The 57,671-nt window shown below is 39.2% G+C and carries 42 protein-coding genes and 3 pseudogenes; 28 read left to right on the forward strand and 17 right to left on the reverse strand.

The window, feature by feature from the left end:
- The 5 genes and pseudogenes from N480_RS03950 to N480_RS03970 form a co-directional block, all read left to right on the forward strand.
- Positions 1–571: pseudogene (locus N480_RS03950) on the forward strand (transposase); the annotation flags it as partial.
- A gap of 345 nt (positions 572–916) precedes the next feature.
- On the forward strand, positions 917–1,174 hold the full coding sequence (locus N480_RS03955; protein WP_155732757.1) for a hypothetical protein: 258 nt from the start codon (positions 917–919) through the stop codon (positions 1,172–1,174).
- A 546-nt stretch (positions 1,175–1,720) separates the two neighbouring features.
- Positions 1,721–1,807 (forward strand): annotated as a pseudogene (locus tag N480_RS24925) (Mobile element protein); the annotation flags it as partial.
- Between the two features lie 423 nt (positions 1,808–2,230).
- A complete protein-coding gene (locus N480_RS03965; RefSeq protein WP_063371248.1) occupies positions 2,231–9,196 on the forward strand; it encodes an RHS repeat-associated core domain-containing protein in 6,966 nt (2,321 codons plus the stop codon).
- 25 nt (positions 9,197–9,221) lie between these two features.
- Positions 9,222–9,737 carry a hypothetical protein gene (locus tag N480_RS03970; protein ID WP_063371249.1) on the forward strand — a complete coding sequence of 172 codons (516 nt, stop codon included), beginning with the start codon at positions 9,222–9,224 and terminating at the stop codon, positions 9,735–9,737.
- Positions 9,738–10,283: 546 nt separating this feature from the next.
- Here the strand turns inward: N480_RS03970 and N480_RS03980 are convergent.
- Both N480_RS03980 and N480_RS04005 read right to left on the reverse strand, forming a co-directional pair.
- Entirely contained in the window at positions 10,284–10,550 is a 267-nt protein-coding gene (locus tag N480_RS03980) for a hypothetical protein (protein WP_063371251.1), read from the reverse strand.
- Positions 10,551–12,874: 2,324 nt separating this feature from the next.
- Positions 12,875–13,504 carry a hypothetical protein gene (locus N480_RS04005; RefSeq protein ID WP_063371256.1) on the reverse strand — a complete coding sequence of 210 codons (630 nt, stop codon included), beginning with the start codon at positions 13,502–13,504 and terminating at the stop codon, positions 12,875–12,877.
- Positions 13,505–13,668: 164 nt separating this feature from the next.
- Between N480_RS04005 and N480_RS04010 the strand changes: the two genes are divergently transcribed.
- Together N480_RS04010 and N480_RS24930 are read left to right on the forward strand one after the other, a co-directional pair.
- Positions 13,669–14,037 (forward strand): hypothetical protein, encoded by a 369-nt coding sequence (locus N480_RS04010; RefSeq protein WP_063371257.1) that lies wholly within the window; start codon positions 13,669–13,671, stop codon positions 14,035–14,037.
- Between the two features lie 709 nt (positions 14,038–14,746).
- A pseudogene (locus tag N480_RS24930) lies at positions 14,747–14,821 on the forward strand (Mobile element protein); the annotation flags it as partial.
- Positions 14,822–15,094: 273 nt separating this feature from the next.
- Here the strand turns inward: N480_RS24930 and N480_RS04015 are convergent.
- On the reverse strand, positions 15,095–15,445 hold the full coding sequence (locus N480_RS04015; RefSeq protein ID WP_063371258.1) for a cupin domain-containing protein: 351 nt from the start codon (positions 15,443–15,445) through the stop codon (positions 15,095–15,097).
- Between the two features lie 204 nt (positions 15,446–15,649).
- Between N480_RS04015 and N480_RS04020 the strand changes: the two genes are divergently transcribed.
- A complete protein-coding gene (locus N480_RS04020; RefSeq protein ID WP_063371259.1) occupies positions 15,650–16,960 on the forward strand; it encodes a cysteine hydrolase family protein in 1,311 nt (436 codons plus the stop codon).
- Positions 16,961–17,248: 288 nt separating this feature from the next.
- Here the strand turns inward: N480_RS04020 and N480_RS25220 are convergent, their stop codons facing one another.
- Positions 17,249–17,428 carry a hypothetical protein gene (locus N480_RS25220; protein WP_141685337.1) on the reverse strand — a complete coding sequence of 60 codons (180 nt, stop codon included), beginning with the start codon at positions 17,426–17,428 and terminating at the stop codon, positions 17,249–17,251.
- A 378-nt stretch (positions 17,429–17,806) separates the two neighbouring features.
- Between N480_RS25220 and N480_RS04025 the strand changes: the two genes are divergently transcribed.
- From N480_RS04025 to N480_RS04035, 3 genes are all read left to right on the forward strand, one after another.
- A complete protein-coding gene (locus N480_RS04025; RefSeq protein ID WP_063371260.1) occupies positions 17,807–18,217 on the forward strand; it encodes a hypothetical protein in 411 nt (136 codons plus the stop codon).
- A gap of 184 nt (positions 18,218–18,401) precedes the next feature.
- A complete protein-coding gene (locus tag N480_RS04030) occupies positions 18,402–19,028 on the forward strand; it encodes a hypothetical protein (protein WP_155732758.1) in 627 nt (208 codons plus the stop codon).
- Positions 19,028–19,582: a S41 family peptidase gene (locus N480_RS04035; RefSeq protein ID WP_331245793.1), complete on the forward strand. Its 555-nt coding sequence runs from the start codon at positions 19,028–19,030 to the stop codon at positions 19,580–19,582. The genes N480_RS04030 and N480_RS04035 overlap by 1 nt, the downstream gene beginning before the upstream one ends.
- 533 nt (positions 19,583–20,115) lie before the next feature.
- Here the strand turns inward: N480_RS04035 and N480_RS04040 are convergent.
- The 3 genes from N480_RS04040 to N480_RS04050 all read right to left on the reverse strand — a co-directional run bounded on the left by N480_RS04040 (position 20,116) and on the right by N480_RS04050 (position 23,020).
- On the reverse strand, positions 20,116–20,448 hold the full coding sequence (locus tag N480_RS04040; protein ID WP_063371263.1) for a hypothetical protein: 333 nt from the start codon (positions 20,446–20,448) through the stop codon (positions 20,116–20,118).
- A 536-nt stretch (positions 20,449–20,984) separates the two neighbouring features.
- The gene (locus tag N480_RS04045) at positions 20,985–21,428 is read right to left on the reverse strand and encodes a hypothetical protein (protein WP_063371264.1); all 444 of its coding nucleotides are present in this window, start codon (positions 21,426–21,428) and stop codon (positions 20,985–20,987) included.
- Positions 21,429–22,006: 578 nt separating this feature from the next.
- Entirely contained in the window at positions 22,007–23,020 is a 1,014-nt protein-coding gene (locus N480_RS04050; protein WP_081231734.1) for a sensor domain-containing diguanylate cyclase, read from the reverse strand.
- 617 nt (positions 23,021–23,637) lie between these two features.
- On the opposite strand from N480_RS04050, the gene N480_RS04055 reads away from it, so the two are divergent.
- The 12 genes from N480_RS04055 (at position 23,638) to N480_RS04105 (ending at position 33,470) form a co-directional block, all read left to right on the forward strand.
- A complete protein-coding gene (locus tag N480_RS04055; protein ID WP_063371266.1) occupies positions 23,638–24,498 on the forward strand; it encodes a hypothetical protein in 861 nt (286 codons plus the stop codon).
- Positions 24,499–24,994: 496 nt separating this feature from the next.
- Complete coding sequence (locus N480_RS25885) at positions 24,995–25,129, forward strand: hypothetical protein (RefSeq protein WP_269200927.1); 135 nt, start codon at positions 24,995–24,997, stop codon at positions 25,127–25,129.
- 192 nt (positions 25,130–25,321) lie between these two features.
- Positions 25,322–26,341 (forward strand): hypothetical protein, encoded by a 1,020-nt coding sequence (locus N480_RS04060; RefSeq protein ID WP_063371267.1) that lies wholly within the window; start codon positions 25,322–25,324, stop codon positions 26,339–26,341.
- Between the two features lie 4 nt (positions 26,342–26,345).
- Positions 26,346–27,062, forward strand: coding sequence for a glycosyltransferase family 2 protein (locus tag N480_RS04065; protein ID WP_063371268.1), 717 nt, complete (start codon positions 26,346–26,348; stop codon positions 27,060–27,062).
- Positions 27,056–27,952: a radical SAM/SPASM domain-containing protein gene (locus N480_RS04070; RefSeq protein ID WP_063371269.1), complete on the forward strand. Its 897-nt coding sequence runs from the start codon at positions 27,056–27,058 to the stop codon at positions 27,950–27,952. The genes N480_RS04065 and N480_RS04070 overlap by 7 nt, the downstream gene beginning before the upstream one ends.
- A gap of 10 nt (positions 27,953–27,962) precedes the next feature.
- Positions 27,963–28,769 carry a glycosyltransferase family 2 protein gene (locus tag N480_RS04075; RefSeq protein ID WP_063371270.1) on the forward strand — a complete coding sequence of 269 codons (807 nt, stop codon included), beginning with the start codon at positions 27,963–27,965 and terminating at the stop codon, positions 28,767–28,769.
- 4 nt (positions 28,770–28,773) lie between these two features.
- Positions 28,774–29,691, forward strand: a complete 918-nt coding sequence (locus N480_RS04080; protein WP_063371271.1) for a polysaccharide deacetylase family protein — start codon at positions 28,774–28,776, stop codon at positions 29,689–29,691.
- Positions 29,692–29,693: 2 nt separating this feature from the next.
- A complete protein-coding gene (locus tag N480_RS04085) occupies positions 29,694–30,464 on the forward strand; it encodes a hypothetical protein (protein WP_063371272.1) in 771 nt (256 codons plus the stop codon).
- Positions 30,428–30,979 carry a DUF6817 domain-containing protein gene (locus N480_RS04090; protein WP_063371273.1) on the forward strand — a complete coding sequence of 184 codons (552 nt, stop codon included), beginning with the start codon at positions 30,428–30,430 and terminating at the stop codon, positions 30,977–30,979. Before N480_RS04085 ends, N480_RS04090 begins: the two co-directional genes overlap by 37 nt.
- 16 nt (positions 30,980–30,995) lie before the next feature.
- Complete coding sequence (locus tag N480_RS04095) at positions 30,996–31,457, forward strand: beta-lactamase hydrolase domain-containing protein (RefSeq protein WP_063371274.1); 462 nt, start codon at positions 30,996–30,998, stop codon at positions 31,455–31,457.
- Entirely contained in the window at positions 31,454–33,028 is a 1,575-nt protein-coding gene (locus N480_RS04100) for a hypothetical protein (RefSeq protein ID WP_063371275.1), read from the forward strand. The genes N480_RS04095 and N480_RS04100 overlap by 4 nt, the downstream gene beginning before the upstream one ends.
- Complete coding sequence (locus tag N480_RS04105; protein WP_063371276.1) at positions 33,021–33,470, forward strand: hypothetical protein; 450 nt, start codon at positions 33,021–33,023, stop codon at positions 33,468–33,470. The genes N480_RS04100 and N480_RS04105 overlap by 8 nt, the downstream gene beginning before the upstream one ends.
- A gap of 138 nt (positions 33,471–33,608) precedes the next feature.
- Here N480_RS04105 and N480_RS04110 read toward each other — a convergent pair whose 3' ends face one another.
- A complete protein-coding gene (locus tag N480_RS04110) occupies positions 33,609–34,049 on the reverse strand; it encodes a hypothetical protein (protein WP_063371277.1) in 441 nt (146 codons plus the stop codon).
- Between the two features lie 233 nt (positions 34,050–34,282).
- A complete protein-coding gene (locus N480_RS04115; RefSeq protein ID WP_063371278.1) occupies positions 34,283–36,121 on the reverse strand; it encodes a hypothetical protein in 1,839 nt (612 codons plus the stop codon).
- Positions 36,122–36,873: 752 nt separating this feature from the next.
- On the opposite strand from N480_RS04115, the gene N480_RS04120 reads away from it, so the two are divergent.
- The 3 genes from N480_RS04120 to N480_RS04130 all read left to right on the forward strand — a co-directional run bounded on the left by N480_RS04120 (position 36,874) and on the right by N480_RS04130 (position 45,631).
- The gene (locus tag N480_RS04120; RefSeq protein ID WP_063371279.1) at positions 36,874–38,643 is read left to right on the forward strand and encodes a S41 family peptidase; all 1,770 of its coding nucleotides are present in this window, start codon (positions 36,874–36,876) and stop codon (positions 38,641–38,643) included.
- A gap of 285 nt (positions 38,644–38,928) precedes the next feature.
- Entirely contained in the window at positions 38,929–40,971 is a 2,043-nt protein-coding gene (locus tag N480_RS04125) for a S9 family peptidase (RefSeq protein WP_081231736.1), read from the forward strand.
- Between the two features lie 517 nt (positions 40,972–41,488).
- Positions 41,489–45,631 carry a two-component regulator propeller domain-containing protein gene (locus tag N480_RS04130; protein ID WP_419554935.1) on the forward strand — a complete coding sequence of 1,381 codons (4,143 nt, stop codon included), beginning with the start codon at positions 41,489–41,491 and terminating at the stop codon, positions 45,629–45,631.
- Between the two features lie 139 nt (positions 45,632–45,770).
- Here the strand turns inward: N480_RS04130 and N480_RS04135 are convergent, their stop codons facing one another.
- Together N480_RS04135 and N480_RS04140 are read right to left on the reverse strand one after the other, a co-directional pair.
- Positions 45,771–47,519, reverse strand: coding sequence for a DUF4105 domain-containing protein (locus N480_RS04135; protein WP_063371280.1), 1,749 nt, complete (start codon positions 47,517–47,519; stop codon positions 45,771–45,773).
- Positions 47,520–47,530: 11 nt separating this feature from the next.
- The gene (locus N480_RS04140; protein ID WP_063371281.1) at positions 47,531–47,893 is read right to left on the reverse strand and encodes a hypothetical protein; all 363 of its coding nucleotides are present in this window, start codon (positions 47,891–47,893) and stop codon (positions 47,531–47,533) included.
- 597 nt (positions 47,894–48,490) lie between these two features.
- On the opposite strand from N480_RS04140, the gene N480_RS04145 reads away from it, so the two are divergent.
- Positions 48,491–50,998, forward strand: a complete 2,508-nt coding sequence (locus tag N480_RS04145; RefSeq protein WP_063371282.1) for a GH92 family glycosyl hydrolase — start codon at positions 48,491–48,493, stop codon at positions 50,996–50,998.
- Between the two features lie 129 nt (positions 50,999–51,127).
- Here the strand turns inward: N480_RS04145 and N480_RS04150 are convergent, their stop codons facing one another.
- A complete protein-coding gene (locus N480_RS04150) occupies positions 51,128–51,913 on the reverse strand; it encodes a class I SAM-dependent methyltransferase (protein ID WP_063371283.1) in 786 nt (261 codons plus the stop codon).
- 354 nt (positions 51,914–52,267) lie between these two features.
- Between N480_RS04150 and N480_RS04155 the strand changes: the two genes are divergently transcribed.
- Positions 52,268–54,079 (forward strand): RICIN domain-containing protein, encoded by a 1,812-nt coding sequence (locus N480_RS04155; protein WP_063371284.1) that lies wholly within the window; start codon positions 52,268–52,270, stop codon positions 54,077–54,079.
- Between the two features lie 244 nt (positions 54,080–54,323).
- Here the strand turns inward: N480_RS04155 and N480_RS04160 are convergent, their stop codons facing one another.
- From N480_RS04160 to N480_RS04180, 5 genes are all read right to left on the reverse strand, one after another.
- Positions 54,324–54,545, reverse strand: a complete 222-nt coding sequence (locus N480_RS04160; protein ID WP_063371285.1) for a hypothetical protein — start codon at positions 54,543–54,545, stop codon at positions 54,324–54,326.
- A 10-nt stretch (positions 54,546–54,555) separates the two neighbouring features.
- On the reverse strand, positions 54,556–55,245 hold the full coding sequence (locus N480_RS04165) for a DUF2589 domain-containing protein (protein WP_063371286.1): 690 nt from the start codon (positions 55,243–55,245) through the stop codon (positions 54,556–54,558).
- A 20-nt stretch (positions 55,246–55,265) separates the two neighbouring features.
- Positions 55,266–55,760 carry a DUF2589 domain-containing protein gene (locus N480_RS04170; protein ID WP_063371287.1) on the reverse strand — a complete coding sequence of 165 codons (495 nt, stop codon included), beginning with the start codon at positions 55,758–55,760 and terminating at the stop codon, positions 55,266–55,268.
- 76 nt (positions 55,761–55,836) lie between these two features.
- Complete coding sequence (locus tag N480_RS04175; protein ID WP_063371288.1) at positions 55,837–56,472, reverse strand: DUF2589 domain-containing protein; 636 nt, start codon at positions 56,470–56,472, stop codon at positions 55,837–55,839.
- A 473-nt stretch (positions 56,473–56,945) separates the two neighbouring features.
- Positions 56,946–57,212, reverse strand: a complete 267-nt coding sequence (locus tag N480_RS04180) for a RebB family R body protein (protein ID WP_063371388.1) — start codon at positions 57,210–57,212, stop codon at positions 56,946–56,948.
- Positions 57,213–57,671: the final 459 nt, after the last annotated feature.

Below are 57,671 nucleotides of genomic sequence, written 5' to 3' on the forward strand. Positions count from 1 at the left end.
TGATATAAGCTGGTTTATGCGGACGCTAAATGAAGATATCGCGCGCAAAGCCAATAGAGAAGATGGTTGTACAGGGCGATTCTGGGAAGGGCGTTTTAAATCACAGGCTTTGTTAGATGAAGCCGCGTTGGCAGCGTGTTTAGCGTATGTGGATTTGAATCCAGTAAGAGCCAAAATGGCAGAGACACCAGAAGAGTCAGACTATACGAGCATTAAAAAACGTATTGAAACAGCAAAAGCGGGTAAACAACCTAAGCCACTTATGCGCTTTGCAGGTAACCCAAGAAAACATATGCCAAAAGGGCTGCCATTTGAATTCAAATATTATGTAGAGCTTGTTGATTTGACTGGCCGGTGCATACGTGAAGATAAACGGGGATTTATCACAGACGCTCAGCCCATCTTAGCGAGACTCAATATCCAGCCTGATAATTGGCTAAAGCTCACCACTCAGTTTACCAAAGTGTTTAAAGGCTCTGTGGGTAGGCCCGATGCTAAACAAAAGTATTGCGAGCACTTAAAGCTAAAACGACGAGGCAGCCTCACTCAGTGTAGTGAGTTACTCGCTTAGTCTCTAATATACATTAACACCCCAATTTCAACGTAGCTTTCAAAAGTGACGTGGTTAGTCATGTCTGAAATCCCGACAAAGTTATAAAGTTAAGTAATTTATCAAAGGCTCAAAGCGAATTGAGCAATTTTTAGTTGTTTGTTTCTGCTTTGAAACATGTTGAGGTGTAGTTGTGGTATAAATTGATATGGGTGTCACATTTAATTTATTCATTTAATTTAAGATACAAAAAACCTTCATAAGTTATCTCAAGCAGCTGCTGGTGTAGCAGAAATGTCCGCCGCGACTACGATCTGCGGATCCACTGCAGGAGTTGGTTGTGCGGCTGGAGGTGGGCTTTTATTTATGCATGGAGCATCAAATTTATACGAAGCTATGAGTGGAAAAAATCCAATGGCTCATGCGTATGGAGGCTTTAGTACCAATCCTGAGTTTGGGAGAAAGACATTTATAGTTATTGATGCTGGTATGGCAGGGGCGAGTGGTGTCAATACTTTGAAAGTTGGAACTCCTCTTTCACCGGCAGGCTCATTGAACAATGCCGAGAAAATGTGGATCGGAAATGATGCATATCAGGTTTATAAAGGTGTTTCTAATGATTAAGGGCGATTAAATGGTTTTTGATATAATTGTGTTCTTTTATTTACTTTTTTGTTTGGCTATTTGGAAAGTAGATATAGAGAGCGTGAATTTTATTAATAGATATTTTGAAGGCATTCAGATCGCAGGGGTTTTATTGGCAGTTGGCTGCTCTGGATTATATTTGTTGTCTGGTCAATTGATAAAGTTTTTATTGATTTTACCAGTGTCTATTTACTTGCAGAAAAAATTTAAAAAATTTAAACAAGAACGGTAAAAGATGTTAAATTAGCTAAAAATATAGGCGACACCCATTTTAATTTGAAAAAATAAAAGCAGCCAATCTAAAGCCCCAGCACTTGCTGGGGCTTTTCTGTTTCTGGTCGCGTTTCACCGATTTTTTGGTCAATCAAATTTAACCAAAACGGGTAGGTCAGTAAACTTAAGAAAAACTTAAGAATATCAAATTTAAGCAGATAAGAGAGATAAGCAGACACCCATCTTAAATTTGGCAAAAAAACTGAGTGTCGCCTATCTTTAAATAACGGTGAAAAGTTAGGCGCACAATTCATGGCAACAGCACGAAGTCGGCAAGTTAGCTTGGTGGATACTAAGTACTATCACTGTATATCACGATGTGTAAGGCGTGCGTTTTTGTTTGCGATGACACCCACTTATACCAACTTTTGACACTACCATGCCTAATTGTTTGTGGCACAAATGAAGTGCCCATGTATGTCATATTTATTCTTTTGTTTATTTCACTCTAATTCTTGAGTTAGAAACTCAACTTTTTCGTAAGCCTCTGTTAGCAAATAGATTTATTCGCTTCCTCAGGTTAACTTTTTGAGCGCCATGTAATTATCGACTCACAATCAAGCACAAAATTGTTAATGACAAGTTCTAGATCTTGTCGATTAATGTAATTTTATGTATATTGCGAAATTTTAATTAAAGTGTTGGCTATTTCCTCAATAACCATTTTTATAGTAGTAACTATCGCATATTTTTGATTATGACTAAGTAAGTACTAGTTATACCTGCAATGTTTCTGCGCATATTTAAAAGGAGTCTTACGCATTGATTAGCGTACTACAAAAACCCAAGTTACTCTGCACAATAGCTATTCTTTGCTTTATGCAAATGACAGCGATTGTTTCAAAAGCATATGCTAAATCTGGCAGCTTATTTATTCCTATTAGCGTAGGTGAACAATTCATTGTTATCCCAAGACCAATTGATGCCAATGAATACAGCGCAAAAATTATCCAAGATGATCAAGGCCGTTTACTCACTTGGTCTACGATTCTGGGCGCTGAAAAATACGCGATTCAAGTATTAAATGAAAATGGCCAATGGGAAAATCTGCAATACACAAATGACAATTCGATAAGGCTTGACGACAGGTTTAACGACTTTGCGCAAGTTAGAGTAGCGGCGTGTTATAGCGGTAGTTGTTCTCTCGTGGCGTCTGGCAGTGTAATTCAAAACATATTTGACACTCATTATGCAGATCTAACCACATCTGTACCAAACAATGCTTCATACATTAGCCCTAGCGCACCACATGTAGATAATACTGGCACAATTAAAGGCAGTGCAGCTGTGAGCGGTGGCGGCGCAACTTACTCCATACCAATTGAGTTAACGGCTGGACGAGCTGGTATGCAGCCAAAAGTATCCCTGAATTACTCTTCACGCTCTGGTGGCGGATTAGCAGGTAAAGGTTGGTCGCTGTCAGCTGGTTCTTCTATTACGCGCTGCGCCGCTACCTATGCACAAGAAGGCTATAGCCGAAACCCACAGTATAGTAACAGTGACAGGTTGTGTTTAAACGGCCAAAAACTGGTACTCGTCAGTGGTCAATATGGTCAAAGTGGCGCTCAGTATAGAACTGAAATGGACAGCTTTGCGCTAATTACACAAAGTGGTGCTCTAAACTCTAGCTACAGTTTTTTCAGTGTAAAATATAAAAATGGCCATGTGAGTGCTTTTGGCGCTTCTAGCAATAGCCGAGATATCCGTAGTCAAAATAAAGGGCCCTACGCTTGGTTAATTGACTATACACGTGATGCTACCAATAACAACTATATTCATTATGATTATGTTGAATATGGTAACAATGAGAAACTCTTAGACAAAATTAACTACACGGGTAACAGTAGCTCTAGTGAGGGGATCCACAACATTCATTTTGAATATGAGCAAGCCTCTGACCCAACTACGAAGTATCACCATGGTATGTCCTATGAAAACACGCAACGACTTAAGCGTATTACGACAAAACATGGCACCCTCCAAACTCGTGAATATACACTAGCGTACAATACTAGTAAGGCCTCAGGTTTAGACCTTCTTGCTTCTGTAGAGCTGTGTTACGGCACAACGGGTGGCTATTGTTTACCAAAAACAACATTTGATTGGGCAGACCAAGCAACTAAGGTAAGAGGTACGTTTGTCAATATTAATGCTGGAAAGAGCATTGCGTCGGTATTACCAAATGGCGATCGAAACGGCGACGGGGCAAGAGATTGGCCAGGTTTTTATATTGACGCTGAAGGTAATACTACAAGTAATACCCACCCTTTGACGGATTGTGAATTTTCAGGTACCAGCGGTGAAAAGGTAAACTGTAATTCTCAAACGACTGATTACAACTTAGACGGACTTACAGACGACATTGGTTTTGATCCTGGCTCATCAGGCTCTATGAAAAAACTGGTTATCCATCGCAGTAATACAAATGGTACTTCTACTAAGATCAATACCTATGTTGAAATACCTCAACTGTCTTCGTTTTTGCATGTAGGCGATATGAATGGTGATAGTTTACCTGATCTTGTGATCTACGAAAAAACAACCTCATATAGTGCTGACTCGATAAATTTCTATTACCACACTGGTAATTTCTCTTCGCCGTATTCATCGTCATATAAAAAGAAGCTGTTTTCAGTGAATAAACGTGCTAATACGACTACACCTTCAGAATCATATGCACTGGGTGGGGACTTTGATGGTAATGGCATTCCTGACTTCTATCGTGTGTCCCACGGTGTCAATGATCAAGGACAGGGCAGATTGGCATCAATCCAACTAATGAATACAGACGGAAAAGTACTGACCTCATATTCTAAAACCATTAATTGGGACGATGAAAGTGATTACATATATAGGTACGAAAATGCTTGGGGTCGATTCTATCGTTTCGCAGATTTAAATGGTGACGGGCTAAAAGACTGGTTTGGTTGGTACAAACCAAGAACCAATGGCAGCAAACTCTTTGTAAGATACAGTACAGGAAGTGGATCTTTTACTGCACCAGTTTATACAGGCACAAGTGTATATAGCCGAACCTTTATATTCGAAGAGCGGTTTGGTTTCGGTGGTGATAGAGAAAGCATCAAAAGCGCCAAAATACCTAAATACGGCGATGCCATCAAAGTGGCGGATATCGATGCCGATGGTAAAGAAGAACTGTTGATACCGGGCGGCATCAAGGTGAGAGGTTGTCATAACGTCAGTCATTATGAATACCGAGGTAAAAATGTTACTGAGCTATGTGGCGAAGAAATTTACACGGAGACTGTTCCAAGTGGTGAAGGGCGAATAAAGTCAGTTGCTGGTAGTTATGACCGCAGTATCTATTCATTCTCAAAATTAGAATTACAAAATGGTCGCTTTGTTAAGTCAAGTACAGACTTTATCGGTTCTGTATATCAGTCTGCAATGGTTGATGCGCAAGGTGATGGCCTACCTGATCTGGTGTTCAATTATGGCTGTGAACGCGGCCCCAGTGGCTCTAATTGTCGCTTCTTAGATTCAACACCGATCGGTTATGCGCAAGGCAAAGTCAACGTTAGCCGTAACTATGGCACGGGCTCTGGCACTAATGGTAGCCGCTATCGTCCACTAGACTTGCTGAACTCAGTAACAAACGGGGAAGGATTAAAAAGTGAATGGCAATATCGCCCACTTTCATCGTCTACAAGCACTGGTATCAACGGTCTCTCAAAGCTATATCAGAGCGACAGGAATATTACCAAAGGCTACCAGAACTTTACCTCTAGCATGTATGTTGTTAATGAGTTTAAACAAGACAATGGTATTCGTGGTGATTTCGTTCGCAGATATGCTTATCGCGGTGCATTATTTAATAATCAAGGTAGGGGGTTTACGGGCTTCAGGTCGATAATTGAAGCGGATATTACCAAGGGCTTAATCACGCAGTCTGATTTCCGTCAACACTTTCCATACTCTGGTAAGTTAAAGAGAAAAGCAACCTTTGCATTATCTGAGTACCCTAAAAATGGTAGTCCTCTAAACCCAATTGAAGACCGCGCAATTAGCCAGACAGAAACGTCCTGGATGGACAATGCAAACCATAGCATCTCAAATGTTTATAGTATTTACGCTAATTCAAATTATCAAGTAACACGGGATTTAGATACCAAGAACATACTTGTTGAAAAGCGTACAAAGGTGCTTTCTATCGACAGGAATGGAAATATAGTCAAATCAGAGCAGAGTCTAGAAGATAGCACCGGGTTGGTCAAAACTACCACTGAAAACAGGTTTGAGGCCAATACCTCTGATTGGTGGCTAAATATATTAAAAAGCAGTACTGTTACTAAAGAAGCTGTGTCAGGGCGAAGCGCCAATGATCCATACAGGCAATATGGTGGTAGCGAAAAGCCTTTAGATAGTAGAACCACAATTACTACCAGCTACAGTAACTATAATAGCGCTCGAAAAGCAGGGCGAGTCGTCGTCAGTGGCTCTGTAGGTGCTGGACACCAGACTGACTTTCAGTTTAACAACTATGGCCTACCGACTAAAATCACTAAGACGGCACGTGTGTATAATGATGCGAAATGGTCCGATCAAAGCCGAACGGAAAACATATCTTATACGCTCAATGGCACCTCAGCCCATGAAACCGGTTACTATGTTTTTGATGTAACCAATGCGAAAGGGCACTTGACACGCACTATCACGGACCCTAAAACGGGCCTTCCAAAAGCAGTTCATAAACAAGTAAATTCAGCTGATTACCTAACCACTGAGTTCACGTATGATAATTATCTGCGCCCTTATAGTCAAAAAGTTGAGGGCTCGCCGACAGTCTACACTGCGGTGCAAAGGGCGGGAAATTTTGCGCCTAGAGATGCCGTGAAACAAGTCAAAACTGTTGCCGCCGGCGCGCCTGAGCAGCTGGCTTTTATTGATAAGCTGGGCCGTACCATTCGTACTATGGTAATGGGCCAAGATGGTGATTGGATTTTTACGGACGCTACCTTTAATACAAAAGGATATCCGCTTTTTGAATCTCAGCCGTATAAATGGGGGCAAACTAAGTACGGTGTGCGCTACGGGAATTATGACGTATTGGGCCGTGTTGACCGTAAAGTGACCGATCAGCAATGTGGTCCGTTTTCAAGCGGTACTATGACCGCTGAATACACTTATAGTGGTTTTAAGACCGATATTAATGTGTCTGAATCGTGTTATAACATTATCCTAGGCGAAATGAGCCGCAGCTATAACGGTCAAAACCAATTGGTTGAAACTGTGGACGCACTGGGTGGGCGCACACGCTATGCCTATAATGGTCAAGGGCTACCAATTGTGATTCGAGATGCTAACGGTTTCAATATTTTAGCCAAATACGATGCTTTTGGTAATAAGCTTCGAGTGTTAGATCCAAACCAAGGTAGTACAAACTTTGTATATAATGGATTTAGTGAGGTGCAGCGAGAAACCCGTGGTAACTCTAAGTCTGTTCACTACAACGTAGACATTTTAGGCCGTGTCGTTAAAAGAAGCGCTACCGGTGAGAGCTCCTATAACTATACGTTTGATACGCACTCATACGGCCAGTTGTCTAATTCTGCTGGCAATGGTGTTGCACATTCCTACGTCTATGACAACTTCGGTCGTCCGATATCGCATACTGTGAGTGGTGATAACCATAGTTTCACAACAAAAACATTCTATGATGCTAATTATGGTCGAATTAAGGGCATGCGTTATCCAAATAACCTGACTTTGGAATATATTTACGACGATAAAGGGTATCAGACTGAAATTAAAAATCAGGCCAGTGGCTATCGTTTCCAACAAGTGACAGCACGCGATGTATTTGGTGCGATCCAATCTCAAACATTGGGTAATGGTTTGAAAACTAATACGTACTATAGTCGTCAAACCGGTCAAATGGTGGAGCACTACACCCATAAAAATAATACTAACCTGCTGACTATTCAGTACACCGCATACGACGGGTTTGGTAACCTAAAAAGTATGTCAGTAGCATCCGGTAGCATTGCTGATCGACATGAATATGATGAAACATACCAGTACGATCATTTACATCGTCTAACTTCAAATCAAATTCAAGGATACACTACCATCAGCTATGGTTACGATGCTGTAGGTAATATTACGAACAAGTCGGATTACGCATCTACCTACAACTACACCACGCACCTATCAGGGCACAGTGGCGGTGGTGCAAATGCGGTCAAGAAAGTTCACAAAAACGGACGTTGGGTCGGCTTTAGCTATGATGGCCGTGGTAATATGGTTAAAGGGGATGGCTTAAGTGCAGCTTCTTACAATGCCATGGATAAACCAACGCGTATTACTAAAAACGGGATCACGGCAGACTTTGTTTATGGTCCCGACCATATGCGTTTTAAACAAACTCAATCGGGTAAAGCCACCTATTATGCGGGCAAACATTATGAAATTGACGTTGAAGGTGGTAAAACCACAACTCGCGCCTATATAGGTGATGTTGCCGTTATTTCAACTAAGTCCGGTTCGAGCCCTTATATCCGTTACTTACATAAAGACCGTTTAGGCAGTGCAAGGCTTATTACAAATGCCAATGGTTATGTAATCACTGAACGTAACTTCGACCCGTTTGGTAAACCGCGTGCAGCATCGGGGGCTTTAAAATTTACTGCAAAGTTAGATGATATTAAATCAGCGAAAACCAATCGTGGATTTACTGATCATGAGCATTTAGACGAGCTACACCTCATTCATATGAATGGCCGGATATACGATTATAATCTAGGTAGATTTATGAGTGTCGACCCTATAATTCAGTCTCCTGGAAACTCGCAGTCTGTTAACCCTTATTCATATATAATGAATAACCCACTCGGTGGTACTGACCCAACAGGGTATTCATCGGCGTGTCAGTCTAAAGGTACACGGCAAAAGTCAGAGCCTACGCCGGGTTGTTCAAACGTAATGAACTATGATGTAGGGGACGTTAAAAATATTGAAGTATATAAGGATGGTTCTATAAAAGTTAACTTCAATAATGGTACAGACCAAAGCTTTGCCAATGTTACTACTATAAAATCGATTCCAGCTGGTGGCGGTATTACATCAATCGGAGGACAACAAGCACAAGCGAAGCAAGCAGGTTCTAGCGCGATCCAGAATGACATATATACAAAATCAAAAAGCTCCTTAATGGAAGGTGCTAAAGATTTAGGTGTTAATATGAGTTCAATGGAAGAAGGAGTTAAGGCTCGTTGGGGTAACATTTCGGTAGATGAAAATAATAATACCTCAGCATCTATTATCTGCGGTAAATCTTGTCAGGATGAGGCGAAGCAACGAGAAATTGGTAGAGATCTAGCTGATGCTGACTTATCTATGCTACAGATGAGAATGAATTATCAAAGTATGCAGTCTGATGTTACAAGGGCATTTACTTACAGTGCAATTGGTTTCGGAGGTTCTGGGTTGGCAATTAGAGCTTTAGTCCGTGGACATATGGCTTGGTCAGCAGCGACGGTTACTCAAAGAGATGTTGCATTGCAAATGCTAGGGGAATCACTTGGAGTATTTAATGGAACTGTACCTTCAATTAACACACCTCCATCTTTCTATTTTAGTCCTGCTGCGGGTTATATTATGCCTGCGTCTAAGGTGTTACTATATGAATTTAGGATGAAGACTAGAGGGGCTTTAGGTGGCAAACCTAAGATTAAAATAAATCCTAAGACTGGGAAGATAAAAATTTAAGCTTATTTAAAGCAGGAGTTGATTAATGACTTTAAGCTCAGGTAGTTATTATAATTCAAAGGCAATAGCTACTGCACTTGGTACTGTGTTACTTCTCTTAGTTGTAGAGTATTTATTTTGGGACTCAGGTAGTATTACTTCTGTTTCTGCGTTGTTTTACGTGAACTTTACGGCTTGTATGATTGTAATGTTAAGTGAAAGATCAGAAACTAATTTCATATCAAGTAGTGAAAGTACGAACTACGAAATAGTTTTTGATTTATTATTACTTAAATGTTCTTTGTTTATAGTGATGGCAGATTATTTTTACATGCCTGATAATTTTCATTATTTTACAGGCGTAGCGTTATTGATTGGCATTCTCCCAATTGTAACGTTAACGTTGAAGACTAGTGAATTTATATACTCAAATAGCGCAACGAAAATTACTATGTATTTATCGGGAGCTGTTATTATCGCGTTTTTCTCATATGCGTTAGTGATTTTTAGCTTAAGTGAGTCATTTTGGATGTATATAGCACCGAACGAACTATTTCATTGATGAAAAGTCATTTATTCTTTAACGAAAAAGTTAAGTAGACTTTTTAGTCTATACCTTTAAAAGAATAAGCCAGTTTGGTAGATACAGCACTAAATATGACTTTTATAAAGACCTCTGTAATGTCAGATTAAGTACCTCCAACGGGGCAGTTTTACTGCCTCGTTGTATTTTATTTAGTCTTAGCAAAATTAAAAGTGACATACACGGGGTGCCCATATATGTCTGCTTAAATATGCTCATTTTCTTACCTTATTTTCTTCATCTTTTTGGCAGTTTTCACCTCTTGCCAGCATCGTTTCAAACCAACGCCTCTGAAAACCAAAGAAAAAAATAGAGCAACCACTAAATAAATAGCTGATAACTGTGCCAAACTAAAAACTGCCGCAATGAAGATTACTACTCCCTCTATAATCAAGTATATTACTCTCTTCACTGCAGGTAGTGAAAACATTGCTCCGCATTTGTAACAACGAACTTTTCCACTGACAGAGTTAGCCAGCACATCAATGAAGCCAACTCCACCTTGTTTGCACTTATTACATTTCACTAATTATTACCCCCAGCGTACAAAAACCTATCTGCGATATTCTGCAACTCAATGCGAACCTCGCTTCTGACTGGTTGAGACAATTGAGGCAGAACTCTTTGACTTGAGCCGTAATTCCCAACATAAATGTTGTAACTCTTAGCCAAAGTCTCAATGTTATGATTTGCATCACCAGTATCTGCAAGGACACCAAGCGATGGTGCTATGGGTGTTTTGCAGCTAAAGAAGTAGCTAAGATGCCCCCTGCCGTCCTGCCAGATAAGCATAATCAATCTTCGACACATAATGAAACATGACACCCATCTTAATTTATATTAAATAAGCAATTCACCTTTTATAAAAGTGCGATCCTAGTAACATTATTTCTCTGAACAAAAAATACACTCCCGAGACGACAAGCAAAAACTCTAATACAGCACCACTGAAAACAGCTCCAAAAGTAGGAAAAACTAAAACCAGAAAGCAAAAAAGGCTGATAATCCATGTTTCCCTGACATCACTCAAAAGAACCTTAATAGAAAAGCTTTTTACCCTTAAGTAATATAGTATGTTAGCCAACATGAAACTTGTAAAAACGAAGTAGAAAACCTCTTCGAAAAATAATATAACAAAGATTAAATTCAAGATTGCTATAAAGTACATGCTCCCTCACTCTTTAAAATGGCCAACTAAATAACTTAATATGCGTCTAAGTTGTTTTCCTTTGACCTAAGAATTCTTACAATTACACCAATTTATACCAAATTTTGAGGCTGCCTGTCTGTTTCGGCTCAAAACTAAGTAAGAGTCGCCTATATTTTAAATTTTTTGATTTGAAAAAAGAAAAAATAACTCTATCGGTCAAAATTGACTTGCTTGATTGAGAAGTTCACGGCAATTTGTATTTAGCCCGAGCTCAATTTAATTCTTTCTATAATCATCTCTAGTCAAGGCAACCTCCACTCTTATAGATTAAAATCATATAGATTTCTTTTAGTATTTTCCCACCTGCTAAGCTTTGCCACTCAGATTCAAATAATTGATATAAAACATCCTTTATGGATATCTTATGGTTACAACTCATGTTATTACTAGCGATAAGAAATTCATAGCTTTTTAGAGAGTCCATATCCCTATCAATAAATACTTTTAACTTCTCATAATTCTCATCACTAGCTTTAATTTTTTTCTGAAGCTCTCTAGCCTGAACATACTTCTGTTGGCTCCTAGCTGCTAGTAAGCTTTCACGACTATCAACCTCTGACAGCCAATAATTTATAATTGTAACCAATATGTAAGAAAAAGTGACTATAAAGAAACGGCTTCTATTTAAAACGACTACAATGAGAAAAAATAACGAAAAATCAGGACTCCTCCTTTAAACATAAGCACAGGATAAAAAATTAAAAACCAAATAAGTGAAATTGAAAAAAGCATTACTAAAAATAATCATCATATTTACTATAAAAATAAGTTTGGGACAAATTCGGCTTTAAAGTATGTAATTTAACAACCGCCTGTGATGTAGAATTGTCATAAAGAAACCATCCGTACTTTGACAGTCATTAAAGCATAGACGGCTTCTTAAACGAGGCCCAAATTGGAATGTGTGCTTTCTAAATTTTTTGTGCTTTTTGCTTTCCTTAATTTTTACTTCGCACAACCATCAACCACAAATTAACAAAAAAAAGAAAGAATCCCACCGTTCCTATAAAAAACTGGAATCCAGGTTTTTCGAAAAAATGCTCGGCAATAGAAAAGCTCGAAAACAACGCAAAAAACTGTATGAAATATAGGTGATTATAACGTTTTCTTTTCCATAAGATTTTTATGAAAAATTGTGCACTAGTTAAAATCACTGCTATCAAAACAATAAATAACTCGCATAAATTAATCCCAATCATAATTAAACCTTAATTCAAAATCAATTATCGTTCTTGTTTAAAGTTCTTAAATTTACCCTGCAAGTAGATAGATAATAAAAAACCAATAGAAACTTTACAAATTGACCATAAAATAAATATAACCCAGAAAGTCCAATTGCCAACAAAAACCCAATAACCTTAATTATTTAAAAATATTTTTTTAATAAAAAACAAGCTCTCTATATCCACTTGATAAATAGCCAAATAAAAAATAAAAGAATACAATCATATCTAAAACCATTTAACCGTCCCTAATCATTTGAAACAACATAATAAACCTGATATGTATCATTTCAGAACCACATTTTTTCGGCATTGTTCAGGGAGCCAGCCTGAGAAAGAGGAGTTCCAACTCTCAAAGCATCAATTAAAAATGACTTCCATCTTAATTTATACCACAATTCCACCTCGACATGTTTCAAAGCAGAAACAAGCCACAAATTTAAGATAGGTGTCTTCTTAAATAATGATAATTATGAATGGCCTCATGATGCATTAGGAGACCAAACTCCAATGGGCTATCTTGAGGCGGCATAATTGTACTAATGAGCTGTACTAAAGCTGGGATAGTTACAGACAGGTACTTTTGAAGTCTGGCGAAACGCGACCAAACATAAAAAAAACCAGCTAATTGCAGAGGCTTAAAAACTAGAAACAATTCAGATAAAAAAGTATGCCTGTCCCAGCTAATTTCTTTCAGGCTTGCAATCTGGTGCATCAATTAAAGATAACTTTCCATCGTTATCAACCACTTTCAAGACACAGACACCGTAATTAGTTGAGACTTTAACCAACCAATAGTTATAAACATAGCTGATAGTGTCAAAATGAAAGCAACTCGTTTCCTGACACATCGATTTAGCTTTCTGAAAGTTGCTAAAATAATATGTCCACTCATTGTACAAGTAGCCTAAATTTCCATACATCCATTTTTCACCTTTCAACATCCCCACAAACATTATGTTCAACCTCTTAAATAAATAGCTTTTTTCACCTCTATCAAGCCCATCAATATATGTGTATTCTTTAAAATCTAAATCACAACGTCCCTTTTTAAAGAAAAAATCAGCCTTTCTAGGCTCCCTCTCAGATTCAATCCTTCTTTTTAAAACACAATTCCCATTCTCATCTTTCACAGGGTGTGAATAGTAGTATTTATAACTTTCTGAAGATAGATTACATTCCTGTCGATAAGAAAAGCCATCAAGTTCCATTTTTAAAGGGTGAACATCCCCACATCTCAACGTAATTCCACTATCTGCAAAAGAAAGCGAAGAAAAGAACAACAACATCAATTGAAAAACCTTATATACCATAGTGTATACGCCTTAGTAAGAGCTCCCGAATTCAACATGCAAGCGATAAAATTTAATTCTCCCTCTGAGACAAGACTATAATGGAAATTAATTACCAGACCAATCTCACAGCACTGGCCATTTCGTCGAGCCTCTTGTAGGGCTATTTAAAGGAAATAACTAATATGAATTTATTAAGTGACGTTAATTTAGATGAAATTACATTTGGAAAAGATGGCAAGTCACTACGTCTATCTTTCATTGATATGAATGAAGGAGATAGTCTTGGTGAACTAGATTGCTCATCTGTCTATTCCTTTGACCATCAAAATTGTTTTGAAGACGATGACTCATTAGCTGCTTATGCTGGTGAGGTAAGCTACAAGATAATTGAAGTAAGCGAGATTTCAGATTATTTAAAAAAATCTGGCTATGCTTTTTCTGGTGATGAACTTATCAATAGTAAACTTTTTGTAATTTCTATAGATGGTGGAGAAGTATCATTAAAAGTAGTTTGTGGTGCAGCTAGTTTTGAGAACGAAGAGCTTAAATAAGTCACTAAGTTAACCAAAGCCCTTCGAGGCTTTTTCTTTACCCACAAATCATTAATACAATTTAAGAAGACATATATGGACACTCCGTGTATGTCAAGCAGAGTAAATCTATCGGGGCAATTTTTGCAGCCTCGTTGTTTTTTAATACCCACCAGCTGTACTTCGATGATTAGCCACGTGCAATTAAGCGTTGCTCTAACATACATCCGGGCTTAACTGTTCTTCAGAGCTCCTCATGAGCTGCGAGCCTACATACGCTAAATTGAAAACACCCAATTGGTTTTAATACTGTAGCCTTGTCGGGTTTTATGTAGGCAGGCTAGGCCTTTTTTCACCTACTTCTAGCAACTATAAGTTGGGAGGTTGTTGAGTGCTCAAAACACCCACACGGGTTATTTTACCCTTATTTTCTCCGAGATCCCCAACAACCAAACCGAATTATTCTAAGCATTTTGTTCCTCTGTATTGATAAGCATGGTTTATCAGAATGATCGATACCAAGAAATTGAAATACATTTTTTGCCAAATCGATGCTCAATATACTAACGTTACTCATGATAGATGCTCCTGTTAACTGTTGTTATTAACACCTTCCGTTTGGCACATTGACGCCGATTTGGGAGTGTTCATCTCATCACCCATATTAAATTTGGCAAAAACTGAGTGTCGCTTACCTTTAAATAACGGTTATAAGTTAGGCGCTCAATTCATGGCAACAGCACGAAGTAGACAAGTTAGCTTGGTGGATACTAAGTACTACCACTGCATATCTAGATGCGTAAAAAATAAGGTGGGTGCCATACTTATATACTAGTTTATGAGGGAGTAACAATTCAGCTGGGAAGAAAGTAAAAGTACCACGCCTGAAACAAGCATATATCGTTTTAAACAGTTTGTGGGGAGGCATTAAAAATCCACACCGTTACCAATCAGCACTGAAGTAAAGGTTAAAGCTGAAGCCATTAAATTGATGCCCAGCCTGGCATGCCCGAATATCAGTAAAATGCCAAGAACCGTAGTAATGGCCTATTTTATTAACAAGGCCGCTGAAAGCTAATTACTTTAGACTTGACTGAATGATAAGTAACTCAATTTCACTATTTGAAGTATTTACTAAACCATGTGTACCAAAAGGTTTGTTTACAATCATATCCCCTGAAGTGACTTTTCTCGCTTCACCTTCGATGGTCATGGTGCCTTCGCCTTTCAAAATGATGTACATTTCTTCATCATCTCCGTGAGTATGCTCCCCCATAGAGCTTCCTGGTGGCATAACAACACGAAGGGCAAAATCCCATGCTCCGGTAAAGTCTTTGCGCCGAAAAGCTCGATAGATATCAATTGAACCCACACCACCATGGCTATTTTTGTCTGTTTCTTTATCACAATTGTAAAAGTTACGTATCATTTGTGCTGAACTCCTTTTTCTTGTTCTACATTGCACCACAACGCCAGATTAAACCAAAAATAGCGCATACAGCCAGCCCAAAAAGCAAATTACGCACTTGATATATCCTCAATTGACTTTGTTAACAAAACGTTCAAATATCGATGGTTGTTCAAATTTTAATCGTGCGTTTACTGTGAAACAAGGATAATTAAAAGGTGATTTATGAAAAAGTCTCTACTGGTGATTTCGTTGGCGTTTGGACTGTCGGCTTGTAACATTGATGACAGGCTACAATTTGCATCAGAAACAAAAAAGAGTGAGCAAGTTCATTTAAGTGCCCAAAATACGGGCTTACTCATTATTGATGCGCAGCAAGGGTATGTGATGGATAGTGATGACTTCTGGGTTAAGGTGTTCTATCCAGAGTATCAAATACCAGCGCAAAATGTAGATCCTCAATTGCATGCCAGCATTGATCGTATTGCGCAATTGGCGCAAAAAGCCAATGATTTAAATATGCCAACGACCATTACTTACGAAGCGTTTAGCTCTGATCAAGGTCTTGATTATACGCCTTATATCACGCGTATAGCCCAAGCGCTCGATGAAAATACCCAAAGCTTTTTCAAACAAACGTTTAACTCAACACTAGAAGCTGATATTCATGCTGCGATGACTGCTTGGGCTGATGCAGGGGTCTCTCGAGTGGTCGTCGCGGGTGCAGAAACTGATGTGTGCGTTATGCAAACAGTTTTGGGTCTCAAGAAAATGGGCTTTGATGTTTATTTGGCAAGTGATGCGACATTTTCGACTGAAATCTACGAGCGGCCTACTTTTAAACGTTTACAGCAAGCAGGTGTAAAGTTGGCAAAGGCCAGTGAAATTATTGAATCGATGGAGTCCAAAGACAGGCTAGTCTACAGTCCGCGTTATGCGGTGGGTAAACGTGATGAGCTTTACCAGGGCGACCGTCATAAAATGGCGAAGATCAATTTTAATATGGATGATGCGAGCCTAGCTAAGGCAGAACATGATAACAAACCTGCAACAGAGCCTAGGTTTACATATTTAGGATCAGAGCAGGAGTTTTTATTTGACTATATACCGAGCTTTCATGTGAATAAAAAAGGGAAGGCTTACACATCCAAATATCGTAAAAGTCCCAATATGATTAGTTATAAAAACATCGATCCTGTGGTGGCAAATATAAAAGCAGCTGGAAAGACGCAAGCTGTTATATCAGGTGTGGTTTCTCAGTTTGGTTTGTATGACGCTGTCTATAAGCTAATTGAGGCGGGTATAACACCAATCATTTTAGAAGATGCATTGTTGGGTTCTGACGTAGATCCTATCCACTATTTAGATTACATTTATCAGTTGGGTGCAGTACCAAGTACACAAAAATCAGCTGGTTATGAAATGTTTGTCGAAATACAGTTAGGTGACTTAACTGAAGAAGAAATTGCGGCTTACTATCAAATGATAGAGCTAAATGAAGTTGTGATTCCGGAAGTATATCCACGTTTACGTTAAGTTTTTAACACTTAGTTTTCGACTGAAAGCGGTATATGCTGTACTTGCCGCTTTTATCTTAGTGAGTTAAACAGTGATACTTCATCATCGTAAACTCAGCACCTTTAGGTGTAAAAGTAATTGATCTAGCGGTTTGGCAAGAAGGGTACCCACCCAAGATGTTATGCGTCTGATAATTCTAGTGACAGGGGACCCTGTTAACTCAATATCAACCCCTTACAACTTGATTAACTGTCATTGATCTGAGCTTTGTTTCGAGTGTTGATAGATAGGATATCAGTAGCCCAATTAGCACCATCGACCCAGATAGCTTGGGTTGCAAGTATGCTGGGGCGCTCCCGGTGGACCGATGTGGCTGTGGCATGTCCAAGTATTCGCACCACCTGCTATTGCGGGCGTATTGTTATCACCTATGACATGTCGGTCTGACAATGATTTGAGCTTCTTACTACTTAGTTTTAGTTTCATTATTATTTATCCTTAAGTTATTCCTATGTTTTGTCAGTACTCAATAAGCATCACCAATTGATATGATTTCGCAATATTGAATACAATATGCAATGTATCGGCATCACTGATGTTGTGTCAATCTTTGTTTCCATAGTTTGGTCAAGAATGCGCCAGATACTAAGAAGTTATCCAGCTATAGTTTATGAAGTCATACGTTTTGATAATGAGCTAGCTCATTATGGCCTCGAGTTGAATTTGCGGTTAATTAAAGTGGCTTTAATAATTTACCGTGAATTTTTATTAAATTAATTTGTATATATAATTAAAGGGGGTAATTGACTGATTGAAAAAATGGAGGTTATTTTAAAATTAGATTATAAGTAAAAAGGAAATTTTATGAACAAGAAAGTAAAGGCTATACTTTCAACGCTTCTTATCAATACGGCAGTCGTTAGTACAAGTAACGATAACCTTGATGACTATCCGCTCGATAGTATAGAGACTTTTTCAAAAATATCTAATATTGTTGAGTACTACCACCCTAGTGACGCAGTTAAAAATACAGACTGGGAAGTATTTTTCAAATATGGAACGCATTATATTAAAAATAACTCATCACAGAGTTTTTCGTCGCAACTCGAGCATTTATTTGGTGATGTGGCTCCGCATGTTACGTTTAATGACTATCTGACAGAACCAGAAAGGTTGACCAGCGAAAGCGAGGTGGTGGGGTGGTTAAACTATGGCTATCCAGGAGACGGGCACTACCTCTATACTAGGTATATAAGTAATATAAACTATGGGTAATTACACACAACGCCCTAGCTACCACAACAACAAATATACTATACACAAATTAATGGGGTATACGTACGAGTCCCTATGTTACTTACCGCAAATAAGTCTGCTAAAGATGGTGTAGAATTTAAATCCCCTGATAGTACAAGTATCCCTTACTTTCTTGAAAACCACTTTTTTTTGCTTTAGTGCAATGAGCAAAGTTTGGGGAGTGATGGAGCATTTTTATCAGTATTTTCATCATGTTCCTGTCGATTGGAAGTCTGAACTGAGGCCACTATTGAATGCTTGTCTTACTCAGGATGGTCAAAAGATTGGTGATGCACTTAAGTATTCACTCACTAAGTTACAGGATAATCACTTCACCTTGTATTCGACGGATATTCCAAGCGAGTTTCATGGACCAGACGTCAGCTTCGAATTGGTAGACGATGAGCCCATATTGGTATACAAAGGTGATAGTGTCGCTGGTCTGGAAATTGGTGACGAGCTCATCGCTGTTGATGGTCGAAGTATCGACACGCCCATTGAAGAAAAAATACCATACTCACTTATATCAACCCATGTTGCTAAAAGTGTTATATTGGGCTCGCAGGTACGGAGTAAAGCCCAAGCAACAGATTCTGTGACTATCGACATTAAAAATAAAGATAATCAATTGTCTTCAATCCAACTGCCAACAGATAAATACATTTTTAATAGCTTTTACAACGGTGTTGACCGCTATATTCACGCGTCGCAGCCGACCTATCAGGTTTTAGAAAATAATATCCATTACATTAATTTAAGCAAAACAACTCTGAAGATATTCCCGGGTTAATAGAAAAGCTCAAGGGAGCCAGTGGCATTGTCGCTGATTTGCGCTCTTACCCCGATGACTCTAGGGCTTGGATGCAATTCTTAGATGCTATCCATGATGGGGTAAGCGCAGGGCCTGTATTTAATTTGCGTGTGTCCAATCACCCTGATTATGAGCAAAGGTATGTGCAAAGTTATGACTTATCCATACGGGGATCGAAAAAGGTGCTCAAGATGCCTATCGTTGTGATTAGCAACAAATATAATATAAGCCACAATGAGTTAACATTAGCCCATTTCCAAAATGCCAAAGTACCTATAGTAGGTGAAGTAACAATGGGTATAAACGGCAACGTCACAGATCTATACTTTTCTGGCGGTGGCCCAAAGATGCTGCGGATCTGCTTTACAGGTGCCGAAGCTCGACAGGCTGATGGCAGCAAGTTAATTGGTGTTGGCGTACAACCAGATATTCAGGTGTCGCCAACACGAGAGGACATTAGAAATAACGTCGATGCGATTAAGCGAGCTGCGAGACAATATGTGGAGTCACTGATTCAACAATATAACCCGTAGAATTAAGTTAAAAGGCCTTACAAGACTAGTAAGGTCTTTTGCTTGCTCAACTCTATGCGAGAAGGTCTGACTCCGTGTTTTTTGTTGGGTGGTTACCTTATTAGCGTAATGAAATGTAAAAGAAATTTATTCAAATAGCATTGGCTAGGCACAGATTTGCCCTACTTAATGGTAATGAACACTCAACAAAAATTTAAATGAAAACACAACCAATCATAAAGGTAGCTTTGAAAAACCATGTGTTTTTTATAGTGGAGTGAAAACCTTTAATTATTTTGGGTTTTTATCTAGGAAGTTGGGACGAAATTTAAAAGTTAATGTTCGATTGGTTTATTATGATTTTTGATTTGTTGGATGTGGATCTAAAAATTTTAGTTTTAAGGTCGAAGCTAAATTTTTAGATGGTGAGAAAATGAAATGAAAGAGGGCTTTGATTTGTGTTGAAACTTAAATTAATGATAAAATCTCTTAGCTTAAAGGGGGTAAAATTCTAAGCTAAGAGTTGATTATAATCAGGTAGCGTTTACCCGTATTTATAATGACGTTCTAATAGAGTATACATGACAGTAAGGGCTTTTAGAGCCACCCCATAAAGTACCAGGGAATCCTCGGATTTGAACTTTAGATTGAGCGTGATAGCTTGCTAATATCATGCTAAGGTTAGCCTCAAATCCTGGTGTTGACTTTTTCATCCAATAACCGCCAGAGCATGAACTTTCTGGGTTTTCTAATTGGAATATTACATCTCCATCTCCATAAGAAGAGTATGATTCGATTGCTGTAATCTTAGTATAAGAAGAAGCCGTAACGGATGCATTTACATTCGCACAAAAAAGCACTGTTAACAGTGAGTAAATAATTCTCATGAAAAACCTACATTCTATTAATGATATTCAATGTTGTTGATTGGGGATTATACATGCTTTATTTTAATATGCGATAGGGGAAATTGAGCCTAATGTGTTTTGTAATAAATGTTTTTACTTTACATATACTTAGGATTGCCTGTTGAAGATGTTGTGATTTGAATTGTGCTCTAATTCAGGCCTTTATGGACTTTTCTCCCAAGACCTATTGATTGGTATGCGGTAAGTGCTACAGCTTAATCTTGCTAATTCGAGTTGTAAGTTAAATTTAACATATAAAATTATGTAAACTTAAAAGTGGAGATTACTGGATCCTGTGAGCTAGAATTACTCTAATAAATATGTCTAAGTTATTTTACTTTTCTTTCTATTTCAGGGCAGTATTTTCATTTTGTGGTTTTAGTCTTTTTTCTGATGGTTTTCTAATAGCTAAGTTTAGGTTGGTGTGTTGTTGTGGCATTTTAAATGCTGGGTGTTTGAGAGCTCTCTTTAAAAGCCAAGCCCTCACTTTTAATTCACTTTATGGCAAAGCTATATTACTCAGGTATACATCGATTTCCTGTTCTCGAGTCAACCCAAATAGTTGATTCGCGCCATTTTATCGGGTCGCCATTCACTTGTTTAGTGTCATAACTAACTTTTTGATAAGGGATCATTTGAGTTCTCCAAATGACTCTATGTGTACGAAGGTTAGTGTGCTCTACTTCTGCCGGTCCTCTCGCAGGACAAGACTGTTTGAATTCTACCCAGTTTCCAGAGTGCTTAGATGAACCTTGCTTAACCCATTCGTCAAAATTACCGTCTCTATATGTTTCAAAAATAGAATACTGACAATGTGCCTTATATGTGGTGATTTGCTCCCAAGCAATTGGTACGTATGTTGTCTGTTGAACACAGTTACTGGCAAGTGCAGAACTTGAAGAGACTATAGCGCCAATTGAAGCAATAAGTAGAGCTTTATTTTTTAAACTTTTTATCATTTTAATGTCCTTTTTAAATTACCACGTCATTTCTTCGTGGTCGGGAAAAACAATACACTCTCCATTATTTTTGGTCAAATTTAAACTTGTTTTATATCGTGGGTTTTTAAGGTTTTTAGCTTTTATGTGTGTAATTACTAACGCTGAATATTTTGCTTTTTAATTGTTTTGTTGTTGTTTATTTTTTTCTATGAAGTTTTTAATTTTTTTCTGGTGATTTTATAAAGTTTTAAATGTATTTTTTTATATTTAAGAGGTGTACAATTTTAATTTTTATGTAAGTTGAATTGAAGATTTAAATGGTTTTTCCTCTGTTGTAAAAGCGATTGCATTTTGAATTTTCGCTATGCTTTATATGTATAACGACAGATGTAGTCATAATTGTCTGCAATATATAAAATAGGCAATTCATATTAAATCCTGTTGCTCCAATACTCTTCGTCAATAAGATGAGGCTCAAAAGTAGTTGGGACCTAATACATTCTATGTGTGCCATACCAAGGAATGTTTCCCCGTTAGATTTAAAAAGAAGTGTACATTGATGCACCTTTAGCTTACTTCTAGGTGGACATATTGGTTTAAGCTTGTGCTAGCACAATGGTCGTCATGTTACGCCCGTTCTTTTTTGACTGGTAAAGAGCTTGATCGGCACGACAATAAACACACTCAAGTGTTTCATCATCACTATGAACCGTCGTTACGCCACAGCTGATTGTGATATTGATCGTGTGATTATCATATTGAACATTCATTTCCTCAATGGTTTTACGGATCCGCTCCGCATGTTTTGAAATAGATGCTTCGCTGTCCTTTGCCAAAATGACAAACTCTTCTCCACCTATTCTGAAAAAGAGATCGGATTTGCGAATCACTTTACTAACTGCACGGCTGAAGTTGATTAAAACTTGGTCTCCTGCATTGTGTCCGTAGCAGTCGTTTATACGTTTAAAATTATCTATATCTATCATAATCATGGAGAATGATTGATGGTCACGCTTCCACTTTATAAACATCTCATTTCCTACAGAGGTCAGGCAACGTCTGTTACTTGTTTCGGTTAGAGGGTCAGTTTCGGCACGTCTTTTTTGTACCGAGATTTCCATCTGTGAATGAAGGTAATTCGCTAACCAATTGGCAATGCAATCTAGCAAAATTGCATCTTGAGGTTGATATGCATTTTCTCTCAGTCTGCCAATATTCAGTGTGCCGAAGCAGTTATCCAACTTTTGTAGTGGGGCATCAATGCAGGAGTTGATGCCGCCTTGGTATAACCTGATACAATCTAAATCTTCGGACTCTTTTAAATTGTTTTGTATTTCAAGCGTTTTACTTTGATAAACTCTGCCAACCATAGTGCCATTTACCGGTAAAATGGTTTTTGCTTTGATGGCATTGTTACCAAACAAAGCATACACCTCTAGCGTTTCATCAGGTCTGTTTCCTAAACAAACACTTGCTCTGTCAGACTCAATAATTTTAGGAAGCCAATATGATATTAAGTTCAACGTTTCATTTAAATCCTGTGATCGAGAGAGCGCATTCATGAACTCTATAGGTAGGCATATAGACTCATAACTTTGAGAAGCTGACATACTTAACTACCACGGATTACATTGATATTTAAATTATAGCCGAAGGATAAACTTTATATCTATTTATGGCACAGTTCATTCGGTATGCGTACGAGCGGTCAACACATTGCCATGCACTCAATTGTTTATGTTGGGTGTAAGCCGGAAAAAGGGGTTGGAATTGGGAGCTTTAGGTCAAAACTTTCAATTTTATTGTCTAGGTTATTGCACAGTTACCATCATGTGAGACCAGATCAAAAATTCGATATTTCAAAATAATCACAGGCAGTCTCACTTTATTGAATATCCAATTACTAGTTGGTCAGTGTTCGCAGCACGTATCTAATGAAAGCGCATGTATGTTTCGTTATTCTCGTGCTAAATACACGTTTCTTTTTCAATTTCAAATTGCAACACAGATCACTAAGCCCTTTTATGAAATGCTAAACCAGCGACCTTAATTTGATGGCTAACGACACAAATTGCCTCTCAACTTCTTATTGTAGGTACCTGTTGAGTTAGGTAATTGATTGTAAGTAATTGTTATATCTTATTTATCTCAATTTTATTTGTTGTTAGCATATGTTTAAGCATACGCTTTTTAAATAATAAACATAATTACTAAAAGGATAATTAGTATGACAATCAAGATTAATAAAGCCCTTAAAACAATCACTTTGTTACTTGGTGCTTCTACTTTGTATACGCATGCACAAGATGCTCAACCAATGTCGTGCCATTGGCAGCTGACAAATCAGAACGAGATAGGTACCTTCGAAAGTCAATACTGTAGTCACCCTACGGATGCGCAAGCCCCCGACATCGTTGTCGCTAACAGGGCTATTGTTCCAAGTTATGGAATTTGTAATGTCGAAAGACTTGATGGATATCGCACAGACCTCAAAGGTACAGTTCAAATAACAGGCCCAACGACTTCATGCTATGGACATTCAGTGTCTTTTTTGCCTGCTCCCCAAAAACGACTTGTAGAGGGAGTAGAAGAGACATTACTCGAGTGTAATTGGGAAGCGGGTCAAAACAACTCCCAAAAACTTATGTGCAGTAACCCACTAGGCCAAATAAATCCAGTACTTATGGCTTCTAAGCTGCAGTCAGGTAACTCCTCAACTTGTACATTATATTTTAATCGTGTTGCACTCGATTATTTTGAAGGTGGTACTGTTATTGTCAATGAGCCAGCACCTAGTGCCTGCGATGTAGACCCAATTTACTTTAGACCCTTCCCCGAAACGCGTGTTATTGATGGCGCAGAAGCCGTGCTGCTCAAATGTGAATGGCGACGAGATAGCAGCACAGTGGAAGTCAAACAGTGTTTAGATGTTGGTGTTGAAGGCAATGAAATTGCTGTTGCGTATCGGATGAATGGAGTAGAAATATCATTATTATCCTCTGCAAACAGGACGTTGACCAACGGGCAAATCATTGAAGCGAAAGAGCTGAGTTCGATTTTTCCACCGCTCTATTTTAAGGCAAATTAAGTGGTTCGCTAATAATAGGGCATATATCTAATCTTTAGATATATGCCCTTACTTTAAGGTGCAAACTTAGGGTCTTGTCGTTTTAGCTCATGTTAGGTAACTCTTTTGTTGATTTAATTAACAATTTTTTCATCTAGGTTTGCTACTGTGTGTCTGCAAGAAAGACAGTCGCCACCGTGGTTAGTGCCTTTGCTCTCAATGGAATTCTTATAATGGGCACTCGTTAAAACGTACATGTCTTTAATTTTATTTCTGTCATTCACAAAGCTTATATTACTGCGTTATAGAATATATGAGTTTTGAGTATGCGGTGCTACGCACCCCTAATGCAATTGGCAATCATTATCGTTTGTGGGGGTTGATTTAGTTTCTGTATAAGTTTTTATTAATTTTTCGCTTCTCACTGTTACGAAAATAAAAATTTTTGTTGACTAATTTAAATGGTTTATATAGTTTTAAATCTGTTTTTAACTAAAACACATACAAGGATATTAAAATGAAACAAAAGAAGAACCTTAAAGTAAAAAAAATCAACCTAGTTGAACTTAAAAAAGTAGTTGGTGGTGAAGTTGCTAACCAAAACTACCGTGCAGCTCGTGTAGAAGCGTCTGAATATTACGCAATTCACTAATATACGAAATATGCATGAGGTTTAGCTAGTCACTTTACTGGCTGGCTAAGCCTATTTAAACCTCCTAATATTAATGTAGTTGTCTTTTAACATTATTAATAACAAAAAGTAATATCAAAATCATAGATAGCTGCACTCATCTAAAGACGCTTTTATAACTAGCTCAAGTCAGATTTATTTATGGACTCTACAATGAAAGTTTATTTTTTTGTCACGGGTAATTTAGCTGCGGAAACACTGCTGATTGCGGCAGATGAACTAAAAAGTAAATGCCCTGATTTAGAGGTAGAGTTGTTGACGGATGGCATTTTACCTACCTTATCTAACGATTTAGTCTCTTCCACTATGAAACCGCACAACATGGAAAAAGAAATTGGGTTGGAAAAGGGAGATATCGTTATTACTGGCATGATGTGGCCCGGTGATAAAGAGAGAAAGATCTTTAGAGAAGCAAAAAAATCTAAGGCAAAATCAGTGGTTTTGCTTCAAGATATATCTGGTGACGCAAATAAGTTTATGTATCAAGGTACGTTGCATTTGCCGGACCATATTTGCGTATCGGATACACTTACGTACGAAAATCTATTAAATATAGGTATTCCTAAAAACAAAGTTGTCTCTTTAGGTAGCTTATATTTAGATAACTTGTTCAAAGAGATTAAAAAAGATAATTATTATAACAAAAATAGAAAAATTGGTTATTTAACTGTTCCTAACGAGAGTGACTTTAAAAATTGGGGTAGTTCTTATGGATACGATGAAGTCGAGGTTGGTGAAGATTTAATCGAGCTGGGTGAGCGGCTAAATATGGATTTAATTATCAGAAAACACCCCAAAGAGCACAATTCTGATAAATATGATTACCTAGGTTCTAACTCTATAGAATGCGAAGTAACAAGTCATAAAGATGCTTCAATAATTGATTTTATATCTTCATGTGATGTTGTGGTAAGTACATATTCAACAACATTAATAATTGCAAAAAAAATGGGGAAGAAAGTCATATCTTATCAGCCTACTAGCAATAATGCCTTTAGAGGGGATGTTTATAACCGCTTAGGTATCCCAGTCACCAAGTCTAAGGAAGAGTTGTATAGTTACATATTGGCTTCAAACTTCCAAGAAAGTAAGTGTGATCTTGGCAGTGTAATATTTAATTACAATCACTCAGGTGAAAAGTTCTCCTCTTTTATCGATGAGTTAAGATATTAAATTTATGATTGACGTTATTATACCAGCAACAAATAAAAAAGAAGTTGATAAAGTTGTCAATCACTTTATTACTCTGGGTGATTTTTTTGGAAAAATCATCATCGTTGACTTTGATAAAAGCTCTCCTTCTTTGACCCAGAAACAGGTCGAAGCGTTTAATCAGAAAATTAGCCTTTCATACATATTCGTCACCGAGCAAACGTATTTCAATAAATCTATCGCAATCAATATTGGTTACGAATATGTTACCAGTGAGCATGTCTTAATTTGTGATGCGGACGTTTTATTAGACAAAACATTTTTTGAATTAGCTTTTGAAGTTTGGTCAACCAACGGAGATACGGGATGTGTTTTTTCGCCAGAATATGTGATTGAGTCGGATAATGGCGAAATCAGAAAGGGTCCTGGGATATGTCTTTTGAAATCTTCCCATTATGAAAAAGTCGCAGGGTATTCCAGTGAATATATTGGATGGGGGATGGAAGATGTTGATTTCTTACAAAGGCTTGAATATATCGGCGTAGCGCCTAAAAAGATTGCCCACGCAATTCATTTAAGCCATTCAGATGAAGTGAGAACCAGAAACTACCACTGTGATTCAGTGTCTCAAATGAGAATGGAGAATCGTCAGCTTTTTTCAAAGAAACATGAATTTAAAAATCAATATGGCACTTTATTTGATGATGTAAAACATGTTTCTAGAGAGGTGTGTTTGTGTTAGCAGAAACAGATATCAGATTAGAAGTAGATCACTACGAAGAAATTAGAATTGAAAATACCAACCACTGTGGCTACAAGTGCTTTTTCTGTCCAAGGGAAGAGCTCACACGCGATCGTGGGTTTATGAGTATTGAAGATTTGGCACTTGTATTAGACCGAGTAGGCGAATACAAAGGCAAAGTTGACCTGCATGGGTTTGGTGAGCCTTTGCTTGATAGATCCCTTGCACAAAAAGCGAGCTTAATTAAAAAAGTATGGCCGGAAGCAAAATCGAGGATCATCTCCACTTTGGGGATACCACTTAAAGATAATGCGATTGACGAAATTGTTACCAGTGGGCTCGGTACCATAGAAGTGAGTTTCTATGGTGTTGACGAGGCTTCTTATAAAGAGTCCCATGGTGTAAATAAATTTGAGCGAGTAAAAGAAAACATAGAAAGGATAATGTCTCGAGTTCGCGCTTTAGGTTCGTCGATGGAGCTCGTGATTAGGGAGTTTCCAACGCATGATGATATTACACAGCCAGGTTATACAAAAAGCAAAAAAGAAGAGCTCGCAACTTGGCTTCAAGATCAAGGCGTGAAGGTTTTCAGACAAAATGTCATCCATAACTATGGAGGCGGGCGCGCATATAACAAGCCTGAAACAAAGGGGGTGTGCTCAGTTGTTTGGGGATTTCGAAAACGTATTTTACAAGTAACCTGGGATTTAGACATTATTCCGTGCTGTTTTGATTCAAACTCAACAGTGATTTTCGGAAATTTAAGAAAGCAGCAATTGTCAGAGATATTTGCTGGAGAAAAGTACACAGACTTCATTGAAGCGCATAAGAAAAATGAAATCAGCCAATATGATGTTTGTGTAAAGTGTGAACGCTGTTTCAAGCCATGATGGATATGTTATGACAAACTTTACTGTGACTGATGACCCCAAAATATCTTGCTTATGTCTGACAAGCAATAGAATAAATGAATTTAAAAATGCTTACCTGTACTACCAAAATCAGAGCTACAAAAATAAAGAATTTGTGGTTGTATGTAGCGCGGATGACTATCCCACGGTTGAGTATGTTAAAGAGCTGCAAGTTAAAGATGAGAGTGTAAAAGCGTGTATCGTAACCAACAGACACGAGATTACACTAGGCGATCTGAGAAACTTATCAATCAATGAGGCCCAAGGTGAATATATTTGTATCTGGGACGATGATGACACATACCATCCTGATAGGTTGAGTGTGAGCCTTTCGGAGTTACGGCGATTAAATGTACCCGCTGTGGCGATAAGTAACGTGATAATGTTCGATGAACGAGATGGAAAAGCATATATTTCACCTCATAGAGAATGGGAGGCATCACTTTTTTGTAGTCGGCGTTTTCTAATTGAAAACAAATTGAAGTATCCGAGTTTGAATCGCGGTGAAGATACCCCACTGCTGGAAGCATTGAATAAAAATCTGTCTTTGATTTTTTATCCACACCTGTATATTTATAAAGTGCATAGTAAAAATACCTGCCCAACTGAACATTTCTCGAGGCTTATTTATCGCTCTATTCCCCTTATGCCTCATGAAAACACTTGGATCCAGAGCATTGTTAAAGGGTCTCTATTAGAGCACAAAAATTTTAATTGGCTGACAGAGGTCGATTATAAGCTCGCGCAAAGGCGGCCTTACAAACAGATTGTCGCAGAACTGGCAATAGAGGTTTAAAAAGATGAGATCATTTATCTTTGTGACTGCAATCATGGTGTTGTTTTTTTGTGGTCCAAGCGCAAGCAAAGAGATTGCACTTACATTTGATGATGCACCTTTACCGGGCAACAGTTTTATGAGCGGTGAAGAAAAGACACAAAAAATCATCAAAGGTTTGCAGGCGCAGCAAGTAAACGATGCCTTATTTTTTGTTACGACAAGTAATATAAAGGATGAGCAAGGCATTGAAAGGTTGAATACTTACACAAAAGCAGGTTTTCATTTAGGCCACCATGGTCATGGCCACCTTTCTTTGAATAAATCCACTAGTAATGACTATTTACTGGACTTTTATCAGTCCCATTTGATTCTTCAAAATTATGACAACGTTTTAAAATTGCACCGCTTTCCATTTTTGCACTACGGTGAAACTCAAGAAAAAAGAAAGCAAATTAAAGCAAGATTAGAAGAATTACAGTATCAAATTGGTTACGTTACTGTGGACAACTTTGATTGGTACATTAATAGCAAACTACTTGAAGCAATCAGGAAAAAGAAATCAATCAATTACAACCGACTCAAAGAAGTGTATATCGAAACCATTTGGCGCTCTATAGAGTTCTACGATCAATTGGCGGTTAAACACCTTGGCACAGAGGTGAAGCACGTTTTATTACTCCATGAAAACGAATTAGCAGCCTTGTTTATTGGAGATTTAGTGGCGCATATTAAAAGTAAAGGTTGGAAAATTATTGCGCCAAGTGAGGCGTATAAAGATCCAACGCTTATTAAATACAGCGCGAGTTTAGAGTTTAATAAGCAAGGCCGTGTTGCTGCTATGGTATACGATAGAGGTACTGATAAAGCTTTACTGAGATCTGAGACTGAAAATACAAAATATTTGGATGCGTTGCTCAAAACGCACGGTGTATTTAAATAAGTATGGAAATTAAAAAAAGAGTTTACCTTGTTGGTTTTGATTTAAGTGGCGGGCTTGGGCTACATCGTTATTTTGTTGACAATGGATATAGTTCCACGTTTGGTGATGAGGATGGTTTTTCTTCACGGACTTTAAAAAACTATCAAAACAACTTGCCACTGATCACAGGTTTTGAATCTTGCCAGTTTTTTACTCAAATTCAGCATGAGGGTAAAAATGGCGACTTTATCTATACACATGAAATATTGCTAGATTCGCTGATTGAGGAGCAACCCAATGCGCTGTTTATTTTCAATTACCTACCTGTTGAAGAATGGTTAGAACAAAGAGCGAGCTGCTATGGCTACTTACCCAAAGCGACTAAAGCGCTTGATTTAAGTGAAGCACAAGTGCTTGAACATTGGCGTGATTATTATCTGGCGTATTACGAAAAAGTGGTTAGTCGATTAGAAGGTGCAGAAAACTACTTTGCTTACAACCATTCAAATGAAAATGAAAGTGTACGTGAGTTAACACGCTTTTTATCGCGTCATGGTATGACCTTAAATTTAGCAGCATATGAACCTATCTCTGAAATAAGAGGAAGTACCGATCAGCGTTTTCACGTTCAGAATATACGTGAAGCAGCATTATATTTCCGCTATCACCGTTTCGATATAGATACCGCAATCAATTTACTGCAAGAGGCTGAAAAACATCAACCTTGTCGTTACTACTTTAAAGATGAATTGAAAAAATGGAAATTAGAAAAGAAAACTTGGAAGAGCGAGTAGAGCAGCTGCAAAGCTTAGGCTCAGATATTGAGCACATAAATGGGACTTTAACTAAACATTTACTGGGAACATACCACTTATTAAAGAGCTGGGACCTGTGCGAAGAGCTATGTTTGGCAGGCCTATTTCATGCAGTATACGGCTCAGATCCGACACGCTCTAGACTGTTAGGTGTAGAAAAAAGAGCAGAAGTGGCAAATATGATAGGTTCGAGGGCCGAAATGCTGGTATACATGTTTTGCTCTTGCGACAAACCTAAAGTGCTCCCGCAAATTGGTACACAATCACCAATCATGTTTATTGACCGGTTCACAGGAGAGCAATCACCTTTTCCTGAAGAGTTTCTCAATGACTTCTGTGAACTAACCATTGCAAACGACTTGGATGTGGCAAGAAACAAAGCGGTAGAACAGTATCACCAAGATCTGCTCAGAATGTTTAAAAATATGTATCCACTAGTCAGTGAGAAAACTCAGGCTGAGTTAGATAAGCTGTTTGTTCAGTTTCTTTCTTAAGGAGCTGCTTGTAGACATGACATTGCACAACGTCAAAAAGTCGGACTTACCTATTGGCTTTTTCCAAGTAATAAACGAGAAGTTGATTGTTGGCGGGCAACCCTCTGAGCAAAGCTTAATAATGCTTAAATCATATGGTATTAAAAGAGTGGTCAATTGCATTCCTGACTACGAGCAAAAGTGGAATGAGCAAGCAATTGTTTCCCGGTTGGGGATGGAATATTTAGGTGTCGGTTTTGACCGAACTTCAGGCATGACAATTGCCAATGCAGAAGCATTAATGGCCACTGTGAAAACATGTTCAGATCAGCCCACGTTCTTGCACTGTTTAACAGGAAATCGCATTGGCATTCTCATTGCGGTTTATCACTATTTTTTACTTGGAAAGCCTAAAAAAGAGGCTTTGTCGGAAGGGCTGTTCTGGGGCATGAGAGATAAGGCAGCATTTATGAACATTGTTGAGGAAAGTATCCAATGAGTAACTTCATAAAACTAGATGGTGTTGTCTTGAGTAACGTGGAGTTACCAGACAGCTTCGTCATATACAAGAATAAATCCCTGACAGATTTGAATTTTACTGATCCTGAGTTTGAACGTTACGGTGGTCGCAGTATCAGTAATCATGGCGGTGGTGCCAGAGCTGCAAACTATGGAAATTACCAAGTTAAAGGGGTTGGGTTGACACCCTTAGCAGGAGAGATCAAAGGGAGTAACTACAGTCATGGCACTGTGCCCTTATTAGAGGCTTTAATTGAAGCGGTCTATTCAGAGGTGCTTAAAAATGTGTTACCGGTTGGTGTTGCCGACTTTCATGGTGTGATTTGTACAGGCTCAAATACTGCTTTTGAATTTGATGAAGCCAAAGAAGGGGAGCTTAAAGCAACTCAGGGGGCGCTTTTTATAAGAGAAAAGTGTGAACGTCCAGCTCATTATTTAAGAGCTTATACCTTTAAAGTTAAACCTGAATATAAGGATGTTGTAGAGCCAGACTTAGAACGTATTAGGCGTGTAGTTAAAACACTGGCAGACGAGTGCGGTTCCCCTGAGGGATTTCTTGAATTTGTTGCTGGCTTTTTACAGGGCTGTGCTGAGCAGTTTGGCTTTGCACGTGTTGCAGGTATTACTCATGGGGCCATGACACCATCTAACATTATGATGGATGGTGGTTGGCTTGACCTTGTGACGCCTACATTTGTAGACAGGGGAAGAAATTATCGCGTAGCGAACTTAACCTACTATCAGGAGCCAACCATCGCTTTAGAGGTATCTCAAGAAATGTGCGATACCTATGCAAAATTTAATCAAGTGACCTTTGATACAAGTATTTTGCATGAATATTATACTTCTTCACTCGACATGAGCATTGACTACCACATGCCTTATATATTTGGTTTAGATCGGGATGTGGTGGAGTCACTAGAGCTTAATGACAAGGTTGCTGAGTTATTTGGCAAGTTTAAAAAAGCGCTTAATAAAGAGAGCAAAGTGTATTTCACAGGGAGCTTAGGAAATGAAACATCAAATACCTTTAAAGATCCATTGATAGCAGTCTTTACTCGGGTGCTTAATGACAAAGAATCTGTTGAGTATGATTTATATCATGCAGCTTACATTCAATATGAGCACAAAGCGCAAGTCACGTTTGAGGCTTTTGTAGTTCAATGCTTTATCAAAGCGATGAAGCGCGATTTATTGTCAGCACTTTATTTTAGAACGCATGTTGAAGATAACCTAGAAAAGTCAATTGAACTGGGCGGGCCGCAATGTATTCAAAATTTGATAGACGCTTATAGGTTAAGTGCCATGTGGGTGTTTGACGATGAGCTGAACAAAGAAGAGATCATTTACCAAAGTACAAACGGGTTATCTCGCTATGTTTTTGAAGGATTAACACTCAAAGTGGTGAGTGGAATTCAAGGTAGTGAGCGGCTGGTTTCGGCGCTAAGTTGTGAAGATATAAGTTGTGAATTTTTCCAGGCACATCAGGATATATTTTTGCGCTATTTTGACACTGTCAGTACGGTAATTGGAGAGGTAGTAGGTGAGTAACATACTAGATAAAGACACAGCTTTAGCTGACATCATGCGCTTTAGGGCGGGAATGAACCTAGAGACAAGCATAGAAGAATTTCGCCTTATTGATTATTCAATTGAAAGATCCAAGATATACATAATGCGTGACAAGGCTACTAACTTTGTTCAAGCATATGTTATTTGGGCAGATGTTATAGAAGAAACCTGGCAGCGCTATTTAAAGCTAGGTACTCTTCCAATTTATAGCTATGAATGGAATGAAGGTGATATCGGCTTGGTGATTGATGTGGTTTTTAATCCTACTTACCGTCTAAACATACTTGCGAGGGTGCCTGAACAATTTTTAAACCCTAAATACGTATATACACGAAATTCAAAACCATACAAGTTTGGCAAAGCTTTAAAGAAAATAGCGGGTATTAAGCAAATTTCAGAAGGGAAGCTTATTACCTTGTGATGTGCATAGCATAATTCAGGCCTTGTCTGAACTAATGCATTTCAGATAAATGAGTATGTGTAGAAGTTTACAGTTTATCGCGTTAAACATTCATATACTCATTTCACGGTAAAATCAGCCTAGCATGCGTAACAGTAATTACGCTCTGTTATTGAAGAACATGCCCTTATTGGCTGCGTTTGTCGCAGGGACATTGGAAAATAGCCCGCTTATATAGCTAGAAGCCTGACTTCTGATTAAAGATTGGACTTCGGCAAGCTCTTTATCAAGGCTTTGTTTCAACTTGGCTAATTCGTCGCTCTTGTCTACCTCACCTTTGTCTTGTTCAAGCTGCAAAGCTTTTATTTTCTGCTGAAGTGACAAAATACTGGTTACTTTTTTGTCTTTATCGCTGACTTCGTCACTTTTCTTTTCTTCTTTATTCTCCGAAGGCTTTTGTTCAGCGACGGTTTTGTTTGAATTTGAAATCTTCTCAGTTTCTGATGTGAGGCCCTTTTTGGATTGCTCAATATCTTCTTCATTTGATTTCAAAAGCGGGTTATAGCCAGAATACCCAGTCCCCAAATTGTTAATGTTCATGATTGTTAGTTTTTTGACAAAAATAGTGTGGAGTAGGTCAAAGCAAGAGTTATACCTAAAAAGTGTATATTAATTCCTACATTGGGGAGAATTTAAGGTATTAAAAGAATTTGCAATGGACGGCACGTAAACTTAAACCACTAAAAGCTTGGAGCATTAATAGCTGAACATACTAAAAAAGGGCCAAATGAGGCCCTTTGGTACAAAGGTAAATATATATAAAAAGGAACGTGTTACATCTTGTTGGCTGGTGGGTTGTCACTCAGGCAGGCACTATTAGGTCGCTCAGATAGTCGCCTCCAAACGCCCCAGGGGTCTTGGCTGAATGAAAGGCTCGGAGCACTCCCACCAACTATATACCATTCATTTTGATATTCATGGCAGTCTAATGAATCAATCACCATTTCTCCGGGTTGATCATAAAGTTTACTCGGGTCCCAATAACCATCTCGCACTGGTGGTGGTGGGGTGTGTGGGCCGTGTTCGAAAGCACATGTGTTGTCTGAATAAGAGAATTTAAGCTGAGCGCTCAAAGATACATAGGTTTCATCTGTGCTCGCTTTCAAAGCAGCTAAAGCGGTGTTTGCTTCGCTTGTGCATTCATACGTGCCATCGCTTGCTTTTAGTTGCGTAAATTGGCCATTGAGGTCGACCGCGATACGATTTTGTGAAAGTACAAATTCATTAACGTCGGCTTGATTCGCTTCGTTATTGGTAACGACCAGTGACGTATTTGCGGAATAGTTATAGAAGTAAAATTGCTTTTTCCCTTGTTCGTCGTACGGCCCGCCTTCGCCTAACTCATAAATAGGCAAGTTAACCATAACTTGCTCTAACACCCTACCAAATTGCGATTGGTAAGAAATTACTCCATTACTTTGAAGGTCATTGAATACGGTTTGTGCGGCCATTTTTGCTTTATTAATCACAGCTTCTGAGTAAAAACCATAGTTTTTTAAAAGACTCAGGTAATTATTTATATCCCTCCAACTAAGTTGAGTATCATAAAAGCTGCCTTGAGCGGCCGCAGAAGTGAGTGTGTTGGTTACATCTGGGATCTGCCTAATGTAACGAGCACCAAAATCATTTTGCTTTTGAAAACATGTCCAATCGTCTTCGAGATCTTCTTCGATAGAAACGCAGTGCTCAAATACGTCTTGAGATCGCAAGATCTGATCTTTGGCTGCATATGGACCTCGGTTATACATAAAAGACATCAGCATGGATAGTGCGTCAGGATCTTTGGACTGTTGAAGGAATAAATGCATCGAGTCTTGTGACAAATCTGACCCTTGATTCCAAGGAAGTGAGCCGCTGACGATGGCGAGTGCTGAGCCATTGTAAAACCCACTGCTGAGTGACGACCCTAAGATGTTTCTCGCAGGTCCTGTATGTGAACTAAGTACAGTTTTGGGGTCTAGGTTTTTAAAAGGCAGTGGAAACCCCCCACCTACTACTCCTTGTAGCTCCGCCCATGCACTCCCAGGGTACTCAATTTGCAATACGCCATCATCTTCGTCGACGCCTGCTGGCAGATCTTTACCAAGAGAGCTTTCTTGTAAGCCCTTTGATACAAAATAATTTGGGTTCATTTGTCTGTCAAAATAATCCCCAAAACGTTCTCCGGTTGCAAAGGGCTTGGTTAAATCGAATGTCCCGTTAACACCCTTTCTTAGTCCGTACTGCATTTGAATTCGACTTGAAGCGCTGGCGTGAGCAAATGCGATTGCCCACAATTTATGTTCAACTATTTCATCAGAAGAGGGGACCTCTCTAACACTGAGGTTAATTTGATTTGGAAATTCAGCCTGCCAGTCGATATGATAAAATTGCCCTGGTTTATTGCATCCCTCTCTATCGATATCGTAGCCTCCGTCTGGAGTTTCAATAATCTCGCAGTGGTAATTTACAGTGACTTTGTCGGCTAACAGAATTCGATAGTCAGGGTTTCCTTGAACGCTAGGTAGCAGCTGTTGGTATTCTTCTATATCAATGGTTTGTATGGCCGAAGCAGGATTATATAGTCCGCATAGTATGGCTGCATATAAAACCTTTATTGAAGCTTTTTTCATAATGTTCTTTCTCTTTTCATGTTGTATTTAGCACGCATTTTGACATCGCTGTCAGTATAAAATATACAATTTATTGTATAAAAAACAAGCTGAATAATGTTGCGGGTTAAAATGCTGTTTAACGCTTTGAATTTGAACCGACTAGTTAAGGTATTATCAACCGCATGCTTGCAGCTCAGAAAGCTGCTTTCATCTGCGTGTCTGACGTGAGAAGTAATCGTGAATCGTTATTGGGAGAGTTATGAACACCTTCGATTCCTGATTGAATTGCTAGATGCTACAGCACTGACTCCAGTGTCTTCTACTAGTGAGTTGGTAAAGAATTGCAAAAGGGCATAGTTATTCAATCGTCACTTTCTGCATGGATATTTTTCTGGATTTAGTTCATAAGCTATTGTAATTATTATTTATATAGCTGGTGGGCTTTGGCTTGGCTTTTACAGCTCCCACCAACTTTTACCTCCCATTTGTACTTTTTTAATAATCTTTTTATAAATTTACTCTTTCTTTCGGTGTTTTAAAAAACGATGTAAATAACTGATGTGGCTTTTTATAATTTAATATTTTTATGATTTATTTTATTTTTGTTAATGTATTATTTTTCTTTTTGTCTTTAAGTTTTTGTATTGTTTTGTTATTAAGTTGGTTTTATTTTTGTTTGATTAATTTTTGCATAAGTTGTGTTGGGTAATTGACTGTTTGTAAATTCTGAGGTTACTTTAAATTGACATTAAAAATAAAAAGGAAGATTTATGTTTAAAAGTGTTAGATTAATAAATCCAATTATATTTTTGAGTGCATTTGCAGCTAATGCAGGTAACGACCAAGCCAGTGAATATGAACTAGACCGAATAGAAGCCTTCGCTAAAATCTCTAATATTGTAGAGTATTATCATCCGAGTGAATCAGTTAAAACAACGGATTGGGAAGCTTTTTCTAAGTATGGAACCCATTATATTCAGCAAAATTTATCCCAGGACTTTACCACGCAACTAACTCATTTATTTGGAAAATTGGCACCACATGTAACTTTTAACGACTACCTCACCGAGCCGGAGAGATTGAATCGTGAAAGCGAAGTTATAGGGTGGGTAAATAATGGTTATCCTGGTAAACGCGGCCATTATTTATTTAGTAGGAAATTAAATTCTATAAAATATGGAGAACTACATACGGAGCCTTTTTTACCTCAGCAACAGGTATATTATACTGAGGTAAATGGTGTATATGTTAGGGTGCCAATGCTTCTTTTGGCAAACACCTCAGCAAAAGAGGGCGTGCCATATAAAGCACCTGATAATGTTGATATTCCAAACACGCTTGAAAATCCATATTACTGTTTTGGTAATATGAGCAAAGTCTGGGGAGTCATGGAGCATTTTGGTCAATATTTTCATCATATTCCAGTTAACTGGAAGTCAGAGTTGAGACCTCTATTGACTGCCTGTCTGACCCAAGACGGACAAAAAATTGGTGATGCACTGAAATACTCGTTAACGAAGTTACAAGATAATCATATACGTTTATTTTCGTATGACATTCCAGTTCAATATCATTGGCCAGATATCGGATTTGAGATGGTTGAGGGCAAACCCGTCTTGATATACAAAGGCGAGGGTATCGAAGGAATGGAAATTGGTGACGAGCTTGTTGCTGTTGATGGTCAGAACATTCATGAACTGATTAAAGAAAAGGTGGACTATTCTATGGCCTCCGAAAAAACGGCTGAAAGCATTGTGTTAGGCACTCAAGCTATGCTGAGAGCTAATCCGACGGATACCATTACATTAGACATTAAAAGTAAAGATAATCAACTGTCGTCACTGCAACTTAAGACTGATAAATTATATTATCAAAACTACGGACGCACCATAAATAGGTACATACACAGCGGCCAAGCCATGCATCAAATATTGGATAACAACATTCACTATTTTGACTTAAGTCAGGTAACAAATGAAGCACTTCCTATTTATATTCAAAAACTTGAACAAGCTAACGGGATAATTGTTGACCTTCGCGATTATCCAGACGATTGGTTTGCTTGGCAGAATTTTTTAATGGCAATACATGACGGTAAAATAGAAGGTCCAGCCCTATACAATCGTATACCCAACCACCCTGACTATGAACAGAGGTATGTACACAGAGTTAATGTGGCAAGGCTAGGAGCTAGTAAGGTACTGAACAAACCAATGGTCGTTTTAAGTAGTCGGTATAGTGTTAGCCGCAATGAATTTGTATTAGCCTTTTTCCAAAACCTAAATATTCCTGTTGTTGGCGAAGTGACAGAAGGGATAAATGGAGATGTGACAGAGTTATTTTACGGTGGTGGCGGGCCGAATAGAATGGTGGTTTCTTTTACAGGTACTGAAGCTCGTCAGGCTGATGGAAGTAAACTGATTGGTGTGGGTGTGCAACCTGATGTGCTTGTATACCCAACTGTGGAAGATATTAGAAACAATACTGATGTGATTAAAAATACGGCACTTACATATGTTCAGTCGTTAATAAAAAAATAACTTGATATATGGATGTACAATATAAAGGCCTGCTAGATCGCTTGTTATCAAGTAGGTCTTTTATCTGAATCTTAAGCTTTATTTTGTCTACCTTACATCTTGTCCTTGAATTGGCCACGTATTAACGGCCATTCGTAGAATTTTTGAGACTTTGGTTTTGCTGTTGAATACCCTAGGAGTAAGATGAAATCTAACAAGTATGATATGTGAAATCAGGAAGTTAGAATTTTATTGCCGCAACATGTGTGCCTGATTGGTCAGGTTTTGCTTTTGGGAAGTATTTTTATGATTAAAAAACTCAATTCGATTAAGTCACTTAGCTGTATGTTATTGCCTTCGCTCATGGTCATTTGGCATTCGGAGGCGTCAGCAAATAATAATGAGTTAAGTGGTTTAGTGCCAGACGACTACTTTGATTTTGTATTTATGAGCGAGCCGCAAATCGCGCCAGATGATGACACAATCTTATTTGTGAAAAGAACAGTAAATGGAGATGCAAGTGGTCGTAATAGTCAGATCTATAAAGTGAACAAATCTGGCATGGTTTCTGAGTTTACACAAGGCACTGGTGATCGCGCACCAAGGTGGTCTTCAGATGGTAATAAAGTTGCATTTATTCGCGCTGTTGATGGCCAATCTCAAGTTTTCATGATGCCAACCAATGGTGGCGAAGCTAAGCAGATTACAGCATTGACACAAAGCCTTTCTAGCTTTGAGTGGCTGCCGTCAGGTGACAAACTACTTTTGACACTGAGCGTTAACGCTGAAGAGGAAAAATCAAATGCTACTGCCGATTCGGCTTCACAAAGCATTGCAGCACAACGTGCGAAACCTGACATCGTTGTTGTAAAGCATGCCAAGTATATGGGCAATGGGTCTGGCTATTTAAGCGACAAGCGCAGGCACCTGTTTTTATTTGATATAAAAACGAGTGAATTAACGCAGTTAACCTCTGGTGAAAATTGGAACGCGAATAGCCCAGTTGTGTCTAGCGATGGCAAATATGTTTATTTTCACGCAAATAGAACTGGCCTAGAATATGAAGGCGATTCAAATTCAGATATTTTCCGTCTAGAAATCGCGACAAAAACAATCACCGCATTGACTCATCATGAGCATGCACAATATAGCGTTAGCTTATCCAAGCATGATGATTTGATGGCATACGTACACCAAGAAGACACGTATGAACAAGCAGATTTGATCGTCACAGGAAAAAACGCGAAAGTTAAAAACCTTACCCAAAACTTTGATAGAAACGCATCACATGCAATTTGGGCACCGGACAACCAGAAACTTTACTTTACAACCAATGACCATGGCGCTAAAAGGCTCTTTTCTGTGTCCGTAATAACCGGCGAAGTAACCAAACTAATTGACGAAAATAGAAGTATTAAAAATTTAGCTGTGTCCAATAATGGTGAATACTTAGTTTTTACAGTGGAGAGTTCAACTGAGTTACCGGAGCTATATCGATATCACATTAAATCAGAAGTGCTTACTCAGCTCACAAAGTTTAATGAAGTACTTCTCTCTAAAAAAGATATGTCGCCAGCGCAGTCGCTTTGGTTTACCAATGAAAAGGGTATGGAAGTTCAAGGCTTTATTCACAAGCCTCTGAATTTCGATAAAAATAAATCCTACCCACTGGTTTTGAATATTAAGGGGGGCCCCGGTGGTATGTGGGGACATCAGTGGTTTCATGAAAACCAGATGTATGCTGCACAAGGCTACGCAGTTGCCTATGTAAATTATAGGGGAAGCAGCGGTTATGGCACCGCGCATAGCAAGGCTGTGCGTAAGGATTATGGAGGTGCCGATTACAGAGATAACATGCAATTTCTTGATGAAGTACTTGCGCAAAATAAGTGGATAAACAAAGAGTCGTTGTATATTACTGGCGGTAGTCATGGAGGATTCTTAACAAATTGGATTACAACCAAAACCGGCCGCTTTAAAGCTGCTGTAACTCAGCGTAGCGTCAGTTCATGGATATCCGAGGCGGGTACTCAAGAATACACGCCAACTCAGATGACGAAAGAGTTTGGCGGTAACTTGTGGACCAATTTTGATGCGTATTGGGACCGTTCACCACTTAAGTATGCGGATAAAGTTTCAACACCAACGCTAATCATTCATAGCGATGCAGATATGATTACGCCAATTGGGCAAGGGCAAGAGTGGTTTTATGCATTAAAAGCTAACGACGTGCCTGTTGAAATGGTGATATTCAAAGGTGAAACGCACTCCCTTTCTCGCACTGGGACTCCTACAAACCTAGTAGAAAGGTTAACGCGTATAATGGACTGGTTTTCTCGCTATCACTAGTAATGGCTGGTTTGACCCAAGGTTTTAACTTGGGTCAAACTGTACAATACAGTGAGGTATGAGAAGTGTTTTATATTCCAATCTTAAATTTTCTCAGACAAATTCATTCAACCTCTAGTGCTTTGAGATTCGGCAGCCTTATGCAAGTACAAGGAGTATCTTAGCTAAGCGGTAAAACTCATTCTTAAGTGCTGTTTCCATTTTTGTGAATTTCATTATGGCACTCTACGAAAACGTACATGCGTATTTATGATGCGTTAAAGAGAATCGCAACATACGCATTCCTTGGTATAGTTAAAGCAAGTCCCGCTCCGACAGTTTGAAAATGAGCAGGGAGATAAATGGCCGTGTATGTGGGCTTCTGTGGTGAGGTGTGTGCAGAGTGGGTATCACGCATCGAACTTTATGCATTTTTATAGAATAAACAATAAAATGCGTAGAAATAGTGGACATTATAAACTAGCCTATTAGAACGAGAACTTTAATTCGATACCAAAAGCGGTAGTAGATAATGTCCATGGGTAAACGGCTTGCGATAGTACTTCATATTGTTTGGATATTAGTGGCTGTGACACCGAGCATATGCCTTGGTAGCATTCCAATACTTGCTAACCAATATTCAGTGAAAAAACTGACTGCTGAAGAGGGATTCGCCTCTTCTGAAATCTATTCAATTATCCAAGATCAGCAAGGTTTTCTCTGGTTTGGCACTGCTGAAAATGGTGTCATGCGTTACGACGGGCGCAAAGTTACACTGTTTGAATTCGACAGCGACAATATAAATGGCTTGTCTCATAATGATGCTGGCAATTTGATGTTGGATAGAAATGGCGATATATGGGTTGGTACATGGGGGGGAGGGGCAAACCGCTATGATCCCAAAACGGGTCAGTTTGAGAATTTTATTCACGATCCCAAAAGATCCGATTCAATTTCTGCAAATAGAATACAGTCCCTGTATCATGATTTAGACGGTTCTATTTGGTTAGGGTCATATGACAAAGGCTTAAACCGGTTCATTGAAAACGATCGTTTTGAGCATGTTCAGGTGGGCTCAAGTATTGCTCAAGGTTTGTCACACAATCGCATCTGGGATATAGAAAATAATGACAAAGGTAGCTTGTGGGTTGCAACAAGTTATGGCTTAAACTTGTATGATAAACAACAGAATACCTTTCGATATTTTTTCCCAGATCCTAGCAATGACACGCCTACGGGGGCCAATGAGATAAGGCATATTTTAAAGACTTCAAAAGGGGAGCTTTTTGTAGGTACACAGCAAGGCCCTTTTTCATTTGATCCCATAACTGGAGAGTTTTCGGAAATTGGTGTGATTGGGAAGGTTCATTTAGGGCAAGTGAACTCAATGATTGAAGACCAAGATGGTTATATTTGGTTTGTTACCAGTAAAGGTGTTTTTAGAAAGTCTAATATAGGTGAACAACTGGTCCAGTTAGAGCTTGAGCATAACAATGGGCTCAGAATCATATTTGAAGATAGCGCAAAAACCATCTGGATCACCAATGAAGTACATGGAATATTTAAGCTGGTTCCACACCGTAAATTCAAATCAATCAATAGCCCTGATTTGATAGCACCCAATGGCATAACCACAGATAAAAATGGCGATCTCTTAATTGCAAATTCTGAGTCTCGTTTATTGAAATGGGAAGTGTCTTCACAAACTTTGCACCAATTGTCTCCCCCCGTTTTTAATGAACAAAATGGGTTTGAAAGCAACGCTTTACTTGAACGCCCCGTTTTATATTTGGACAGCCAGAATATACTCTGGATGGCTCTAGATAAAGGAATAGCCAAGTTTAATTTAGATACTAAAACAAGTGAATTAATTAGGTACCCTAGCACCGAACCTTACTATAGAGAATTTAGAGAAATTCGCGCACTGTCCTCGGATAAGCACGGCAACTTATGGATTGGAACATACAAAAATGGGGTGTATCTTTATACACCAAGCACAAATATTTTTAAGCATTTAGATGCATCTTATGGACTGTCACACCCTGAAGTATTAACAATTTACAAAGACAAATCTCAGAATATCTGGGTTGGCACAGGGGACGGTGTAAATTTGTGGGTAGAGTCTAGTGAGAAGTTTAAATCGTTTGTGAATGATGCATACAAAACAGATAGCTTGTTGGGCAGTATTGTGCAAGACATTCATCAATCACAAGACGGTGCTATTTGGATAGCAACTCAGCAAGGACTGAATTTGTACCAAGCACAAAAGAATGGTTTTAAACATTACAGCACACAAAATGGGTTGCCAAGTAATTTGATCCGGGCGATTTCGGATGATAAAGAGGGTAATTTGTGGCTAACGACGAATAAAGGTATCACGAAGTTTTCTCCTTCAACGGGGGAAGTGCGCAATTTCGATAGCCGCAATGGAGTGCTCGGCTTAAATTACTACCCAAGTAGTCTGATCAAAGGGAAAAATCAGACTCTTTTTACGAGTAGCCAGCGAGGTGTTGAATACTTTAGTACTCAACCATTAAAGTCAAATCGCAGTGACCCCAATTTGGTTTTGACTGGATTTAATAAAATGGGCCAACCCGTCAGGCTAGAGAGGCCCTATGCGTATGTAAACGACATTTATATCTCTTATCTTGATTACATTTTTTCCTTTGAATTCTCAGTTTTGGACTTTGTGTCTCCCAGTAAAAACCAGTATGCATACAAACTGGAAGGCTACGATGATAACTGGATAGAAATAGGGAATAGAAATACAGCCTCATTTACTAATTTAGATGGCGGAACCTACACATTTCAGGTTAAGGCCACAAATAGTAATGGGCATTGGGGCGAGAATATTTTGTCTATCCGATTGCATGTTGCACCGCCTCCTTGGAAGACATGGTGGGCCTACTGTTTATATGTATTGGCCATTGCCATGGTTGTTTTTACCGTTATTTACTTACGTACAAAGCTACAAAAAGCGGAGATAGACAGACAAAAGCAGTTTGTGATTCAACTCGAAAAGCAGGTATCGGAAAAAACAGCGTCACTTAAAATGCAGGCTAAAGACTTAGAAATCGCGTTAAAAAAAGCAGAGGAAGTGACGCGCTTAAAGTCAGAGTTTTTGGCTAATATGAGTCACGAAATCAGAACACCAATGAATGGTGTTCTAGGTATGTTAGAGCTTTTGAAGCATAGTAGTTTAACACCAGAGCAGGCCCATTCGGTTAATATAGCAAGTACAAGTGCGCATTCTTTGCTGACTTTGATTAATGATATTTTGGACTTTTCTAAGATAGAGGCAGACAAACTCGAGTTGGAACTCATCGACTTCGACTTAAAGCAGATGGTTGAACAGTTATGTGAGTCGATGGCGTTGTCTGCTCAGTCTAAGGGAGTCAGTATTATTGTTGATTTGGTAGATGTAAATTCACCAATGGTCAATTCAGATCCAGGCCGTATCAGACAAATTATTACCAATATTTTAAGTAACGCGATTAAATTTACCGACCGGGGCGAAATCATAATTCGCGCTAAACTTGAACCTCTAAAAAATGACAAACACATACTATTTACCTGCCAAATACAAGATACCGGTATTGGGATCCCTGAGGAAAAATTGTCTAGTTTATTTGATTCATTTATACAAGTAGATGCTTCGACAACGCGTAAATATGGTGGAACAGGCTTGGGCCTCAGCATTACCAAAAAGTTGTGCCAGCTATTAAATGGCGATGTGAGCGTTTCAAGTGAAATAAATCACGGCAGCTGCTTCGAATTTACTTGTGTTGTGGCTAAAAGCAATAAACTTAGTGATCCGGAACCTTGTTTTGAAAAATTAGATTTGGTTGCGCTATTGGTTGACCCCGTTGCGTCAAGCAATAAAGCGATTTGTAAACAGTTACAGCGTTGGGGAGTGACGACGTTTGACACTACGAATGCTGAGCAAGCATTAGAAATACTCTCGTCTAACCGTGTTGATATTGTGTTTTTTAATAAAGCATTACCTGATATGAGTGGGGAGTCATTAGCAAAACAAATCAGAAAGAGCGAGTCAGATAAAGACATAAAGCTTGTGATGATGAACCTATTGAGTGAGCACTATGATGCGATTGAAAATAGCTCGGTGCCACTGGATGGTCACTTTTCTAAACCAGCCACGATGAATGACTTATTATCCGCATTATCGACCTTGGATGGAGAGTCTAAAATTATTAACTATGAGAATAACCGAATACAAAAGCAACAAAAAGAAGCAAGTGCGGAAGCGTCTTCTTGGGCAAACGGTACTCGAGTTTTATTAGTTGAAGATAACAAAGTAAATCAAATAGTTGCAATGCGGATTCTAAATGGGATCGGGGTTACCACTGACATTGCTGAAAATGGTGTTGAAGCATTGGAGAAACTGACTGAAGTTGATAGCACCAATCCTTACTCTATTGTGTTAATGGATTGCCAAATGCCTAAAATGGATGGTTACGAAACCACGCGAAATATCAGAGCGCAATCGGCTGGAGTGAATCAATCAAGCATTCCTATTGTTGCTATGACTGCAAACGCGATGCAAGGGGACAAGCAAAAGTGCCTTGATGCAGGTATGGATGACTACATCACTAAGCCGATAGAAGCGAGTAAAGTGCTAGAGAAGTTAAAAGCATGGGTGCTTAAATCCCAGCAACCATAGGGACAATGGCAAATCCAAGCCACGACAGGGTATAGCATGCATTAACGCTCGCTCTGCTTACACATAAATCTCGGATTGATTCTTATTCATGTGTAAGTAGAGCAGGGCGGCGAAACTCGCCCACATTCATTTGAGACTGTTAGAAATAGTGATTGTATTCGACACCTAACGAATGGCTGCTGTGCTCGTTGTTTTCGGCAAAACGCCATGTCATAGCAACGCTCTGGTCTGTGCTGGGGAACCAACTAAATGCGAGATTTGCCTTCAGTATAGAGGCGGTTTTATGCCATTTACCAGAACCCCAACTTACCTCTGTTGAAAGCTTTGAGTCATTAACCAAGTCTATGATTAGGCCGGATTTTATCTGCGAGTACCACTCTTGATCACGAATATTTGAGGTTACTCCACCTACGAGGTGTAAATAGCCAGAGATATCACGATGCAATTTCTTACTTTTGCCAAATCCAAATGCAATTTCACCAAGCGACCCAAGACTTAAATCGTGCGAATACGCCGGTCTATATCCTAAATAAAACTCGGTTGACCAAGACTGGTTGAATTGAGAAGAAGGTGTTAGGTTCTTCACACTATATATGGTCGCTTCAGAGAGCTTTACACTGTTTGTATCTAGGTTAATTGTACCAGAGACTTTACCCATAACGAGCTCAGACTCGTGCAGATACTGCCTATTGTCACCAGATAGATAGTGTCCGGAAGAAAGAAAGCTCAGCGCAACTGTGTCACCATGTTTGCTATTTGTGTAGCCCACGCCAAAGGCTGAGTCTTGCGGGGTTTTGGCTGGATGTTTGTAGTCAGATAAATCGATACCAAAATCTTTCGCACCGTTTACGCTGTCATACTTTTGTGGATGTGCCAACGACAAGTATTGTTGAGAGAGTGGAGAAAGTAAGCTTAGCCCTTTCTCGCTAGGGTTATTGACCCAAGGTTCTATTGCGCTTTTTTCTGTTGTTGTTAGCTCATCTTCAATAGAGTTCAATAACCATTTTGGAGAAGCTAAGACTTGTGTTTGTTCAATCAGACCGTGTTTTTCAGCGGCTTTTACAACATCAACAGGGCTGACAAAAAGTTGTTTCTCTTTGAGTACATCTGGATCTAATAGTGAAATTAGCTCTAAGGTAAGAGTTGCGCAATTATATGACTGAAAATAGTAAACCAGCTCAGCGCCTTTCAATTCCCACAAATGTAGCTGTAGTAAGCGGCGATTAAATTCATTACTTTTTAAACGAAACTGCCAAAGGTTTCGTTGTTCAATTTCTAAATACTGTTTAATGTCTTTTGCAAAGGGCCTTACTGTAAAAAAACCGGGCATACCGGTTACTAGGCTTTCGGTAAGTAGTTTTGCCGGATTTAGAGTGGTGATTTCTGTGAAATAAGCGAGAGAATGGTTTACTTCAACATCTCGGAAGTTTTTTCCGCCGGCCTTTAGAAAGATATGGCCCATCATGCTTGTTGCAGAAGAGAATATTTCTGAAGCAAATACCAGTTCTAGCCGATCAAAAGGAACATGCTCAATATACTTCTTTAATTCAGGACAAGAAGCTAGAGTCGTTTCTAAAGAAGGTATATTCAGATTGAGATGGTGCTTTAGAAAAATAGTTCTCGCTGGGAAGCGGCAGTAAGCTTCCTCGATGTTTGAATTAATCAATTCTAACGTTAACTCTAATTCACGAGTAGCCGAAAAACTCTCATTTGAGAGCAGAAACGTTGGCTCAGACAATTGTGCTTTGTCTTCACTGCTGTGAATTAGACTTTGCCATGTCGGCAGCGAGGAGATCTCGTGAAGTGAAGCCGAATCACGGGCGCTCAATAAGTGGCTATATAAAAGCAAAAGAGCCACAACAACGTGGCTCAAGAATCTTAAAATCATATGCAAAAATATTAGTTACACTTGATCTCTACAGAATCTTCGTAGTCCCACATTTTGCCAGTCATGCCGTCAGTAGTTGAACCTAGTAAACCACCTAGGATGATGTTACCAAAGAATACAGGAGTTACAGACTTGTCTACTTTAGTCTCTTGCTCACAAGAAGCATCAGAAACTTTGATTACTTTGTCTTTACCGTCTCTTAGTACCACAACTGTTCCAGGTGTAGTTGCTTTTTTGTCATCAACAGTAACTTCAACAGCTTGGTTGTTAGAAGTTGTGATATTGATTGATTGTTCTTCGTGCGTCATGATGCTTGCGCAGCCTGAAAGTGATGCTAGAGAAACAGCAGCAATTGAAAGTACAGCTTTATTCATGTTTCGTTAATTTCCAAAAAATATTATTGTGTTAATTCGAGGCGAAATGTACCTTTTTTGTTCGTGATTTGCAACGGTGCTTTCTATTTTGTTTTGAATTTATGAATAAATTAAAAAATATTTATACTTATTAGCGGTTTGTGAGTTGCTATAGATACTTATTATGGGATTGTTTTTTGTTACAGAAAGTGGAATTTGCTTCTTGTTCTTAAAATCACAATTTTAAAAGTGATGTTGATTAGATTTCTAAAGTTTCGCGAATGACGGGGCTCAGCAAAAAATAAGTTAAATTTTACAGAGTACTATACTAACTTTTAAGTAGCGCGCATATTTCGATTCTTCAAAGTAAAGTGAGCGTGTTACGTAGCTTATGCAACTGATTAATCTGCTTTTTATTCATACTTGAAAAGTCTCAGTTATTAAGCTCATAGTTAATAATTGAGTTGGTAAGTGCGCGCTGCACGCAAGCAAACTGTCGCTGGTACCCTTCAAATAAACGCATTAAAATTGTACAAAGACTTAAAATAATGGCAAGGTAGTTACTGGTGTGATGTAGTTTAAATAAAAATTGGAACGATCCAATTGTGCGGAGTTAAAATGATTCATAATAAAAAAGTTAAGCATTTAGCCGTTTTATCCCTGTCTTATGCTGTGCTAGCAGGGTGTGAAAAGGCACCTACTGAAAGCAGTCAAAGTGCAAAAGAGCAAGCGAAAACCGAAGTTAATTACGTTTCTGAGGTAGTTTCTTATGTTGATCCACTTATAGGCACTAAGGGTCCGTTCAATCATAGACAGGCTGGTAACGTAACGCCAGGTGCTGTTGTGCCGTTTGGTATGTTCAACTTTGGACCAGAGCATGCGTACACACAAGATCTGTTGGCAGAGTCTGAAGGCATTTCAAAAAAAATCTTAAAAGAGCACAAGCGGGTGCCAGTATCACCAGGCGGCTATAATTATCAAGCTAGTCGCGTAAAAGGCTTTTCATTTACTCGTTTATCGGGCACGGGATGTCTGGGCGCATCTGGAGATATCCCTGTCATGCCTTTTACTAAAGACGTGACCTTTTCACCGGCAACGGACCCGATTAATGGTTATTACAGCGCAGGGTTCAGTCATGATAATGAAACGGCGATTCCTGGTTATTATCAAGTTGGGCTTGATAATGGTGTCAATGTTGAGCTTGCAGCGACCACTCGAACAGGCATAGCAAATTTCACATTCGAGCAAGCAGCCAATGCGAAGCTTTTATTTAGAACGTCTTACTCTCAGTTGGGCAGTGGCGATGCCTATGCCAAGGTGGATAAAGAAAAAGGAGAGGTAACAGGGTATGTTACCTCTGGTAACTTTTGTGGTTACCTTGGGGAGTATAACCGAAGGGACTACTACACCCTGCATTTTGTTGCAAAGTTAGATAAAGCGATAACCGGATCTGGCGCGTGGAAAGACAATCAAATTCTAAAAGGTAAGGCATCATCAAAAGGCGGGATGGGCTACGGTGATAATGGCTGGCCTGACATTGGTCAAGGTTCGGGCGTGTGGGTGAACTTAGATCTCAACGACGGTGAAACGGTGCAAATGCGCGTCGGTATTTCTTATGTAAGTTTAGAAAATGCAAGAGAAAACTTAAAAGTAGAGCAGGCCGAGCATAGCTTTGCCGATGTAAAGAATAAATCGCAGCGAACATGGGAAGAGGAACTCTCAAAGGTTAAGGTCGCCTCGAATGATACGAGTCAATTAAGGGTTTTTTACACGGCGTTGTATCACAGTTTGTTCCATCCGAATGTTTTTTCAGACGTGAACGGCCAATACACTGGGTTTGACCAAGCTATACACACCGTGTCTGGAACGCAAAAAATGCAATACGCTAACTTTTCTGGCTGGGATGTATATCGATCGCAATTACAGCTTGTTACTCTTTTAGATAAAAGGCGTGGGAGTGATATTGCACAGTCATTACTTAATCAAGCTAACCAATTTAATGGTATTTGGGACCGTTGGACGCATAATGCAGGACCAACGGGAGTAATGAGTGGTGACCCTTCGACCATAGCAATTGCCAACTTTGTCGCATTTGGCGCAAGCGATTTTGATGTTTCCGGCGCATACACCTCTTTACGTAAAGCTGCTACCCAGCCTACCGAATTTGATTTGTCTAACATTGGTTGCCCCGTATTTTGTCGTGGTCAGAAACCTTCTCTAGACGAATGGCAAAAGTTAGGTTACATCTCAGATCAATCTAATAGTTGGGAAGGCGCTTCAGAAACTTTAGAGCAAGCCTCTAGCTATTTCTCGTTATCGCAGCTTGCTGAGCGTTTAGGCAAAACAGAGGATGCAGCAAGGTTTGTAAATGAAGCGGGTTATTGGAGAAATATTTACAATCCAGCAGCGACTAATTCATTGGGTTATATTCAAGGGCGAAACGACGATCAAACTTGGAAAGAAAAGTTTGATCCGTTTTCTGGTCATTTATTTGTTGAGGGAAGCCCTGCACAGTATTTATGGATGATCCCGCATGATGGTGCAGGCCTTGCAAAAACATTAGGTGGTGAAGAAGCAATGAGTCAGCGATTGGACAGCCACTTTAGAAAGCCTGATGGCAGCTGGGTATTGTATCGTGACTCAGCAGAGTTTTCGGATGTATCAAATCAACCTTCTATTTTATCTCCGTGGATGTATTTACATACGGGTGATGCGTACAAAACTCAGCAAACAGTGAGGGAAACCATGAAACAACTTTGGCTAGACGCGCCGGATGGCATACCAGGTCAGGATGATCTTGGCCAGATGTCTTCATGGTATGTGTTTAGCAGTTTAGGTCTGTACCCTAAGTACCCTGGGCGCGCGGACTTGGTGCTATCAAGCCCTCAGTTTTCAAAAGCACAAATCGGTAATTTAACGATCAATGCGCCGAATGCGTCTGGTGATCATATTTATATCGACTCGCTTGAAGTAAACGGGACTAAAACACTTAATAGCTGGATTGACGAATCATATATTAACAAGCCGGTTACTTTGGACTTTACATTAAGCACTGAGCCCAATAAAGCGTTCGGCAAAGCTGTAGAGAATAGACCACCTAGTTACGAGCCTACAACGCGTTTGTAAAGCATGACTTAAGAATCGCCTGACGATATTCATGCTCTAATTAATACGAAAAGGTGCCTAAAGAATTGGCACCTTTTCTAAGTATTGAGACTGCGATATTTTAATCTTGAATATACTATTTGCTTACGTCTACATGTTGACAGCTTTGATAAAAAGCCACTTCATTTGATGAGTGTAACTCTCTGGTAGTTTATTCATTGCTAAATTAAGGGTAGTGAGGGCGTCTGATAAACTCAGGTGAGGAAGACTCTTTTTTGCGATCGCTGGTACTTTGTAAAACTCTATCCAGTCTCGCTTTGTCACTGTTACTGTTTTTGTAATAACTTCAGATACTGTAAAACCATACTGCTCAATAATTTGAATTAAATGCTCCTTACAGTATTTTTTTGGCGTGCCTTTGTGTTTCTTTTGCTCAAAACCGAGTAAATCAAGCTGTTGATCTATTGCGACGTATCGCAACTCGTCTTGCACAGCGCCTTGTAGATCCCACTCTGAAAAGTTAATCAGCAATCCACCTCTCTGCTTTAGTTGGGATTTAATCAGTGGGAGTGTTTTATCGAAGTCGAACATCCAAAATGCAGAATTGGCAAGAAAGCAGCAGATAGAGTTTGGTGCAAAGTGTATATTCTCTGAAAAACCAGACATAAACTCGGCATTGGTGTGTAAGCTGTTATGTTTGGCGACCGCGACCATCCCCTTGGCTGCATCCACACAGGTAACCTTTCTATTTGGGTGGAAGTTAAGCAGGGCGTCCAGAACTAAATTAGATGAACCACAGCCTAAATCAACAAAATGATTGTAGTCATACTTGCCTATAATCTCAGCGCTAAATCTAGCGGTGTCTTTGTAAAAAGAAATGCTTTTCGCTGACTTTGCGTACTGAATAGCACTGTCGCTCCAAATACAACTACTCATGAACTTTCCCTCTATCACTATGAAATATATTAATTTTTAACCTTCTTTCTGATGCTGACTAATCATAATGTGCAGTAGGCGATACGAGCTTGATCAGGGTCATATCGTGGTGCTGAAAGTTTTTGTTTATGACGTGACGTGTTTTGCAATAGTTTATTCTGCCTAGCAGAGGTTAGGGCTATTTTAATCAGAATTATGAATGGTTTTGGTGTGTTTTATTTATCAATAAATTCACATATGTAATGTCTTGTAATGGTTTTGGGTAATTCATTAATGTACTTTAGTAAACGATTCGGGGCGGGTGTTAAGGCGTTCGCTCTTGTGTTGTTTTTACAATAATTTTGGAGTTTGAAAATGGGTTTACGAAAAGGAGTAGTGAGTTCAGCAGTCGTGGCTTCATTGGCTACTGGATCGTTAGTATTTACGAATCAAGCCAATGCATTTGGTTGGGGAAGTATCGGAGATTTTTTTAAAGATCCCGTTGGGTCTATTGGTAGTGCGGTTAGCCAAGTAGCGACTGTTGTGCAGGATGTAACAAGCCCCGTGACTAATGTGGCCATTACAGTTTTAGAGCAAGGTGCCAATGTAGTTAACCAAGCCACAGATGCAGTAGGTATAGATTCTAGAGCGATTACAGGGCAGGCAATTGCTGTGGCTCAAAGCCTCACTTCAATAAATCAGCTGGGCACTTACTTCACTTCAGAACAACAAAAATTAGCGCATCTTCAAAGCTTTGCCAGCACAGCGATTGGCAATGCGCACTACGTAACTCAGTTAGAGTCTTTACTTGATGGTATTAACTCAAACAACGTTGAATTAGCAAAAGAAGTCGTTTACACATTAATAAGAGATATCGACTACAACAACCTTAAACGGGTTGCAGATGAAGTAAAAAATCGCGATAACGCGCAGTCAATCATGTTTATGGTAAATAAAGGTAATGTTGGTGTCGGTGTCGCTGTTGATATCAATGAATTAGAACGTATAAAGCATGGTCATCATACGCATCGCGACCAGCCGATTATGAGTTTCTTCGTACAAGCCGTGAACCCTGGAACACCGGACAATGCTATTAAATTTGCGGTTGGTTATCACAAAAACTTGCCAAAAGACGTAACAGGGAACAGCTTTAGTATTGCCAATACGGTTAAAAATCTCAAAGTAACTTTGGCATTCGCACCGCTTAGTACAAATAGCTTATTGAATTTATTCGATATTACGTCACTACGAAATCAGCATAAAATGACGGCAGTTGGTGTCAGCAGCAAGTCAGTAAACATGCAAGTTGGCGGTACATCTAGGCAGGTTGTGTTTAAACAGTGTCAAAATGGCCGCCTTCAAGCTGCGAATGGTAACTGTAACAACCCCAATGAAGATCTGTCTATCAGTTCAATCACGGGCGTAACTCAAACAGATCAGCATACATCGGTTGGTGGTGTTTCATTTGTATTTAAATCTTTTGGTATTGTACCAGGTATGTACTGTGTCCAAACGTTAGAGCCCGCCGATCCGCATACTTGGCATGACAACTACTTCTGTTCGTCGCAAGATATTGGCATGAAATGGTCATATGCAGGGCCGGTTAATGGGATGCGCTGTACGCAAATCAAAGAGTCTGCCGATCCACACACTTGGGAAGACAACTATTTGTGTTTACCTCAGGATTCAGACTTTTTGTTCTCATGGAATAGTGCAGGCAAAGCCAATATGCAAAAATCGGTTAGGTGGCTTGAGTCAGCAGATCCACATACATGGGATGACAATTACTTAGGTATCGAAAAACACGTTGAGCTTAAAATTCACGGTAAGTGTTTGGATATTTGGTACGCTCATCCAGCAAATGGACAGGACGTTGTTGTACATGATTGCCACGGGGGGGCAAATCAGAGGTGGTTATTTACTAATGACGGCAAGGTTAGAAGCAAGATGAACTACAACAAGTGTTTAGATTACAGAAACTCTGCGACAAGCAATGGCGAAAGACTGATGGTTTGGGATTGCAACAACAGTCCGACCCAAGCATTTAAATACATAAATCAGCAGCTTAAAACAGTATTAGAGCCATCGCGTTGTGTTGATGCACCATCTGGTCAAAACGGCACTAGGACACATTTATGGGACTGCCCTGTATTGCACCCCAATAACACCGTGGTTGTCTCTCAATAAGACAATACTTTAAATATGGGGTAATGCACAGGGTGTGTTTTACCTTCATATTCTCTCGGTAAATACCTCAGGCCTAGTATGTGCTCGATAATAATCACTAGGCCTTTTTACTCACTTTTATACTCACAGCCTCTTTTTAGGCACTATAGGTACAATGTAGCTGGTATCTTCAAGTAATCATTAGGGCAGTGGATATAAAATCTAATCCCATAAGGTGATGTGGCAATTACGTTAGTTTGCCTATTCACGAGTCATGACGGTCAGCTTGTATTGTGGCACTTTCACGGATCTGCTCAAACTTATTAAATGCATTTGATACAACCTCTTTATCGGTGGCCGTGAGCGCAATAGATACATCGCAATTTGGGTTTGAACAGGAAAAAGATTGTCCGGCTAAAAGCAAATTTGATTCGAAGTAAATTGGCATAGTGCATTCAGGACAGTCAATTTTTGATTTAATACTCATAGTTAGTTCCTTATTTCTTACTCGGGAGTGGCATCATATTTTTTGAAAATATTTCTAAAATTGTGGTGATCCCATTGGGTAAAGGGAGTTGGCCAGCTTCAAGCGTAACTTCATAGCTTGCATGAGCTGAGCTAGCTTGTTGCTGCTCTCCTTGGTGTGATTTGGCGAGCGAGCCGTGCAATTCAGTCTCAAACTCATGTGATTGGTTTGGCTTTGTGTTTTGTGCATTACTTTGTTTTTGAGGTTGCGCTTTGCGTTGCCTCCGCCCCTGCGGTCGCCCCTGCACTCGCCCTTGCATTCTGCGAGTTGAGGTTGAGCTACTCTCTTGTTGTTCTAAAGCATCTTTCTTTTTTATTTCCCTAGAACTTTTCACTTCCATATTGAAAGACACCTTGAGCTTTTCTATGGCCAATGAATTGATGGGGATTAAGGTCATGAGCGGAATGGAGATATCCATTTTCACAGGAGATGTACCAATGACGCCATCTTTGTCTATTACAGAGCGAGACAATGTGAAGTTGACCATAGTGGGGATTAGCTGGTTATCATCATCTGGGCTTTTTTCGAAACAGGTTGTGAGGAGAAACTGTGTCTGTGCATTTGCAATCATCGCGTTTGCATCGGTTGCGGCTTTTAATGGCGCACCAATGAGCGCTTTCATGGGCAATCCAGAAAACTGTGAGGCAATATTGTTGTTCATGCGAAGTCCTTTTTTCTAACTTATCCAGGAATTTGTGCTCGAAGTGCGCGCTCGTAACCCTCGATGAGCTTTTTAAGGCCTTCTGGGGGCTCATTACCGGTTAGAATGATTTCTAGTTGTGCATTGGCGGTGTTCTCTCCCCCACTTGGCCCGATGATTTTGTCGCGAAACCCAGATTTGGTGGTGTTTTTTGCGAAAGTGACCATGAGCTTGTCTTGCTCATTCGTGCTTATTTCCAGATCTGTTTTGAACTTAACTTCTGTGATCCTCGGCGAAGATATTGGCACCAGTGCAAGAAGTGGCACTTCGGCATCTACAGTGTCGATACCGTCTTCGGTTCTACTTGGAAATTGCATCGTGCATGTTTTAGGAGAGTAACTTGGTGCTTTGCCTTCTTCATTTTCATGTTCATCGAAAAAACGTTTAACGAAGTCAATCGTTTCTCCTTCAACAGACTTAGCAGCGTCTTTAACGCCTTTGTGTATGGCTTTCATTAATGATTGAAACTCGATCATGGCATGTCTCTTATTATCGTTATTTATGAGAGGAAGCTGCTAACTTCCTCAGAGTAATTAATGCATTAGTAGGTCGTTACTCTTTTTCAATAATTGGGTCAATGTTCTTGGTAAAGGCGTTGATAATAGTGGTTACGCCCGTTGGCAAAGGTAATTGCCCTGCGTGAACGTCTACTTCATATTTGGCTTTGTTTGATGCTTCATAGTGCTCTTTTTGCTTGGAAGTTGACTTGCTGCTATGTGAAACCGAGCCGTGAACTTCAACAGAAAAAAGGCCTGCATTGTACTTTGCGGTAATATCAGCCTTCGCCGCCGTTTCTTGTTCACTGCTTTTTTCATTGTCAGTGGATGTTGAACTGGAGACTTCCATTTCAAAATGTATTTTAACGTCATCGACAGCCAAAGAGTTGAGCGGGATTAACGTGAGCAAAGGCAGTTTAAGCGTGATTTTTGCGTCATCTCCGCTGCTACCATTTGCCTTTATCACCGGGCGACTGAGCTCAAACTCCACCATAATTGGTGTCAGTTTACTGCCACTGGCTTGTGGTGAATTGGCACCACCTCCATTCTCAAAGCACGTACTCAACATAAACTGGGTTTGCGTACGGGCCATCATACCGTTTGCATCTGTTGCAGCTTTTAGCGGACCACCAATCAGGGATTTCATTGGTAAACCACTGAATTGCTGGGCCATTGATACGAGTCCTGCCATATTTTTCTCCTCTTTTGAGATCTAATTGCAGTGCTTACTAAATTGCTTAACACTACGAATGGGTAATACCTGATCTGCATATTCAGTTAGCCATGATAAAAGCTGCACTTTGGTTTGGAATTGGTGAATTTATGGAAAAAGTCGGTGAAAAATATGAGGTGTGAAAGTCTGTGCTTTCATTATTTTCAGGTTACAGGCAAGGGAGATGTTTAATCAACATTCGAGTGGTACTCAATTGTTATTTAGGCGAGGTAAGAGATTAACTATGTTCTAGCATACTCCGAGCGTGTTGAGACAATGCCCTGCATATCAAATGACTCCTAGGGGCCATATAAAGCGGAATTTTGAGCTCTAAGTGTTTTTAAACAGAGCAATTTATCGAAATGCAGAATTCGTAAATATGTCAGTAGGTGAAAAGAGCACAAAGGTATAATTTTCACGCTCTTGTTAGATAAATGTCGGTCTCGAAGGTTTTAGCGATAGATCATTGTAACCCCTTTCGATGTCGCTTTCGTGTCCACACAATACAAAGTGTTCACGCCTTGAACTAAAGCTGCTTGGGCCGTGATAGCGTTATTTTGCTGACCTACGGTTGCGTTGTGGGCTGCGTTAGACAGTGCTTGGCTTGTTGCAATCATAAAGTTACCTGTCGCAACTGCTGGTGCGTCACCCAGTACCTTGGTATTTACTTGCGAAACTGAATCTGTAATTTGACTGTTAACAGCGGTCGGAAAAGCCATCATTGATACTCCTTTGCCTAATTCAAAATCAAATCTAGTTTATTATTTATATTTTTACTATTACACCTTATTACGCATTAATGAGTTGATCGAATTTTGCTCTTTTGGCGTAATAATATGTAATGGAATGTTTGGTATTTGTTACTAGACTTGTGGTCTTATCCGTGATTGTTCGAAAGCGCATTTCATTTTTCTAAGGAGAGACTATGCCTTTGGTTGCTATGCAAAAAAACCTTTGTCAGGTTATTTTAGTAGCGGGTGATGGGTTAATTACCTTCTTTCAAAGCTGCTATATCCTTCGAATTACATTCAAAACTGTGGACTTTATTCATTTAAAAAATGATTTCACATAGTTCAATCGCACTTTTCCAGAATTGAAGCACTCAATAACGGCGCTATGCAGTTAACGCAACATAGCGCAGTAAAACAGCGTGTGAGTCCAAGTTGAATTTGAACAAG

This window comes from Pseudoalteromonas luteoviolacea S2607 (assembly GCF_001625575.1).
Taxonomy (GTDB): domain Bacteria; phylum Pseudomonadota; class Gammaproteobacteria; order Enterobacterales; family Alteromonadaceae; genus Pseudoalteromonas; species Pseudoalteromonas luteoviolacea_E.

Excerpts from the sequence above, each read along its gene's own strand:
- N480_RS03955 (WP_155732757.1), top strand. The coding sequence starts at position 917 with ATGCATGGAGCATCAAATTTATACGAAGCTATGAGTGGAAAAAATCCA.
- N480_RS03970 (WP_063371249.1), top strand. The coding sequence starts at position 9,222 with ATGACTTTAAGCTCAGGTAGTTATTATAATTCAAAGGCAATAGCTACT.
- N480_RS03980 (WP_063371251.1), bottom strand. The coding sequence starts at position 10,550 with ATGCTTATCTGGCAGGACGGCAGGGGGCATCTTAGCTACTTCTTTAGC.
- N480_RS04005 (WP_063371256.1), bottom strand. The coding sequence starts at position 13,504 with ATGGTATATAAGGTTTTTCAATTGATGTTGTTGTTCTTTTCTTCGCTT.
- N480_RS04010 (WP_063371257.1), top strand. The coding sequence starts at position 13,669 with ATGAATTTATTAAGTGACGTTAATTTAGATGAAATTACATTTGGAAAA.
- N480_RS04015 (WP_063371258.1), bottom strand. The coding sequence starts at position 15,445 with ATGATACGTAACTTTTACAATTGTGATAAAGAAACAGACAAAAATAGC.
- N480_RS04020 (WP_063371259.1), top strand. The coding sequence starts at position 15,650 with ATGAAAAAGTCTCTACTGGTGATTTCGTTGGCGTTTGGACTGTCGGCT.
- N480_RS25220 (WP_141685337.1), bottom strand. The coding sequence starts at position 17,428 with ATGAAACTAAAACTAAGTAGTAAGAAGCTCAAATCATTGTCAGACCGA.
- N480_RS04025 (WP_063371260.1), top strand. The coding sequence starts at position 17,807 with ATGAACAAGAAAGTAAAGGCTATACTTTCAACGCTTCTTATCAATACG.
- N480_RS04030 (WP_155732758.1), top strand. The coding sequence starts at position 18,402 with ATGAGCAAAGTTTGGGGAGTGATGGAGCATTTTTATCAGTATTTTCAT.
- N480_RS04040 (WP_063371263.1), bottom strand. The coding sequence starts at position 20,448 with ATGAGAATTATTTACTCACTGTTAACAGTGCTTTTTTGTGCGAATGTA.
- N480_RS04045 (WP_063371264.1), bottom strand. The coding sequence starts at position 21,428 with ATGATAAAAAGTTTAAAAAATAAAGCTCTACTTATTGCTTCAATTGGC.
- N480_RS04050 (WP_081231734.1), bottom strand. The coding sequence starts at position 23,020 with ATGTCAGCTTCTCAAAGTTATGAGTCTATATGCCTACCTATAGAGTTC.
- N480_RS04055 (WP_063371266.1), top strand. The coding sequence starts at position 23,638 with ATGACAATCAAGATTAATAAAGCCCTTAAAACAATCACTTTGTTACTT.
- N480_RS25885 (WP_269200927.1), top strand. The coding sequence starts at position 24,995 with ATGAAACAAAAGAAGAACCTTAAAGTAAAAAAAATCAACCTAGTTGAA.
- N480_RS04060 (WP_063371267.1), top strand. The coding sequence starts at position 25,322 with ATGAAAGTTTATTTTTTTGTCACGGGTAATTTAGCTGCGGAAACACTG.
- N480_RS04065 (WP_063371268.1), top strand. The coding sequence starts at position 26,346 with ATGATTGACGTTATTATACCAGCAACAAATAAAAAAGAAGTTGATAAA.
- N480_RS04075 (WP_063371270.1), top strand. The coding sequence starts at position 27,963 with ATGACAAACTTTACTGTGACTGATGACCCCAAAATATCTTGCTTATGT.
- N480_RS04080 (WP_063371271.1), top strand. The coding sequence starts at position 28,774 with ATGAGATCATTTATCTTTGTGACTGCAATCATGGTGTTGTTTTTTTGT.
- N480_RS04085 (WP_063371272.1), top strand. The coding sequence starts at position 29,694 with ATGGAAATTAAAAAAAGAGTTTACCTTGTTGGTTTTGATTTAAGTGGC.
- N480_RS04090 (WP_063371273.1), top strand. The coding sequence starts at position 30,428 with ATGGAAATTAGAAAAGAAAACTTGGAAGAGCGAGTAGAGCAGCTGCAA.
- N480_RS04095 (WP_063371274.1), top strand. The coding sequence starts at position 30,996 with ATGACATTGCACAACGTCAAAAAGTCGGACTTACCTATTGGCTTTTTC.
- N480_RS04100 (WP_063371275.1), top strand. The coding sequence starts at position 31,454 with ATGAGTAACTTCATAAAACTAGATGGTGTTGTCTTGAGTAACGTGGAG.
- N480_RS04110 (WP_063371277.1), bottom strand. The coding sequence starts at position 34,049 with ATGAACATTAACAATTTGGGGACTGGGTATTCTGGCTATAACCCGCTT.
- N480_RS04115 (WP_063371278.1), bottom strand. The coding sequence starts at position 36,121 with ATGAAAAAAGCTTCAATAAAGGTTTTATATGCAGCCATACTATGCGGA.
- N480_RS04120 (WP_063371279.1), top strand. The coding sequence starts at position 36,874 with ATGTTTAAAAGTGTTAGATTAATAAATCCAATTATATTTTTGAGTGCA.
- N480_RS04125 (WP_081231736.1), top strand. The coding sequence starts at position 38,929 with ATGATTAAAAAACTCAATTCGATTAAGTCACTTAGCTGTATGTTATTG.
- N480_RS04130 (WP_419554935.1), top strand. The coding sequence starts at position 41,489 with ATGGGTAAACGGCTTGCGATAGTACTTCATATTGTTTGGATATTAGTG.
- N480_RS04135 (WP_063371280.1), bottom strand. The coding sequence starts at position 47,519 with ATGATTTTAAGATTCTTGAGCCACGTTGTTGTGGCTCTTTTGCTTTTA.
- N480_RS04140 (WP_063371281.1), bottom strand. The coding sequence starts at position 47,893 with ATGAATAAAGCTGTACTTTCAATTGCTGCTGTTTCTCTAGCATCACTT.
- N480_RS04145 (WP_063371282.1), top strand. The coding sequence starts at position 48,491 with ATGATTCATAATAAAAAAGTTAAGCATTTAGCCGTTTTATCCCTGTCT.
- N480_RS04150 (WP_063371283.1), bottom strand. The coding sequence starts at position 51,913 with ATGAGTAGTTGTATTTGGAGCGACAGTGCTATTCAGTACGCAAAGTCA.
- N480_RS04155 (WP_063371284.1), top strand. The coding sequence starts at position 52,268 with ATGGGTTTACGAAAAGGAGTAGTGAGTTCAGCAGTCGTGGCTTCATTG.
- N480_RS04160 (WP_063371285.1), bottom strand. The coding sequence starts at position 54,545 with ATGAGTATTAAATCAAAAATTGACTGTCCTGAATGCACTATGCCAATT.
- N480_RS04165 (WP_063371286.1), bottom strand. The coding sequence starts at position 55,245 with ATGAACAACAATATTGCCTCACAGTTTTCTGGATTGCCCATGAAAGCG.
- N480_RS04170 (WP_063371287.1), bottom strand. The coding sequence starts at position 55,760 with ATGATCGAGTTTCAATCATTAATGAAAGCCATACACAAAGGCGTTAAA.
- N480_RS04175 (WP_063371288.1), bottom strand. The coding sequence starts at position 56,472 with ATGGCAGGACTCGTATCAATGGCCCAGCAATTCAGTGGTTTACCAATG.
- N480_RS04180 (WP_063371388.1), bottom strand. The coding sequence starts at position 57,212 with ATGGCTTTTCCGACCGCTGTTAACAGTCAAATTACAGATTCAGTTTCG.